This window comes from Caldimonas sp. KR1-144 (assembly GCF_049446155.1).
Lineage (GTDB): Bacteria > Pseudomonadota > Gammaproteobacteria > Burkholderiales > Burkholderiaceae_C > Rivibacter.
On the sequence record NZ_JBMSEE010000006.1, the window covers coordinates 110,731 to 167,762 of the forward strand.

General features: G+C 71.9%; 48 protein-coding genes and 1 tRNA gene (2 of these 49 only partly in view). 31 read left to right on the plus strand and 18 right to left on the minus strand.

The features are described from left to right. From flgJ to ACO2TI_RS15345, 7 genes are all read left to right on the plus strand, one after another. Positions 1-474 carry the 3' portion of a flagellar assembly peptidoglycan hydrolase FlgJ gene (gene flgJ, locus ACO2TI_RS15315; protein WP_423285616.1) on the plus strand. Its footprint begins 405 nt before the window's first position, so only the last 474 of its 879 coding nucleotides appear in the window; the start codon falls outside the window, past its left edge; it ends in the stop codon at positions 472-474. 16 nt (positions 475-490) lie between these two features. Next, the gene (gene flgK, locus ACO2TI_RS15320; protein WP_423285617.1) at positions 491-2,437 is read left to right on the plus strand and encodes a flagellar hook-associated protein FlgK; all 1,947 of its coding nucleotides are present in this window, start codon (positions 491-493) and stop codon (positions 2,435-2,437) included. Positions 2,438-2,541: 104 nt separating this feature from the next. Further along, a complete protein-coding gene (gene flgL / locus ACO2TI_RS15325) occupies positions 2,542-3,735 on the plus strand; it encodes a flagellar hook-associated protein FlgL (RefSeq protein ID WP_423285619.1) in 1,194 nt (397 codons plus the stop codon). Between the two features lie 306 nt (positions 3,736-4,041). Continuing rightward, positions 4,042-5,259 (plus strand): EAL and HDOD domain-containing protein, encoded by a 1,218-nt coding sequence (locus ACO2TI_RS15330; protein ID WP_423285620.1) that lies wholly within the window; start codon positions 4,042-4,044, stop codon positions 5,257-5,259. A 37-nt stretch (positions 5,260-5,296) separates the two neighbouring features. After that, positions 5,297-8,665, plus strand: coding sequence for a PAS domain-containing sensor histidine kinase (locus tag ACO2TI_RS15335; RefSeq protein ID WP_423285621.1), 3,369 nt, complete (start codon positions 5,297-5,299; stop codon positions 8,663-8,665). A 125-nt stretch (positions 8,666-8,790) separates the two neighbouring features. Further along, positions 8,791-9,393 (plus strand): ANTAR domain-containing response regulator, encoded by a 603-nt coding sequence (locus tag ACO2TI_RS15340; protein ID WP_423285623.1) that lies wholly within the window; start codon positions 8,791-8,793, stop codon positions 9,391-9,393. Between the two features lie 209 nt (positions 9,394-9,602). Then, positions 9,603-12,827, plus strand: a complete 3,225-nt coding sequence (locus ACO2TI_RS15345) for a hypothetical protein (RefSeq protein ID WP_423285625.1) — start codon at positions 9,603-9,605, stop codon at positions 12,825-12,827. Positions 12,828-12,852: 25 nt separating this feature from the next. Here the strand turns inward: ACO2TI_RS15345 and ACO2TI_RS15350 are convergent, their stop codons facing one another. Next, positions 12,853-14,142 (minus strand): sensor histidine kinase, encoded by a 1,290-nt coding sequence (locus ACO2TI_RS15350; RefSeq protein ID WP_423285627.1) that lies wholly within the window; start codon positions 14,140-14,142, stop codon positions 12,853-12,855. Positions 14,143-14,404: 262 nt separating this feature from the next. On the opposite strand from ACO2TI_RS15350, the gene ACO2TI_RS15355 reads away from it, so the two are divergent. From ACO2TI_RS15355 to ACO2TI_RS15365, 3 genes are read left to right on the plus strand one after another with little or no spacing between them, the layout of a single operon-like run. Then, the gene (locus ACO2TI_RS15355; RefSeq protein ID WP_423285629.1) at positions 14,405-17,281 is read left to right on the plus strand and encodes a response regulator; all 2,877 of its coding nucleotides are present in this window, start codon (positions 14,405-14,407) and stop codon (positions 17,279-17,281) included. Positions 17,282-17,316: 35 nt separating this feature from the next. Continuing rightward, the gene (locus tag ACO2TI_RS15360; protein WP_423285631.1) at positions 17,317-19,596 is read left to right on the plus strand and encodes a putative bifunctional diguanylate cyclase/phosphodiesterase; all 2,280 of its coding nucleotides are present in this window, start codon (positions 17,317-17,319) and stop codon (positions 19,594-19,596) included. Between the two features lie 11 nt (positions 19,597-19,607). Then, a complete protein-coding gene (locus ACO2TI_RS15365; RefSeq protein WP_423285633.1) occupies positions 19,608-21,320 on the plus strand; it encodes a diguanylate cyclase domain-containing protein in 1,713 nt (570 codons plus the stop codon). 221 nt (positions 21,321-21,541) lie between these two features. Here ACO2TI_RS15365 and ACO2TI_RS15370 read toward each other — a convergent pair. Both ACO2TI_RS15370 and ACO2TI_RS15375 read right to left on the minus strand, forming a co-directional pair. Further along, positions 21,542-21,631: transfer RNA gene (locus ACO2TI_RS15370), tRNA-Ser, on the minus strand. 164 nt (positions 21,632-21,795) lie between these two features. Further along, complete coding sequence (locus ACO2TI_RS15375) at positions 21,796-22,617, minus strand: symmetrical bis(5'-nucleosyl)-tetraphosphatase (protein WP_423285635.1); 822 nt, start codon at positions 22,615-22,617, stop codon at positions 21,796-21,798. A 100-nt stretch (positions 22,618-22,717) separates the two neighbouring features. Between ACO2TI_RS15375 and ACO2TI_RS15380 the strand changes: the two genes are divergently transcribed. Both ACO2TI_RS15380 and ACO2TI_RS15385 read left to right on the plus strand, forming a co-directional pair. Beyond that, on the plus strand, positions 22,718-24,082 hold the full coding sequence (locus ACO2TI_RS15380) for a hemolysin family protein (protein WP_423285637.1): 1,365 nt from the start codon (positions 22,718-22,720) through the stop codon (positions 24,080-24,082). Then, a complete protein-coding gene (locus ACO2TI_RS15385) occupies positions 24,079-24,837 on the plus strand; it encodes a SapC family protein (protein ID WP_423285638.1) in 759 nt (252 codons plus the stop codon). Before ACO2TI_RS15380 ends, ACO2TI_RS15385 begins: the two co-directional genes overlap by 4 nt. On the opposite strand, the gene ACO2TI_RS15390 is transcribed toward ACO2TI_RS15385, so the two are convergent. Continuing rightward, the gene (locus ACO2TI_RS15390) at positions 24,838-25,674 is read right to left on the minus strand and encodes an IclR family transcriptional regulator (RefSeq protein ID WP_423285640.1); all 837 of its coding nucleotides are present in this window, start codon (positions 25,672-25,674) and stop codon (positions 24,838-24,840) included. A gap of 156 nt (positions 25,675-25,830) precedes the next feature. On the opposite strand from ACO2TI_RS15390, the gene ACO2TI_RS15395 reads away from it, so the two are divergent. The 10 genes from ACO2TI_RS15395 (at position 25,831) to ACO2TI_RS15440 (ending at position 36,816) form a co-directional block, all read left to right on the plus strand. Next, positions 25,831-26,784, plus strand: coding sequence for an MBL fold metallo-hydrolase (locus ACO2TI_RS15395; RefSeq protein WP_423285642.1), 954 nt, complete (start codon positions 25,831-25,833; stop codon positions 26,782-26,784). An 11-nt stretch (positions 26,785-26,795) separates the two neighbouring features. Then, entirely contained in the window at positions 26,796-28,424 is a 1,629-nt protein-coding gene (locus ACO2TI_RS15400; RefSeq protein WP_423285643.1) for an FAD-dependent oxidoreductase, read from the plus strand. Continuing rightward, positions 28,421-28,648, plus strand: coding sequence for a DUF2783 domain-containing protein (locus ACO2TI_RS15405; RefSeq protein WP_423285645.1), 228 nt, complete (start codon positions 28,421-28,423; stop codon positions 28,646-28,648). The genes ACO2TI_RS15400 and ACO2TI_RS15405 overlap by 4 nt, the downstream gene beginning before the upstream one ends. Before the next feature lie 14 nt (positions 28,649-28,662). Next, the gene (gene hmgA, locus ACO2TI_RS15410; protein ID WP_423285647.1) at positions 28,663-29,949 is read left to right on the plus strand and encodes a homogentisate 1,2-dioxygenase; all 1,287 of its coding nucleotides are present in this window, start codon (positions 28,663-28,665) and stop codon (positions 29,947-29,949) included. After that, on the plus strand, positions 29,946-31,280 hold the full coding sequence (gene fahA / locus ACO2TI_RS15415) for a fumarylacetoacetase (RefSeq protein WP_423285648.1): 1,335 nt from the start codon (positions 29,946-29,948) through the stop codon (positions 31,278-31,280). Before hmgA ends, fahA begins: the two co-directional genes overlap by 4 nt. Before the next feature lie 140 nt (positions 31,281-31,420). Beyond that, positions 31,421-32,476 (plus strand): TRAP transporter substrate-binding protein, encoded by a 1,056-nt coding sequence (locus tag ACO2TI_RS15420; RefSeq protein WP_423285650.1) that lies wholly within the window; start codon positions 31,421-31,423, stop codon positions 32,474-32,476. A gap of 81 nt (positions 32,477-32,557) precedes the next feature. After that, positions 32,558-33,079 (plus strand): TRAP transporter small permease, encoded by a 522-nt coding sequence (locus ACO2TI_RS15425; protein WP_423285651.1) that lies wholly within the window; start codon positions 32,558-32,560, stop codon positions 33,077-33,079. Beyond that, on the plus strand, positions 33,076-34,401 hold the full coding sequence (locus ACO2TI_RS15430; protein WP_423285653.1) for a TRAP transporter large permease: 1,326 nt from the start codon (positions 33,076-33,078) through the stop codon (positions 34,399-34,401). Before ACO2TI_RS15425 ends, ACO2TI_RS15430 begins: the two co-directional genes overlap by 4 nt. 89 nt (positions 34,402-34,490) lie before the next feature. After that, the gene (locus ACO2TI_RS15435) at positions 34,491-35,282 is read left to right on the plus strand and encodes an alpha/beta hydrolase (protein ID WP_423285654.1); all 792 of its coding nucleotides are present in this window, start codon (positions 34,491-34,493) and stop codon (positions 35,280-35,282) included. An 82-nt stretch (positions 35,283-35,364) separates the two neighbouring features. Continuing rightward, entirely contained in the window at positions 35,365-36,816 is a 1,452-nt protein-coding gene (locus ACO2TI_RS15440) for an amidohydrolase family protein (protein WP_423285656.1), read from the plus strand. A 1-nt stretch (position 36,817) separates the two neighbouring features. Here ACO2TI_RS15440 and ACO2TI_RS15445 read toward each other — a convergent pair whose 3' ends face one another. Both ACO2TI_RS15445 and ACO2TI_RS15450 read right to left on the minus strand, forming a co-directional pair. After that, positions 36,818-37,414 carry an Hsp20/alpha crystallin family protein gene (locus ACO2TI_RS15445; protein ID WP_423285658.1) on the minus strand — a complete coding sequence of 199 codons (597 nt, stop codon included), beginning with the start codon at positions 37,412-37,414 and terminating at the stop codon, positions 36,818-36,820. A gap of 24 nt (positions 37,415-37,438) precedes the next feature. Next, entirely contained in the window at positions 37,439-37,879 is a 441-nt protein-coding gene (locus tag ACO2TI_RS15450) for a CBS domain-containing protein (protein WP_423285660.1), read from the minus strand. Between the two features lie 126 nt (positions 37,880-38,005). Between ACO2TI_RS15450 and ACO2TI_RS15455 the strand changes: the two genes are divergently transcribed. After that, the gene (locus tag ACO2TI_RS15455; RefSeq protein ID WP_423285662.1) at positions 38,006-39,859 is read left to right on the plus strand and encodes a DUF294 nucleotidyltransferase-like domain-containing protein; all 1,854 of its coding nucleotides are present in this window, start codon (positions 38,006-38,008) and stop codon (positions 39,857-39,859) included. Next, positions 39,856-40,491, plus strand: coding sequence for a 3'-5' exonuclease (locus ACO2TI_RS15460; RefSeq protein WP_423285664.1), 636 nt, complete (start codon positions 39,856-39,858; stop codon positions 40,489-40,491). Before ACO2TI_RS15455 ends, ACO2TI_RS15460 begins: the two co-directional genes overlap by 4 nt. Before the next feature lie 9 nt (positions 40,492-40,500). Here ACO2TI_RS15460 and ACO2TI_RS15465 read toward each other — a convergent pair whose 3' ends face one another. Together ACO2TI_RS15465 and ACO2TI_RS15470 are read right to left on the minus strand one after the other, a co-directional pair. Beyond that, complete coding sequence (locus ACO2TI_RS15465; protein WP_423285666.1) at positions 40,501-41,481, minus strand: NADPH:quinone reductase; 981 nt, start codon at positions 41,479-41,481, stop codon at positions 40,501-40,503. A gap of 74 nt (positions 41,482-41,555) precedes the next feature. Then, positions 41,556-42,800: an MFS transporter gene (locus tag ACO2TI_RS15470; protein ID WP_423285668.1), complete on the minus strand. Its 1,245-nt coding sequence runs from the start codon at positions 42,798-42,800 to the stop codon at positions 41,556-41,558. A gap of 150 nt (positions 42,801-42,950) precedes the next feature. Between ACO2TI_RS15470 and ACO2TI_RS15475 the strand changes: the two genes are divergently transcribed. The 5 genes from ACO2TI_RS15475 to ACO2TI_RS15495 all read left to right on the plus strand — a co-directional run bounded on the left by ACO2TI_RS15475 (position 42,951) and on the right by ACO2TI_RS15495 (position 46,024). Then, complete coding sequence (locus tag ACO2TI_RS15475) at positions 42,951-43,928, plus strand: LysR family transcriptional regulator (RefSeq protein ID WP_423285670.1); 978 nt, start codon at positions 42,951-42,953, stop codon at positions 43,926-43,928. 141 nt (positions 43,929-44,069) lie between these two features. Beyond that, positions 44,070-44,435, plus strand: coding sequence for a DUF6448 family protein (locus tag ACO2TI_RS15480; RefSeq protein ID WP_423285672.1), 366 nt, complete (start codon positions 44,070-44,072; stop codon positions 44,433-44,435). 10 nt (positions 44,436-44,445) lie between these two features. Beyond that, the gene (locus ACO2TI_RS15485; RefSeq protein WP_423285674.1) at positions 44,446-44,907 is read left to right on the plus strand and encodes a hemerythrin domain-containing protein; all 462 of its coding nucleotides are present in this window, start codon (positions 44,446-44,448) and stop codon (positions 44,905-44,907) included. An 80-nt stretch (positions 44,908-44,987) separates the two neighbouring features. Continuing rightward, positions 44,988-45,488 carry a DinB family protein gene (locus ACO2TI_RS15490; RefSeq protein ID WP_423285676.1) on the plus strand — a complete coding sequence of 167 codons (501 nt, stop codon included), beginning with the start codon at positions 44,988-44,990 and terminating at the stop codon, positions 45,486-45,488. 53 nt (positions 45,489-45,541) lie between these two features. Next, the gene (locus ACO2TI_RS15495; protein WP_423285677.1) at positions 45,542-46,024 is read left to right on the plus strand and encodes a Crp/Fnr family transcriptional regulator; all 483 of its coding nucleotides are present in this window, start codon (positions 45,542-45,544) and stop codon (positions 46,022-46,024) included. Between the two features lie 44 nt (positions 46,025-46,068). On the opposite strand, the gene ACO2TI_RS15500 is transcribed toward ACO2TI_RS15495, so the two are convergent. From ACO2TI_RS15500 to ACO2TI_RS15540, 9 genes are all read right to left on the minus strand, one after another. Beyond that, entirely contained in the window at positions 46,069-46,821 is a 753-nt protein-coding gene (locus ACO2TI_RS15500; protein WP_423285678.1) for a metallophosphoesterase family protein, read from the minus strand. Positions 46,822-46,891: 70 nt separating this feature from the next. Next, a complete protein-coding gene (locus tag ACO2TI_RS15505) occupies positions 46,892-48,442 on the minus strand; it encodes a methyl-accepting chemotaxis protein (RefSeq protein WP_423285679.1) in 1,551 nt (516 codons plus the stop codon). Between the two features lie 80 nt (positions 48,443-48,522). After that, positions 48,523-48,951 (minus strand): PaaI family thioesterase, encoded by a 429-nt coding sequence (locus tag ACO2TI_RS15510; protein WP_423285681.1) that lies wholly within the window; start codon positions 48,949-48,951, stop codon positions 48,523-48,525. 55 nt (positions 48,952-49,006) lie between these two features. Beyond that, positions 49,007-50,482 (minus strand): bifunctional 3-(3-hydroxy-phenyl)propionate/3-hydroxycinnamic acid hydroxylase, encoded by a 1,476-nt coding sequence (locus tag ACO2TI_RS15515; protein ID WP_423285682.1) that lies wholly within the window; start codon positions 50,480-50,482, stop codon positions 49,007-49,009. 7 nt (positions 50,483-50,489) lie between these two features. Then, complete coding sequence (locus tag ACO2TI_RS15520) at positions 50,490-51,797, minus strand: TRAP transporter large permease (RefSeq protein WP_423285683.1); 1,308 nt, start codon at positions 51,795-51,797, stop codon at positions 50,490-50,492. Further along, positions 51,794-52,285, minus strand: coding sequence for a TRAP transporter small permease (locus tag ACO2TI_RS15525; RefSeq protein ID WP_423285684.1), 492 nt, complete (start codon positions 52,283-52,285; stop codon positions 51,794-51,796). Before ACO2TI_RS15525 ends, ACO2TI_RS15520 begins: the two co-directional genes overlap by 4 nt. 1 nt (position 52,286) lies before the next feature. Then, the gene (locus ACO2TI_RS15530; protein WP_423285685.1) at positions 52,287-53,300 is read right to left on the minus strand and encodes a TRAP transporter substrate-binding protein; all 1,014 of its coding nucleotides are present in this window, start codon (positions 53,298-53,300) and stop codon (positions 52,287-52,289) included. Between the two features lie 64 nt (positions 53,301-53,364). Next, complete coding sequence (locus tag ACO2TI_RS15535; RefSeq protein ID WP_423285687.1) at positions 53,365-54,216, minus strand: phytanoyl-CoA dioxygenase family protein; 852 nt, start codon at positions 54,214-54,216, stop codon at positions 53,365-53,367. Positions 54,217-54,260: 44 nt separating this feature from the next. Beyond that, entirely contained in the window at positions 54,261-55,115 is an 855-nt protein-coding gene (locus tag ACO2TI_RS15540) for a fumarylacetoacetate hydrolase family protein (protein ID WP_423285689.1), read from the minus strand. Positions 55,116-55,233: 118 nt separating this feature from the next. Here ACO2TI_RS15540 and ACO2TI_RS15545 point away from each other — a divergent pair, with 118 nt between their 5' ends. Together ACO2TI_RS15545 and ACO2TI_RS15550 are read left to right on the plus strand one after the other, a co-directional pair. Next, positions 55,234-55,794, plus strand: coding sequence for a VOC family protein (locus ACO2TI_RS15545; RefSeq protein WP_423285691.1), 561 nt, complete (start codon positions 55,234-55,236; stop codon positions 55,792-55,794). A 15-nt stretch (positions 55,795-55,809) separates the two neighbouring features. After that, a complete protein-coding gene (locus tag ACO2TI_RS15550) occupies positions 55,810-56,589 on the plus strand; it encodes an IclR family transcriptional regulator (RefSeq protein WP_423285693.1) in 780 nt (259 codons plus the stop codon). A 136-nt stretch (positions 56,590-56,725) separates the two neighbouring features. On the opposite strand, the gene ACO2TI_RS15555 is transcribed toward ACO2TI_RS15550, so the two are convergent. After that, positions 56,726-57,032: the 3' portion of a hypothetical protein gene (locus ACO2TI_RS15555; protein WP_423285694.1), read on the minus strand. The gene runs 134 nt beyond the window's last position; only the last 307 of its 441 coding nucleotides appear in the window; its start codon lies beyond the right edge, outside the window; the stop codon is at positions 56,726-56,728.

Here is a 57,032-nt window from a genome sequence, read left to right on the forward strand (position 1 = left end):
CAGCACCGCGAGGCCGCGCAGTCGGCCGCGCAGGCCACCGGCATTCCGGCCGATTTCATCCTCGCGCAGGCGGCGCTCGAAAGCGGCTGGGGCCGCCGCGAGATCCGCACCGCCGAGGGCGGCAACTCGCACAACGTGTTCGGCATCAAGGCCGGCGCCAACTGGCGCGGCAAGACCACCGAGGTCACGACGACCGAGTACATCGGCGGCCAGCCGCGCAAGGTCAAGCAGACCTTCCGTGCCTACGACTCCTACGGCGAGGCTTACGCCGACTACGCCAGGCTGCTCAAGGACAACCCGCGCTACGCCAAGGTGATCGAGCAAGGCGGCAGCGCGCACGGCTTCGCGGCCAACCTGCAGCGCGCCGGCTATGCCACCGACCCGGCCTACGCCAGCAAGCTGTCGCGCGTGATCGAGACCACGCAGCGTCTCGCGCGCGCCGCCAATGCCTCGCCGAATGCGGCGCAGGCCTGATCGAGGAAGCTGACCCATGTCCGGCCTGATGTCCCTCGGCACCCGTGCGATGTTCGCGAGCTACGCGGCCTTGCAGACCACGGGCAACAACATCGCCAACGCCAACACGCCCGGCTACTCGCGCCAGCAGGTCGATCTCGCGACGGCGGGCGGACAGTTCACCGGCGCCGGCTTCTTCGGCAAGGGCGTCAACGTCGAGACCGTCTCGCGCGTCGCCGACGCCTTCCTGACCAAGGAGTCGCAGCTCGCCGCCTCGCAGGCCGCCGGCGCGCTCACCAAGCTCGAGCAACTGCAGCGCCTGGAGAAGGTGTTCGCCTCGGGCGAGAACGGCATCGGCTTTGCGGCCGGCAACCTGCTCAACGCCTTCACCGACGTCGCCAACAAGCCCACCGACACCTCGGCGCGCCAGGTCGTGCTGGCGCGCGCCGAGGAGCTGGCCTCGCGCTTTCGCTCGGCCAACGAGCAGATCGACAGCCTGCAGGCGGGCGTCGTGTCGGACATGAAGAACTCGGTCGCCACCGTCAACGCGCTGGCGCAGAAGGTCGCGCAGATCAACCAGCAGATCGCGGCGGTGCAGGGCATCGGCCACGTGCCCAACGACCTGCTCGACCAGCGCGACCAGCTCGTCACCGAGATCAACCAGTACATCCAGGTCACGACCATCCCGGCCGACGACGGCACGCTGGGCCTGTTCATCGGCGGCGGCCAGCGGCTGGTGCTGTCGAACCAGGCGCTGCAGCTGGCGGTCGTGCCCGACGAGTTCGACCCCGCGCGCGTGCAGCTCGCGCTGAAGGAGTCCGGCGGCACGCGCATCGTGCCGGCCGATCAGATCGCCGGCGGCTCGATCTCGGCGCTGATGTCGTTCCAGAACGAAGACCTGGCCGATGCGCGTACCCTGGTCGGCCAGCTCGCCAGCGCGATCGCCGGGCGCCTCAACCAGCAGCAGGCGCTGGGCCTGGACCTGCGCCAGCCGGCCGGCGCGGGCGCGCCGATCTTCTCGCTCGGCGCGCCGCGCGTGCTGCCCGCGCAGAACAACAGCGCCGCGGCGCTGAACTCGGTGTCGATCACCATCAGCGACGCCACCCAGCTGCAGGCAAGCGACTACGAGCTCAAGGGCGATCCGTCGACGCCCGGCCAGTACATCCTCACGCGCCTGTCCGACGGCACGACGCGCACCGTGGTGCCGGGCGACACCGTCGACGGTTTCACGATCGGCGTCGGCATCCCGGCGCCCGGTGCCAACGACCGCTACCTGCTGCAGCCCGTGGCCATGGCCGCGAGCAGCATGCAGCGCGTGCTCGACGATCCCAAGGGCATCGCCGCCGCGTCGGCCGTCTCGGCCACCGTCGGCGCGGCCAACACCGGCACCGCGACGGTCGGCTCGCTGCGCACCGTGAGCGCGTCGCTGGACCCGACGCTGACCGCGGCGATCAGCTTCACCGACAACAGCGGCAACTACAGCTGGAGCCTCACCGATGCCGGCGGCACGGTGGTCGGCAGCGGCACCGGCAGCTGGTCGGCCGGCACGCCGATCGCGCTCAACGGCTTCGAGCTCAGCCTCAACGGCGTGCCGCGCTCGGGCGACACGATCCAGGTCGCGGCGACCCAGTTCCCCGAGGCCAACAACGGCAACGCGCTGGCGCTGCTCGACCTGCGCGACGAGGGCCTCGTCGGCCGCCAGATCCTCGGCAGCGGCGCCGTCGTGCCGGGCGAGACGATCACCGACGCCTATGCGCGCGCGATGGCCGATGTCGGCGTGCGCGTGCAAGGCGCCAATGCCGCCAGCAAGATCTCCACCGCGGTCGCCGAGAACGCCAAGGAAGTGCTGACCAGCAAGGTCGGCGTGAACCTCGACGAGGAAGCCGCGCGGTTGATCCAGTACCAGCAGGGCTACCAGGCCGCGGCCAAGGTTCTTCAAGTGGCACAGACCATCTTCGACACCCTTCTCCAGGCTGCTGCATGACGACGACCCCCACGCTCACTTTGTTCGCTGCCCCCCGCGGGGGCTGGCCGGCCTTGGGGCGGCCCGGCGGCCGGCCGGGCGCTGCCTTTCGATAGGACTCGACGATGCGTATCGCCACCGCCAACACCTACGACGCCGCGATCGCCTTCCTGCAAAAGCGCCAGCAGGAGATGAGCGAGAGCCAGATCCAGCTCACCAGCGGCAAGCGCGTCAACAACGCCAGCGACGATCCCACCGCCGCCGCGCGCGCCGAGCGCGCGCTGGCGCAGGAGGCGCGCGTCACCGCCAACCAGCGCGCGGTCGATGCAAGCCGCAACGCGATGACGCTCGGCGAATCGGCGCTGGGCGACAGTGTCGACCTGCTGCAAGAAGCGCGCGAGGCGCTGGTCAACGCCGGCAACGCGACCTACACCGATGCCGAGCGCAAGAACCTGGCGCAGTCGCTGCGCGAGATGCGCAACCAACTGTTCGCGATCGCCAACCGCACCGACGGCTCGGGCGGCTACCTGTTCGGCGGCCAGGGCGCCAGCAGCCCGCCGTTCGTCGACACGCCCAGCGGCGTGCAGTACCGCGGCACCGGCGGCCAGACCAACGTGGCCTCGGGCGAGTCGCTGCCGATCACGCTCGACGGGCCCGCGACCTGGCTGGCCGGGCGCACCGGCAACGGCGTGTTCGAAACCCGCGCGGTGACGCAAAACGGCAGCGGCTGGATCGACTCCGGCCGCGTCTCGGACCCCTCGGCGTTGACCGGCGATCCGTACACCATCGACTTCACCGTCACCGGCGGCACCACGACCTACACCGTGCTGCGCAACGGCAACCCCACCGCGCTGACCAACGTGCCCTACGTGAGCGGCCAGTCGATCGAGATCGACGGCATGGCCGTGGCCGTGACCGGCGCGCCGGCCAACGGCGACCAGTTCGCGCTGGCGCCCTCGACCGCCTCGCTGAACGTGTTCGAGGTGCTCGACCGCACCGCGGCGGCGCTCGAGACGCCGCTGCTCAACAACGGCCAGGTCTCGCAGGCGGTCAACAACGGCCTGCGCGACATCGACGCCGCGCTGGGCCAGCTGCAGCAGGTGCGCGCGGCGGCCGGCGAGACGCTCAACCGCATCGACGGCGTCGAGAACCGCCTGTCGGCGCTGAAGCTGGGCGCCAAGACCGAGCGCTCGAACGCCGAGGACCTGGACATGGTCGACGCCATCTCCCAGTTCAAGCAGCAGCAGTCGGGTTACGAGGCGGCGCTGCAGTCGTACTCGATGGTGCAGCAGCTCTCGCTGTTCAAGTTCATTTCGTAGCCCCCACGCTCGCTCGCGCTCGCTGCCCCCCGAGGGGGGCGAGAGCCGCGGCTCCAAGCCGCCCCGCGGCGGCTTGGACGGCTCGAGCGCTCGGCGCGTCTCGCGACGAGCTCTTGCTGCGGACCGGCAGAGCCGGATCCGCGCAAGCTCTCGGACCCCACGCGGTGGTATCGGCGCCATGGTCGGGGAAACGTGCGCAACTGACGCGCTGACGCATCGACCCCGCGCAGCCACGCGCCGCCCAAGCCACAATCGAGTCGCCGGCGGGCAAGCCGGCAGGCAAGCCGGAAGGCGAGGAAGTACTCCGTGAACGACAGCAGTATCTTCGGCCAGGTCGCGCTCAGCTATGCGCCGATGGTCGATCGCAACCGGGCCGTCAGCGCGACGCGCCTGACCGTGTTTCCGCTGCGCCCCGGCGAGCCGCTCGATGCCGCGGCGCTGCTCGCGGCGGTCGCGACGGTGTGGCCCGCGGGCGGGCCGCAGGTGTCGCTCAACGTGCTCAGCGAGTCCTTGCTGCACGACCTGATCGAGGCCAAGCCGGCCACCAATGTGATCGTCGAGGTGCCGGCCTTCATGGCGGCCGACGAGCAGCACTCCGAGGTGATCCGCGCGCTGCACGACAACGGCAACACCTTGCTGATCAAGGGCCGGCCGCTGCGCGAGCTGCCGCGCGACGTGCTGCCGTGCTTCAAGTACTCGATCGTCGACCTGGCCGACGACCGGCGCATCGACGAGTCGCCCGAGGTCGCGGCCAGCATGCCGCGCAAGATCGGCTTCGTCCAGTCGGGCGTGCGCAAGCTGGTCGAGATGGAAAGCAGCTTCGGCCGCGGCGCCGTGGCGGTGCTGGGCTGGCCGATGGACGACGCGATCTCCTACGCCAACGCGGCGGCGCAGTCGGGCGGCGGCAAGCAGGCTGCACCGGACCTGCAGGTGATCGTCGAGCTGATCCATCGCGTCGACCAGGCCGAGCCGATCGACCGCCTCGAGCAGACGCTGCGGCGCGACCCGACCCTGGCGTTCAAGCTGATGCGCTACATCAACTCGCCGGCCTTCGGCCTGTCGGTGGAGATCAGCTCGTTTCGCCACGCGATCATGCTGCTGGGCTACAACCGCCTCAAGCGCTGGCTGGCGCTGCTGCTGGCCACCGCCAGCAAGGACGCCAACATGAAGCCGGTGATGTTCGCGGCCGTGCGTCGCGGCATGCTGATGGAAGAACTGGTGCGCGGCTCGAGCGACGAGGAGATGCGCAACGAACTCTTCATCTGCGGCGTGTTCTCGCTGCTCGATCGCATCTTCCGCCAGCCGTTCTCGGAACTGCTGCAGTCGATCCCGGTGCCCGAGCGCGTCTACCAGGCGCTGGCCGACAACCGCGGGCCCTACCAGCCCTACTGCGACCTGGTGCGCGCGGTCGAGGGTGACGAGCTCGACGCGATCCGCGAGGCCTGCGACGCGCTGATCATGGACCCTGCCGGTATCAATCGAGCCCTGCTCACGGCGCTGGGCCACGCTGCGCAGCTCGACTGAGACGAAGCTCCCCCGTGCGATGCGGGAGGCGCCCACCATGACCGGTTCCGCCGCTTCCGCTCTGGCCCAGTGGCATGGCTTCCTTGATGCGCTCAACGATGCGCTGCTGGTCGTCGATGCCGCAGACGGCCGCATCGTCTTCGCCAACCTGGCGGCGCTGCGCGCGCTGCCCAGCGCCGAGCCGGGCCAGCCGCTGGTCTCGCTGGCCGACCTGCTGCCGCAAGGGCTGACGACCTGGGCGCTGGCGCAGCTGCGCGGCGCGCACACGCCGCCGCCGCCCGGCGCCGGCAGCGCCGCGATGCTGCCGCTGTCGGACGACCGCTGGGCCCTGCGCCTGCCGCCGATGCGCACGGCAGCGCGCGCGCCCCGGACGATGCTGCCGCCGGCGCTGCCGCCCGGGCGCACCAACCCGCTGCAGGAACTGCGGCGCATGTTCTGGGCCTCGCCGTTCCCGGCCATCCTGCAAGACGATCACTTCCTCGTCGTCGACGTCAACGACGCCTTCGTCGACTTCTGCGGCGTGCCGCGCGAACGCCTGATCGGGCGCGACCCGATCGCGCTGGCGCCGCGCGAGGACCACGCCGCCTGGCGCTCCGCGCGCGAGGTGCTGCGCGGCGAGCACGCCAGCGACGAGGTGCCGGCGCTGGTCGAGCGCCGCCTGATCGACGCGGCCGGGCGCGAGCGCTGGTATCGCGCGGCGCGCCGCAGCGTGTCCGACGACGAGGGCCGCTCGTTCGGCCTCACGGTGCTGCAGGACTGCACCGCCGAGCACGCGCTGCGCGACGAGGTCGATCGTTCCGCGCGCGAGCTGGACCAGTGGTTCGACCTCAGTCCGGTCGGCCTGCTGGCCTTCGACGCCAGCGGCCTGGTGCTGCGCAGCAACCCGGCGCTCGAGGCCCTGCTCGGGCGCGCGCCGCAGTGGCTGGGTGATGCGCCGGCCGCGCTGCGCGAGCTGCTGGCGCTCGATTCACCGCAGGCGCTGGCGCTGCTCGCGCCGGCCGGCGGCGTGCTCGAGCGCAGCCGCTGGGTGCCGGGCGACGGTGCGCGCCGGCCGCGCCGGCTCCATGCGCGCATCCGCGCCGCGGCGCACAACCAGGACGCCGCCCACGACGGCGCACCGGCGCCGGCGCGCCGCCGCTACCTCGCGGCGATCGACGACCTCACGGTCGGCGATGAGCGCGACCTTGCGCGCGCGCAGCTCGACGCCCTGGTCGAGGCCGCCGGCGCCGGCCTCGCAACCTGGGACGGCGCGCAGGGCTGGGTGGTCGGCAGCGTCGTGCGCGGCGCTTCGCACGGCGGCGAGCCGACCTCGCTGGCGGCGATCGGCCGCGACGTGGTCGAGCCCGAGACGCTGGCCGAGTTCGAGCGCGTGCAGCGCGCGCTGCGCGCCGGCGAGCGCGCGCAGGCGCGCTACGCGGTGCGCGACCCCGAGCACGGCACGCGCTGGCTGCTCACGCGCGTCGAACCGCAGACCGGCGCGAACGGCGAGCAGCGCAGCGCGGTGATCACGCTCGACATCACCGAGCAGGAGCGCGCCCGCGAGGCGCAGGAAGCGCTGCTGCGCGAGCTGACCAGCATCATGGAGGCCTCCAGCGCCGGCATCGCCTACGTGCGCGACGGCGTGCTGGTGCGCAGCAACCGGCGCTTCGAGGAACTGCTGGCGCTGCGGCCCGGCCAGGCCGTCGGCCGCGCGCTCGACGCCTTGTTCGAGCGCCTGCCGGTGGCGCTCGAGCGCCTCGACGCGACGCGCGGCGCGCTCGACCGCGACGGCGTCACCGAATCCGAGTTCGAGTACGCGCTGCCCGACGGCGGCCGGCGCTGGGTCGGCGTCTCGGCGCGCCGCATCGACGCCGCGCCGGGCCATGTGGAAACGATCGCGGTGCTGACCGACATCACGCGCCTGAAGCTGCAGCAGGCCGAGCTCGAGCGCCTCGCGCGCGAACAGGCGCGCGCGCAGCAGGCGATGGCGCGCCAGGCCGAGCTCACGCGCGCGATCCTCGACTCGGTGTTCGTCGGCATCGTCACCGTCGGCCCGCTCGGCATCGAGTGGATGAACCGCTCGGCGCGCCGCATGTTCGGCGGCACGCTGGCCGACTTCTTCCACCAGCCGCTCGAGACGGTGGCGACGTCCGAGGTCGACCATCCGTTTCGCGCGGCGCCCCGGCTGCTCGAGCGACCCGAAGGCGCGGAGCAGGGCACGGCCTCGTTCGAATGCCGCGTGCAGGCGCGTGACGGCCGCCGATTCTGGGTGGTCGGCAATGCCGTGGCCACCGGCGTCGCCGACGACGCCGGCGCGCTGCAGCCGCAGCTGACCTATGCGCTGCTCGACATCGATCGCCGTCGCAGCGCCGAAGCGCGCACCGCGCAGGCGCAGGCCACGCTGCAGCGCATGATCGACCTCGCGCCGCTGGCGATCACCCTGTTCGACGCGCACAGCGGCCGCGTGCGGCGCATCAACCCGGTGGCCGCCGGCGCGATGGGGCTGGCGCCCGAGCAGGTGGTCGGCCAGCGGCCGGCGCATTTCATGGCCGACGCGCCGCTGGGCGCGCGCGTGGCGGCCGACCTGGCCGACACGCTGGCGCGCGGCGAGGTGCAGCGCCGCGAGTACCGCTTCGCGCCGCGCACGCCGGGCGGCGAGGGCGTGCCGCGCGTGTGGGATGCGCGCTTCCTGCCGCTGTCCGAGCCGGGCCGCGCGCCCGACGAGGTGCTGATGGTCGCCACCGACGTGACCGAGCAGCGCGAGGCCGAGGCGGCGCGCCTGGCCGCGGCCGTGGCGCAGCGCGAGGCGCTGGTGCGCGAGGTGCACCACCGCATCAAGAACAACCTGCAAGGCGTGGCCGGTCTGCTGCAGCAGGTCGCGCAGCGTCGCCCCGAAGTGGCCACGGTGCTGCAGGACGCGGTGGCGCAGGTGCAGGCGATCGCCCAGGTCTACGGCCTGCAGGTGGGGCAGCACGGGCCGGTGCGCCTGGTCAGCCTGGTCGAGGCGATCGCGCGCGCGGTGCAGCGCGGCGAGCGGCGCGTCGAGGTCGGCGTGAGCACCGACGGCGCCGCCGCCCCCGACTGGGCCTTGCCCGAGGCCGAGGCGATCCCGCTGGCGCTGTCGCTCAACGAGCTGTTCGGCAACGCGCTGCGGCACGGCGGCGGCGCGCCGGTGCATTGCGCGGTGCGCCTGGGCGAGGCCGATGCCGCCGTCGAGATCCGCAACCCCGGCCGCCTGCCGGACGGCTTCGCGCTCGAGCGCGTGGCCCCCGGCGCGACTGCCCTGGGCCTGGTGCGCGCGCTGATTCCGCGGCGCGGCGCGGCGCTGGCGCTGCGGCAAGACGGCGACCAGGTGTGCGCCTCGCTGCGCCTGGCGCCCCCGACGCTGGCGCGCATTGCCGCCGATCCGGCTGCTGTGGCGCCGTAGGCACGAAGCCGCCGAAAACCCGCCCGGCGCCCGGTGACTTGCCGAGTCGAAGTGCGCACAATCGTGCGATTCAGCGTCGGACCTGACGCCACCTCCAGCCATCCCACTTCGATGGGGCCGCCCGCGTGAGCACGTCCAAGGGAAGAATCCTGCTGGTCGATGACGACCGCCTCGTGCTCGTGACGCTGAGCGATGGGCTGCGGCAGGCCGGCTACGAGGTCATCGACACCGACAACGGCGACGATGCCATCCTCCAGGCGCGCGCGCAGCGGCCCGACCTCGCGCTGCTGGACATCCGCATGGAAGGCAAGAGCGGCTTCGACGTCGCCGCCTACCTGCGCGACCAGGGCGGCGTGCCCTTCATGTTCCTGTCGGCCTTCACCGACGAGGCCACCGCGCAGCAGGCGCGCGACCTCGGCGCGCTGGCCCACCTGGGCAAGCCGCTCGACATGGAGCGGCTGCTGCCGGAGGTCGAGCGCGCGTTCGCCAAGGTGCGCTCGGGCGAGATCGCGGCCGTCGCGCCGCGCCTGCCGGCGGCCAACGAGGATCCCCGCTCGCAGACCGTGTCGATCGCGCTGGGCGTGCTCATGCACCGCCACTCGCTCGACCGCCATCAGGCGCTCGAGCGTCTGCGTCGGCTGGCCCAGGCCGAGGGCCGCACGGTGATCGCCGAGGCCGAGCGCGTGCTCGAGGCGGTCGAGCTGCTGTCGCTGCCCAAGACCATCTGAGCGCACCGGGGCTCGGCAATCGAGCCCTGCGAACCCGGTTCGTTGCACCTGTGGGCGCCGCGCCGGCGTTCCTAGAGTCGACAGCGCGTTCGACTCTTGGGGACCCGTTCGATGGCCACCTCGCTCAGCTTTCATCGCCGCGCTCGCGCTGCGACCGTGCCGTGTCCCGCCGGCCCGGCGGCCGCGCCTGCCGCCGCGGGAGGTGCCTCGTGGAACTGAACCGCACGGGCGCGGACCACGGCATGAAGAGCACCACCGCGCTGCTTGCGGCGTGCTGGAGCAGCCGCTCCAGTGCCGAGCAGCAGAAAGCGGCCTACCGGGAGCTCGTCCGGTGCAGCAAGCTCCCCGATCAGCAGAAGGAGCTCACGGATTGCCTGCAGACGAACGCCACCGAGTGGCGGATCGACAGGCTGCTGGCGCTCATGTACGAAAGCGACCAGCCCTTGCCGACGCTGTGGCAGGCCCTGCTCGCGGCGCGGCGGCCGCCGAAGGGCGGCACCGACGACCTGCTGCTGTGGATCCTGCGCAAGATCTGCCAGCAAAAGAAGCTGCCGCCCGGCGCCACGATCGATGCGGTCATGAAGCGGTTTGCCGGCAACCTGTGCCTGGCCGCCACCGACGAGCTGTTCGTGCTGCTGATCGCCGCGCTGCGCGCGACGGAGCAGTTTCGCAACGCCGTCGCGCAGATCCGCGGCTGGCTCGTCGTCGGCCGCGGCTTCGACAAGGACGCCATTCTCACGGCCCAGTGCCTGTTCCTGCTGCATTGCGGGGAGCAGGCCACACAAAAGGACTTCGCCGACGCGATCGAGGCCTTGCCGTTTCGCGACGCCGGCCAGGTCCATGCGGCCGAGCACCTGGCGCGCGCGCTCGGCACCGACGCGTCGAAACCCGTGGTCACGGCACCCATGGTTCGACGCTTCCTCGTCGTGCTGGCGCGAACGCCCCGGCAACTGGTCCAGGACCGGCGGGCGGTGATCTTCCTGCTGGAGGGGCGGCTGGGCCCGCTCGCCTGCCAGCAGTTCCTGTACGACACGGGCGACGAGCTGCCGATGTCGGCCTTCATGGGCGTCCACGGATTCACGGCCTGCCTGGCGAGGTCCGAGTTCGGGCCGAACGGCCTGCGGCGCCTGGAAGTGTTCCTGCGCCTCATCGACGCGCCGCAGGTCGTGCCGGCGCTGGCGCTGGCCGAGCTGTGCGAAGTGCTGCTCCAGACGCGCTACGGGGCCGGCATGACGTGGGTGTATCTGTTCAACCTGCTCGACCGCGTGAACGACGACCGACTGCTGCTGCGCGCCATGAATGCCATCGTGGCGGCGCATGGCAGCCAGCTGATCGACGTCGAACAGCAGTCGTCGTGGCTGACCGGCCTGAAGGCTTTCCGTCCGCGCAGCCGGCTCGGGCATCTGGCCTTCGCCGCGGCGCTGCTGCGCCGGTCGCCGCTGCGCGACGAGGTGGTATGGCAGATCGTGGAGCGGGCACTGACGAGCAGCACCACGGGCGGCTACCTCGGCTTCGCCGAAAGCGACTTGCTGATCATGATGATCCGCGGGCTGCTCTTTCCCCGCGTCGGCATCGCGCCAACGCCGGTGCCGCGCATCGAACAGGCGCTCGATGTCCTGGTGAACGTGCTGGGCGAAGGCCGCACGCGCCAGCTGTTCGAGGAGATCGACCGCTACCTGGCCGTCGACGACGCGCAGCCGGGCACCGTCGTGTGCGAGGACGACTGCGTGCGCACGATCTGCGCCGGCCTCCTTAGGGCGGCCCTGCGCTCGAACAAGGGCCTCGCCGCGCTCTTGCCGCACAGCCGCTTGCTGGGCCAGCTGTGCCTGCAGGCCTTCCACGAGGCGCCGAACGATCCGCAGGTGCTCGCGCTGCCCAAGCCGGCGACCGACGCGCTGGCCTGGGCCCAGCAGCTGGTGGAGCTGAGCCTGCTGCGCTGCATCGCCGGCTTGCCCACGGATTCGCCGCAGCGCCCGCCGCTGCAGTCGCTGCTGCCCTTGCTGCGCACGCGCGCCTCGGAGTTCACGGCCGCCGCGCTGGCGCTGGCGTATCCCGGCACGCCGTGCGCATTGCACCTCGAGCCGCTGACGCAGCTGCGCGGGCGCGCGAGCGGCTTCTTCGATGCACTCGTCGCGGCCATCGTGCCGGGGCTGGTCGAGCGCCAGGAGGTCTACGCGCAGATGCTCCTCAACGGGCTGATGCACGGTTCGCTGAAGATCGCCGGCATCCATGCCGTCGCCGGCTGGCGTTCGGCCTTGCGCGCTGCCGATCCGAAGCCGGCCCAGCACGTCGGCGAGCCGAAGTGCGATCACTTCGACCTCGTCTTCTGCGGCGATACGCTGCCGGCCGGCATCGCGCTCGACGCGTCGCCCACGTGGACCTCGCCCGAGCTCGGCGCCTTGCTGTCGGAATGGCGGGGCACCTGGCGTGCGGCGCTTCACGCCCTGGCCGCCCACGCGAAGGCGTCGACCCCCGAGGCCAAGGAGCTCGACCTCGTGCTGCGCGCCCACCTCGCGGCCATGCTGCATGCGGTCTTCGGGCCGCAGGCGCCGGTGGCGGCGATCTCGGGCACGCACGCGATCGACGTGGTGCAGGTGCTGGCCAGTGCGGATCCCCATCCGTCTGCGCCGTTGCCGCCGGACGCCGACGGCCTGGCGCGAGTGGTCCAGCGCCGTGTCGACGCGGTGTCGTTCGGCTTCGTCGCCGACGTCGAGCAGGCCTGCAGCGCGCTGCTGGCCATCGCGCCCAAGCTGCTCGACAAGGACGCCGAGGCGGCGCTGCTCGAGACGCTGCAGTCGGTCCACCAGCGCCTGTCGGCCGCGATGACGCAGGCGGACTTCGGCCATCGCCTCGCTGCGCTCGACCTTTGCCGGTTCGAGCTGCTGCCCAAGGACCGCTTCGACAACCTGTTCATCGGCCTGGCCCTGGGATGCGAACTCTCGCCCTGGCGTCGCGGCGGCCCCTCGCTGGTCGAATGGCTGGCCGGCCCGTTCCTGCTCGTCGGGGCCCACGGTGCCGGCGGCGAGCTGCTGGCGGTGTGCGCGCTGCTGTTCGGCCATGACCCGAAGACGGGTCAGCGCGTGCTGGCGATGGACGCCTGCTATGCGGCCCCGCCGTTCCTGCTGCCGCTCGGCGACACGCAAACCATCAGCGGCGCGGCACTGCTGGACGGTTTCGTCGCGCAAGCGCAGGCGCTGGCGCACAGCTTCGGCGCCGCGCGGCTGTACGTGCCCTGCGTGGTCGGCAAGGGTGCGGTCGAGTTCTGGAAACCGGCGCGGGCGCCGGCCCAAGCGCTGGCATCGGCGTTCACCCGGCCCGTGCCATGGAACGGCTCGCCGGTCACTTTGCTGGGATTCGACGAAGACGCCTGCAGCTGCTGGTCGATCGATCCGGCCAGCGAGGCCGACACCGTCGCCAAGGCGCCCGACGACTGACGCGCCGTGCGGCCACAGGCCGCGCTCAGCCCAGCGTGAAGAAGAAGCGCGCGCCGCGGTCCGGTTCGGCCTCGGCCCAGATGTCGCCGCCGTGGCGCTGCACGATGCGCCGCACCGAGGCCAGGCCCACGCCGGTGCCGGCGAACTCGCTCGCGCTGTGCAGCCGCTGGAACACGCCGAACAGGCGGTCGGCGTAGCGCATGTCGAAGCCGGCGCCGTTGTCGCTGACGCGAAACGCGCGCCGGCCGTCGAGCGCGACCTCGCCGAACTCGATGCGCGCGAGCTGGCGCGTGCCGGTGTACTTCCAGGCGTTGCCGAGCAGGTTCTCGAGCACCACGCGCAGCAGCGTGGGGTCGCCGGTGGCCTGCAGGTTGGGCGCGATCGAGACCTCGACGCGGCGCTCCGGCGCGTGGCGGCGCAGGTCCTCGACCACGTAGGACGCTAGCTGCGACAGGTTGACCGGCTGGCGCGCCAGCGGCTGCGTCGACAGCCGTGCCAGCGCGAGCAGCGCGTCGATCATCGTGTTCATGCGCGCCGCGGCGCCGAGGATGCGGTCGAGGTGGTCGTTGCCGATGCGGTCGAGCACGCGGCCGTAGTCTTCCTTGAGGATCTTGGTGAAGCCCTCCACGACGCGGATCGGCGCGCGCAGGTCGTGCGAGACGGTGTAGCTGAACGACTCGGCCTCGCTGCCGGCGTCGGCCGCAGGCGGCGGCGCCGCTTCGGCCGCCGCGCAGGCCGGCGCCAGCGGCACCGCCGTGCCCTCATGGCCGGCGAAGCGGCCATCCTCGTCGGTGCAGGGCAGGGCTCGCAGGCGCCAGCGAGGCGCGCCGCCGTCGGCGCCGGGCAGCAAGACCTCGACATCGTTGAAGGCCGCCTGCGACACCAGCCGCTCGCGCAGCGTCTGCGCCGACTCGCCATCGAAGGCGGACCAGAACTCGCGGCCGGTCGCGGCAGCGGACAAGCCCCCGCCGGACGGCGCGCCGTCGGGTGCGCGCACCAGCGTCAGGCGGTGCTGGGCGTCGGTGCGCCAGACCCAGGCATCGATCAGCGACAGCAGGCGCTGCGAACGGGCGCGCTCGGCGCGCAGCGCAGCCCGCTCGCCGCGCCGATGCTGCTGCCAGGCCAGCACGAGCAGGGTCCCGAGCAGGCACAGGCCGGCACCCAGCAGCAACCAGCCGATCGGGCCGGTTGGAAGGTCTGGGGAAGTGGCTTGCGCGAGCACGGGCGCCGGCAGCGCGACCGCGGCCAGCACCGTACGTCGACGCGGCGACAGGCCGGCGCATGGCGCGCAAGAAAGGCGAAAGCCGCGAGGCATGTGAGGGATTGTAAGAAGGCGGGTGTGGCTTTCGCGCTGAAACAGCCGGCGCGCGCGCGTGAAGAGGGCGCACCGTCGCTGGGAAATCCGTCGCACGAGGCCTCAATCGGGTCGAAACATCGCCGAAATTGCTGAGGCGAAGCGGCCCGCGAAGGAGCAGCATCGCGCTCACCGTGCCTGACCGTTGCCGTTCATGTCTGCCGCCCCCGCGACGCTAGCGAGACCGCGCCGACAATGGCTGCGCCCGCTGCACGATCTCGCGGTGGCCCACAAGCTGTCGCTGATGACGCTGCTGTTCGGCGCCTCGGTGGTGCTGGTCGCGACGGTCGCGGTGATCGGCGGCGCCATCCTCACCGGCATGCGCGCCTATGTCGCCGGCGAGGGCTACTGGGCCAAGGGCAACCGCGACGCGGTCCACTACCTGGTGCGCTACGCGCGCAGCCGCGACCCGGCCGACCACCGCCAGTTCGAGCAGGCGATCGCCGTGTCGCTGGGCGACCGCGAGGCGCGCCTCGCGCTCGACCGACCCGACCCCGACCTCGAGGCCGCGCGCCAGGGCTTCCTGGCCGGGCGCAACCATCCCAACGACATCGGCACCCTGGTCTGGATGTTCCGGCACTTTCGCCACCTGAGCTACATGGAGCGCGCGATCGACCTGTGGACCGAGGCGGACGAGACCGTCGTGCGGCTGCGCGGGCTCGGCGCTGTGCTGCATGCGCAGGTCGTGACCGGGGCACTGACGCCCGAGCGGGCCGAGGAGCTCGTGCGCGAGATCCACGCGGCCCACGAGACCATCAAGCCGCTGGCCGACGAGTTCTCGGCCACGCTCGGCGAGGCCAGCCGCTGGGTCCAGGGCGTGCTGCTGCTCACGCTCAGCGGCGCGATCGTGCTCAGCGGCGCGATCGGCCTGAGCCTGGCGGTCTACCTGTCGCGGCGCATCAGCCGCCAGATCGCGGCGCTGCGCGCGGCCGCCCAGCGCGTCGGCGCGGAGGACTTGTCCACCCCGGTGCCAGTGCAGTCCGACGACGACCTCGGCCGACTGGCGGCGAGCTTCAACCAGATGCAAAGCCGCCTGCGCGAGCAGCGCGACGAGGGCGAGCGCCACCGCGCCGCGCTCGAGGCCGGCGCGCAGGAACTGCGCCGCGCGATCGAGTCGGCCCAGGCGCTGACGCTGCAGGCCGAGGCGGCCAGCCGCGCCAAGAGCCAGTTCATGGCCAGCATGAGCCACGAGATCCGCACGCCGATGAACGGCGTGCTGGGCATGACCGAGCTGCTGCTGGGCACCGCGCTCGACGCGCGCCAGCGCCGCTGGGCGCAGGCGGCCTACCGTTGCGGCGAGGTGCTGCTGGACATCATCAACGACGTTCTCGACTTCTCGAAGATCGAGGCCGGCGGCCTGCAGCTGGTCGAGGACGACTTTTCTCCGCGCACGCTGGCCGAGGACGTGCTGGAGCTGCTCGCCCCGCGCGCGCACGAGAAGCGCCTCGAGCTCGGCCTGCGCGTGGCCGAAGGCACGCCGCAGGCGGTGCGCGCCGACGCGCTGCGGCTGCGCCAGGTGCTCACCAACCTGATCGCCAACGCAATCAAGTTCACCGAGTCCGGCGAAGTGGTGGTCGACATCTCGATGACCGACGACGCGCGCCTGCGCATCGGCGTGCGCGACACCGGCATCGGCATCCCGGCCGAGATGCTGCCGCGGCTGTTCACCGCGTTCACGCAGGCCAGCGTCGGCAACGCGCGCCAGTACGGCGGCACCGGCCTGGGCCTGGCGATCTCGCGCCAGCTCGTCACGCTGATGGGCGGCGAGATCAGCGTCGAAAGCCGTCCCGGGATGGGCTCGCTGTTCTGCGTCGTGCTGCCGGTGCGCCCGGCCCAGGCCCAGCCGTTTGCCGGCGGCGGCGAGGACGCGCCGCTGCCGCCGCTGCGCGTGCTGGTGGTCGACGACAACGCCACCAGCCGCGAGGTGCTGTCCGAGCAGCTGGGCCGCTGGGGCCTGAAGGTCGAGACCGCCAACGACGGTGCGATGGCGTACGAACGGCTGAGCGAGGCCTTCGACGCCGGGCGCCCGCTCGGGCTGGCCCTGGTGGACATGAACATGCCGGGCGGCGACGGCTTCGCGCTGGCGCGCCGCCTGCGCAGCGAGGAACGATTTGCCGACCTGAGCATGGTGATGCTCTCGTCGGTGGCCAGCCCCGACGAGGCCTGGCGCGCGCGCGAGGCCGGCTTCCAGCGCTTCCTGTCCAAGCCGGTGCGCCAAGGCGAACTGCGCCAGGCGCTGGCGGCGATCCTGAGAGAAAGCACCGATCCAGGCCCTGTTGACGGCTTGACGCCCCGGCTGGAGGCGAACATCCTCGTGGTCGAAGACAACGCCGTGAATCAGGAAGTCATCGGCCAGATGCTGCGGCAACTGGGCTGCCGCGTGCGGATGGCTTCATCGGGCACCCAGGGGCTCAAGGCGCTGACGGAGGAGCGCTTCGACCTGGTGCTGATGGACATCCAGATGCCCGGCATGGACGGCATCGAGGCGCTCGGCTGGCTGCGGCGCGGCAAGAGCAGCCGCTACGCTTTCCAGGTCGGGCCCGACGTGCCGGTCATCGCGGTGACCGCCAACGCGATCGAAGGCGACCGCGAGCGCTTCCTCGGCCTCGGCTTCGACGATCATCTACCCAAACCATTCCGACAAAGCCAGCTCGCCACCATGCTGTCCGACCATCTCAAGCCGGGCGTCCTCGCCATGGCCGCCGCCGCGCCCCCGCCCGCGGGCACGCCTGCCGCCGCGCCGGCCGAGGACGGCATCCTCGATCCGCACGCGCTGGCCAAGCTGCGCGAACTCGACCCGGGCGGTCGCAGCAACCTGCTCGAGCGCGTGGCCGCGGCCTTCGAATCCTCGCTGGCACGCCTGGTGCCGCAGCTGGTGGACGCGCAGGCATCGCTCGACGCCGAATCGGTGCGCATGGTGGCGCACACGCTGAAATCTTCGTCGGCCTCGATCGGCGCGCTCAAGCTATCGTCGCTTTGTGCCGAAACCGAGGCCATGATCCGCCAGGGCCGCGTTGACGGCCTCGGCGAACGCATCGACGGCCTGCGAGCCGAGATCGACAGGGTGCGCGCAGCGTTGGGTGTTCTGCGTTCGTCCTGATCCGCCGGCAAGAACGAACAATCCCGCTTCCATCCATGGCGAACACCCGTCCGTCCGTCAGCGCCGATCCCGACAGCGTGGCCGACGATCCGCAAGACAGCCCCAAGGTCCTGCTGGTCGACGATGACGAGGTCAACCTGCTGGTGACCGCGGCCGCGCTGCGCGAGCGCGGCTTCGCCGTCACCGAGGCCGGCGGCGGCGAGCAGGCGATCCGGCGGCTGGCCGACTTCCTGCCCGATGTCATCGTGCTCGATGCGCAGATGCCGGGCCTGGACGGCTTCGCGACCTGCCGCGAGCTGCGCACGCTGCCGGGCTTCGAGTCGGTGCCGGTGCTGATGCTCACCGGCCTGGACGACGACGCCTCGATCACGCGCGCCTACGAGGCCGGCGCAACCGACTTCTTCGTCAAGAGCACGCAGTGGAGCCTGCTGGCCGGGCGCCTGCGCTACCTGCTGCGTGCCTCGCGCACGCGCCAGGAGCTCGAGCGCAGCAAGCAAAAGCTCGCGCGCGCGCAAGACCTCGCGCGCATGGGCAGCTTCGACTGGTGGCGCGAGCGCAGCCGGCTGGTCTGCTCGATCGAGGCGCTGCGCGTGTTCGGCCTCGGGCTGGGCGACCCGGTCTCGCTGCACCGGCTGGCGCGGCTGATCCCGGCCGAGGACCGCCGCGCCTTCATGTCGCTGCTGCGCGAGACGGCGCGGCACAGCACCGTGCTGGCCTGCGACCTGCCGGTGACCCTGGCCGACGGACGCAGCCGCATCGTCCACGTCGAGGCCGAGCCCGAGTTCAACGAGCACGGCAACCTCAGCGGCTACACCGGCATCGTCCAGGACGTCACCGACCGCCGCATCGCCGAAGACAAGATCCGCCACCTGGCGAACTTCGACGCGCTGACCGGCCTGCCCAACCGCCGCCAGCTGATCTGGCGCGCCGAGCGCGCGGTCGAGCACGCCAAGCGCTACGACCACCTGGTCGGCCTGCTGCTGATCGATCTGGACCGCTTCAAGGGCATCAACGACACGCTCGGCCACAGCGCCGGCGACGAGCTGCTGATGGAAGTGGCGCGCCGGCTGCGCTCGTGCGTGCGCCATTCCGACCAGGTCGTCGAGACCGCGATCGACGCGCTGGGCACGCGCTCGCACCGCTCGCTGGAGGCCGTGGGTCGGCTCGGCGGCGACGAGTTCGTCGCGCTGCTGCCCGAAGTGGGCAGCGAGCAGGACGCCGAGCGCGTCGCGCTGCGCATCCTCGAGCTGATGCGCGAGCCGATCATCGTCGGCGGGCAGGAGTGCTTCGTCACCGCCAGCGTCGGCATCGCGCTGTTCCCGCGCGACGGCGCCACGGTGGCCGACGTGCTGCGCAACGCCGACGTGGCGATGTATTCGTCCAAGGACGCCGGCCGCAACGCGGCCACGCTCTACCGCCCGCACCTGGCCGGCAAGGGTCGCGCCAAGCTCGAGCTCGAGAGTGCGCTGCACAAGGCGCTCGAGCGCGGCGAGCTGGTGCTGCACTATCAGCCCAAGGTCGACGTGCGCGCCTCGCGCATGGTCGGTGCCGAGGCGCTGATGCGCTGGAAGCGCGGCGACCGGCTCGTGCCGCCGGCCGAGTTCATCCCGCTGGCCGAGGAGACCGGCCTGATCGTGCCGATGAGCGAATGGGCGATCGGCGAGGCCGCGCGCCAGGCCCGCGCCTGGCAGCAGCGCATGGGCATCGAGACCTCGATCGCGGTCAACCTGCCCAGCCGGCTGTTCGAGCGCACCGACCTCGTCTCCCACATCCACCAGGCGGTGTCGCAGCACGGCCTGTCGCCGCGCTCGATCGAGCTCGAGATCACCGAGACGGGCCTGATGAAGGACCTGCAGAACGTGATCCCGTCGCTGCACCGGCTCAACGAGATCGGCGTCGAGATATCGATCGACGACTTCGGCACCGGCTATTCGTCGCTGGCCTACCTGACCACGCTGCCGATCTCCGAGCTCAAGGTCGACCGCAGCTTCGTGCGCGACCTCGGCAACACGCTGCAGAGTTCGGCGGTGGTCACGGCCATCATCGCGCTGTCGCGCTCGCTGGGCATCCGCGTGATCGCCGAAGGCGTGGAGAACCTGCGCCAGATGGAGGTGCTGCACCGCCTGGGCTGCAGCACGATGCAAGGCTACCTGTTCAGCCGCCCGCTGCCGCCCGAGGAGCTCGAGCAGTGGATCGGCGAGACCGTGCTGCCGCGCAAGGCGCCATGGATCGGCCGCGTCGAGGGCGCGACCGAGGCCACCGAGGCGGTGCCGGCGCGCGGGCGCGCCGGAACGGGGCTGCTGCCGCCGAACTGAGTTTCGTCGCCATGGCCATGAAGGACGCGCCGACGCAACCGGCGCCGCTCGACGACACCGGCTCGCCTGCACAGCATGCCAAGGCGGCGCTGCGGCGCCTGGCGCTGCAGCGGCTCGAGCCCACGCCCGACAACTATGCGCGCGCCTATGCCGCCGAATCGGGCCAGCCGGCCGCCGAGGCGGCCGCGTCCGACGCGGGGCCGGACGGCGAGGCCTGGGCCCGTCTCATCGAGCGTGCGCTGCGCGGCCTCGAGCGCAGCGGCCGCGGCTGGACCGCCGCGCGCAAGAAAGACAGCCTGCAGCGCGTGCTGACCGGCAGCCGCAGCGACGCCAGGCGCCTGCACCAGCGCCTCTCGCAGCTCGTTGCGAGCTGGGACGGCGCGCCCGACGACGCTCCCGCACTCGATGCCGAGGCGCCGGTGCCCGCCGATGCCGCGCCGACCGCGCCGGTGCCGCTGGCCATGCTGGCGGCCGCGATCGAGCCGCGCCCGAGCGCCGTCGACGCCAACGAGCTGCTCGGCTGGCCCCGCGTCGTCGACGCGTTCGCGGCCACCGTGCAGACGGCCTTGCCGGGTGCCGAGCCGCGCGGTCGCGAGATCGTCGACACGCTGGCCGCGCTGCAGGCGCGCATCGTGCCGCCCGGACCGGACATGGCGCTCGTCGACGAGATCGCCGCGGCTTGTGCCGAGGCACGCCGCGTGCTGCAGCACCGCCATCACCTCGTCGAGCAGCTCGGCCGCCTGACGGGCGAGCTCACGGCCGGGCTGGCCGAGCTGGCCGAGGACGCGTCCTGGGCCGAGGGCCAGGCGGTCGCGATGCGCCACCAGATCGGCGACGGCCTCACGGTGCGCGGCGTGCGCCATGCGAGCGAACTGCTGCGCGACGTGCGCGAGCAGCAGGCGCGCTTGCGCAGCGAGCGCCAGCAGGTGCGCGACGCGCTCAAGGACTCGATCCGCCAGATGCTGCAAGAGATCGCCTCGCTGGGCGAGCAGACCGGCCGCTATGCCGAGCACATGGGCCGCTGCACCGACGCGATCGCGCGCGCCGACACGCTCGAGAGCCTGGCCGGCGCGGTGCGCGAGATGGTGGCCGAAAGCCGCGCGGTGCACGAGGTCGTCAGCCGCACGCAGGCCCGCATCACCGAAGAGCATGCGCGCGCGAGCGAGATGCAAGACCGCGTGCGCACGCTCGAAGACGAGCTGCGCCGCCTGTCGGCCGAGGTCTCGACCGATCCGCTGACGCAGGTGGCCAACCGGCGTGGCCTGATGCAGGCCTTCGACAACGAGCGCGCGCGCATCGACCGCGCCGCCGCCGATGGCCGCGAGGCGGTGCTCGCCGTCGCGCTGCTCGACATCGACAACTTCAAGCGCCTCAACGACCGGCTCGGCCACGCCAGCGGCGACGCCGCGCTGCAGTTCCTTTCGCAGCGCGTCACGCAGGCGCTGCGCCCGAGCGACACGCTGGCGCGCTACGGCGGCGAGGAGTTCGTCGTGCTGCTGCCCGACACGCCGATCGACGAGGCGCAGCAGGTGCTGGTGCGCCTGCAGCGCACGCTGAGCGCGGAGCTGTTCATGATGGACGGCGACGCCAAGGTCTTCGTGACCTTCTCGGCCGGGGTCACGCGCTGGCGCGAGGGCGAACGCATCGAGCAGTCGCTCGAGCGCGCCGACGAGGCGCTCTACGAGGCCAAGCGCACGGGCAAGAACCGAACCTGCGTGGCCTAGAAAGTGAATCGGCGCCTCGAAGGCGCCGATTGCGTATTGGCACTCGCACGAGCCGATGCCATTGAAGGCCCCGCCGCTCTACGTCCGAAACCGCATGCGAGTGAAGAAAGCTTATGCCTCGCGCGCTGCGGGCACCAGCGTACAAATCCCCGAATCTGGTGCCGCTGGTTCCCCTCGAACGCAGGTGCGCGAATTCGTTCACGTGGAGCGTCGCGCTCGATTGGCGGAAGAGGTGGGATTCGAACCCACGGAGGGGATGAACCCTCGCCGGTTTTCAAGACCGGTGCCTTAAACCGCTCGGCCACTCTTCCAATCGCTGCTCATTCTGCCGCCGCCGGTTTTGCCTTCACTCACATCGCTTCGCGATATGAGTTCCGGCGCAGCGCTTCGCGCTGACCAAGACCGGTGCCTTAAACCGCTCGGCCACTCTTCCTGCGACTTCGCATGCTCGAAGAGCGTGAATTCTAGAGGTCGCTCAGCCCGGCATCTGCGCCTGCTCGCACTCGACCTGGATCACCTCGCGCCGCCCACCGTCGACGCGCACCGCCGTGAGCGCGCCACCCCACACGCAGCCGGTGTCGAGCGCCAGGAGGTCGGGCCGGTTCACGAGGCCCAGCGTCGACCAGTGGCCGAAGGCGATCGGCTCGCCCGCGGTGCGCCGGCCCGGCAGATCGAACCACGGCATGAGGCCCGCGGGCGCCGCGCCCGCGCCTTCCTTGACCTTGAAGTCCATCGTGCCGTCGGGCGCGCAAAAGCGCACGCGCGTCAGCACGTTGACCGCGAAGCGCAGGCGGTCGTGGCCTTGCAGCGCGTTGTCCCAGCGCGCGGGATCGTTGCCGTACATGACGGTCAGGAAGCCGTGCAGGTCGGGGCTGCGCAGGCAGCGCTCGAGCTCGGCCGCCAGCTCGAGCGTGAGCGCGCGGTCCCACTGCGGCGGCACGCCGGCGTGCACCAGCAGCCAGCCGTCGCACTCGGCGGCCATGCGCTGGTGGCGCAGCCAGTCGATCCAGCACTCGCGGTCGGGTGCGTCGAGGATGCTCCCGAGCGTGTCGCTGCGGTGCGCGCGGCGCACGCCGTAGGCGACGGCGAGCAGGTGCAGATCGTGGTTGCCGAGCAGGCAGGTCGCGCTGTCGCCGAGGCCGGCCAGCCGCTGCAGCACGGCGAGCGACGCGGGCCCGCGGTTGACGAGGTCGCCGAGCGCGAACAGGCGGTCGCGCGAAGGGGAGAAGTCGATTCGTTCGAGCAGGCGATCGAGCGCGTCGCAGCAGCCCTGGAGGTCGCCGAGGAGGTAGTGCATCGGTCGATTCTGCTACCCTTCGCGTCCTCCTGCGGCCCGTCGCGGCGCCGCGTGCGCGAGGGCCCGTTCCATGGGTCTGCACACCGCCGGCCCGCCTTGCATGGACGTCCTTCTACTCGCGTTCCTGATCCTGCTCAACGGCGTGTTCGCCATGTCCGAAATGGCGCTCGCGGCCAGCCGCAAGGCGCGTTTGCAGGTGCTGGTCGAAGGCGGCGACGCAGGCGCGGCCGCCGCAATGGAACTCAGCGAGAACCCCACGCAGTTCCTCTCGACGGTACAGATCGGCATCACCTCGATCGGCATCCTCAACGGCATCGTCGGCGAGGCAGCGTTCTCGCAGCCGCTGGCGGCCTGGCTCAAGGCGACCTTCTCGGTGCCCGAGCGCGCGGCGGACATCGGCTCGCTGGCGCTGGTGGTGGTGATCATCACCTTCCTGACCATCATCTTCGGCGAGCTGGTGCCCAAGCGGCTGGGGCAGATGTACCCGGAGGCCGTCGCGCGTCTCGTCGCGCGGCCGATGCAGGGCCTGAGCTTTGCCGCGCGGCCCTTCGTGCGGCTGCTGTCGGGCAGCACCTCGGCCATCTTGCGCCTGCTCGGCCTGCGCGACACCGCCTCGCGCGCGGTGACGCAAGAGGAGATCGCTGCCAGCCTCGAGGAGGGCCTCGACGCCGGCGTGATCGAGGCGCACGAGCACCAGATGGTGCGCAACGTGTTCCGCCTCGACGACCGCCAGATCGGCTCGATGATGATCCCGCGCGCCGAGATCACCTGGCTCGACGCCAGCCTGCCGGTCGAAGAGGCGCTCAAGGTCATCGCCGAGCAGGACCACTCGCGCTACCCGGTGTGCCGCGGGGGGCTCGACGAGGTGCTGGGCGTGGTCGCCGCGCAGCAGCTGCTGCAGCAGGTCGCGCGCGGCCAGGCGCTGTCGATCGTCGAGCAGCTGCAGCCACCGGTGTTCGTGCCCGAAACGCTCACCGGCATGGAGCTGCTGGAGCACTTCCGTGGCTCGGACACGCAGATGGTCTTCGTCGTCGACGAGTACGGCGAGGTCCAGGGCGTGATCACCATCAAGGACGTGCTCGAGGCCATCACCGGCGAGTTCTCGACACCGACCGACGACGACGCGTGGGCCGTGCGCCGCGACGACGGCTCGTGGCTGATCGACGGCCTGATCCCGGTGCCCGAACTCAAGGACCGGCTCGCGCTCAAGGACCTGCCCGACGAGGACCGCGGCCGCTACAACACGCTGGCCGGCCTGATCATGCTGCTGCTCGGCCGCCTGCCGCGCACGACCGACTCGGTCGAGGCCGGCGGCTGGCGCTTCGAGGTCGTCGACCTCGACGGCAAGCGCGTCGACAAGGTGCTTGCCTATCCCGTCGGTGACCACGCGCGGCGCGCCACGAACGGCCGCGCGGGCCCGAGTCACCCCGCCCTTACCGAGAACCGAGGAGAACCTTCCCCATGACCGCCACGACGCCGCCGCCCGCGCTGTACAAGGAGCCGGCACTGCTCAACCGCGAGGCGCATCGCGGCCTTCGCTACAAGCCCACCGACGACGCGAGCGTGGCGCGCCATCTCAATGCCGTGCTGTGCACGATCGGCGAGTTCGCCGAGGCGGCCAAGGAGTACGTGATCGCCTTCGTGCCGACCAGCGAGGCCAAGGACGACAAGGGCCGCCCGGAGCTCTCGCCGGTGGTGCTGCTGGCGCTGCGCGACCAGGACAACCTCTTCGTCACGCCCGAGGGCCGCTGGGACGCGCGCTACGTGCCGGCCGCGGTGCGCCGCCTGCCGTTCGGCTATGCCAACACCGACAACGGCCAGCTGAGCGTGATGATCGACAACGCCGCGTCCAGCCTGGGCCGCGACGAGGGCGATCTGCTGATCGACGAGAAAGGCGAGGCCACGCCGCGCCTGAACGAGATCATCAAGTTCCTCGACCAGTTCGAAGCCGATATCCAGCGCACGCGCGGCCTGTGCCGCCGCCTGGTCGAGCTCGAGCTGCTCAAGCCGGTGCAGATCGACGTGACGCTGCCCGACGGCCGCCAGTTCACCGCCGGTGCGGTCAACGTGGTCGACGAGGACAAGATCCGCGCGCTGCCCGACGCCGCTGCGCTGGAGCTGGTGCGCAACGGCGCGCTCGGCCTGCTGCACGCGCAGCTGATCTCGATGTCCAACGTGCAGCGCCTGACCGATCGGCTCGGCAAGCGGTTGGAGAACTGATCATCGGCGCGGTGAGCCGAGCCGCTGGGAAGCGGCTCGCGCGGCGGCTCGCAGCAGCTCGGCGGGCGCGCCCTGCGGCGCCATGTCGAGCGTCGCGCTGGGGCCGATGACGGTCAGCGACAACGCCAGCTCGCCCCAGGGATCGAACACCGGCGCGGCCATCGCGTTGATGCCGGGCACCAGCGTGTCGGCCACCGTGGCGAGGCCTTGCAGCCGCACCTCGGCCAGCTGGCGCTCGAACTGCGCGAAGTCGATGCGCGCGCCCGGCGCGCCGCGCGCGCGCTCGGCATCGAACAGCGCACGCACCTGACCGCGCGGCCGGTGCGCCGCGAACAAGAGGCCGGAGGCCGTGCCGGCCAGCGACATCACGGTGCCCGGGCGCATCACGACATGGATCGGCGTCGGCGGCGTCTCGATGCGCACCATCGTCGGCCCCTGCGGGCCCCAGACCGCCAGCGCGGTCGTGTGGCCCAGCTCCGCGGCCAGCGCCGGCAGCGCCTCGCCGGCCACTCGCACCGGGTCGAGCTGCTGCTGTGCGACCAGCCCCAGCTGCAGCGCGAGCGGTCCGATGCCGTAATGGCCGGTTGCCTCGTCCTGCGCGATCAGCCCCAGCTTGCCGAAGCTCACGAGATAGGGGTGGGCCTTGGCGGCCGTCATGCCCGCTTCGGCCGCCAGCGTCTTGAGCGGCAGCGCGCGGCCCAGGCGCAGCAGGGCCAATAGCAGCTGGCCGCCGACTTCGACGCTCTGGATGCCGCGTGAGCCGCGCTCGGCAGCTTCGGCGGGTTCGGCGGGTTCGGCGGGTTCGGCGGGTTCGGCGTCGGGAGGCTCGGCGGCCATCACGGGATCGGGCGAAGACATGGTTCGGGTTTTTACTTAGACGAATGCATCTGACATTAGCGAATGAGATGACTAAGATCAAGCCTTGATTCGACATAGGCGAACGCGTTCGTCGGATCGATGATCTCCGTCAAGCCCGCCCCAAGGAAGCCACCGATGAGCAAAGCCTTCGCCTCCCAGGCCGATCTGCAGGAAAAGAAGGTCAGCTTCACCAAGCTGTCCGACAACGCCTATGCCTACACCGCCGAGGGCGACCCGAACACCGGCGTCATCGTCGGCGACGACGCTGTCATGGTGATCGACACCCAGGCCACGCCGGTGATGGCGCAGGACGTGATCCGCCACATCCGCACGGTGACCGACAAGCCGATCAAGTACGTGGTGCTGAGCCACTATCACGCGGTGCGGGTGCTCGGCGCCTCGGGCTACGCGCCCGAGCACATCATCGCCAGCCGCGACACCTACGACCTCATCGTCGAGCGCGGCGAGCAGGACAAGGCCAGCGAGATCGGGCGCTTTCCGCGCCTGTTCCAGGCCGTCGAGTCGGTGCCGCCGGGCCTGACCTGGCCGACCATCACCTTCAGCGGGCGCATGTCGATCTGGCTCGGCAAGCTCGAGGTGCAGCTGATCCAGCTCGGCCGCGGCCACACCAAGGGCGACACCGTGGCCTGGCTGCCCGAACAGAAGATCCTGTTCTCGGGCGATCTGGTCGAGTTCGACGCCACGCCCTATGCGGGCGACGCCTACTTCCGCGACTGGCCCCAGACGCTCGACAACATCGCCGCGCTCAAGCCCGAGAAGCTGGTGCCCGGCCGCGGCGCCGCGCTGACCACGCCCGAGCAGGTGGCGCAGGGCCTGGCCGGCACGCGCGCCTTCGTGTCCGACGTGTGGGCCAGCGTGCAGGCCGGCGTCGCCGCGGGCAAGGACCTCAACGCGGTCTACAAGGAGACCTTCGCCAAGCTCAAGCCGAAGTACGGCCACTGGGTCATCTTCGACCACTGCATGCCGTTCGACGTGACGCGCTGCTACGACGAAGCGACGCAGTACGCCGACCCGCGCATCTGGACGGCCGAGCGCGACCGGCAGATGTGGGAAACGCTCGAAGGCTGATCGTGGCGGCGATGGACTTCCAGCACGTGCACTTCGGCTACGCCCGCAGCGCCGACCAGGACGCCGCCGAGCCCGCGCGGCGGCCGGTGGTCGTCGTCGGCGCCGGACCGGTGGGCCTGGCCGCGGCGATCGACCTCGCGCAGCGCGGCGTGCCGGTCGTGCTGCTCGACAACGAGGACCGCCTGTCGGTCGGCTCGCGCGCGATCTGCTTCGCCAAGCGCACGCTCGAGATCTTCGACCGCCTCGGCTGCGGCGACCGCATGGTCGACAAGGGCGTGTCGTGGAAGCTCGGGCGCGTGTTCCTGCGCGACGAGCAGGTCTACAGCTTCGACCTGCTGCCCGAAGGCGGCCACGAGCGGCCGGCCTTCATCAACCTGCAGCAGTACTACGTCGAGGGCTATCTCGTCGAGCGCGCGCAGGCGCTGGCGAACCTCGAGCTGCGCTGGCGCCACAAGGTCGTGGGCGTCGACGCGCGTGCCGATCATGTCGCGCTGACGATCGAGACGCCCGAGGGCCGCTACGCGCTGCACGCCGACTGGCTCGTCGCCTGCGATGGCTCGCGCTCGACGGTGCGCCAGCTGATCGGCCAGGAGAGCCAGGGCCGCGTGTTCCGCGACCGCTTCCTGATCGCCGACGTGAAGATGCGCATCGAGCATCCGGCCGAGCGCTGGTTCTGGTTCGACCCGCCGTTCCATCCGAACCAGAGCGTCTTGCTGCACATGCAGCCCGACAACGTCTGGCGCATCGACTTCCAGCTCGGCTGGGACGCCGACCCGGAGCAGGCGAAGAAGCCCGAGAACATCGTCCCGCGCGTGAAAGCCATGCTCGCGAACTCGTCGCTGCGCGACGTGCCGTTCGAGCTGGAATGGGCCAGCGTCTACACCTTCTCGTGCACGCGCATGGAGCGCTTCCGTCACGGCCGCGTGCTGTTCGCGGGCGACGCCGCGCACCTGGTCTCGCCGTTCGGCGCGCGCGGCGCGAACTCGGGCATCCAGGACGCCGACAACCTCGGCTGGAAGCTTGCCGCGGTGCTGCGCGGCGCGGCGCCGGAGGCCTTGCTCGACAGCTACGCCAGCGAGCGCGAGGCCGCGGCCGACGAGAACATCCTCAACTCGACGCGCTCGACCGACTTCATCACGCCCAAGAGCGAGGTCAGCCGCCTGTTCCGCGACGCGGTGCTGGACCTCGCGCGCGAGCACGCGTTCGCACGGCGCATCGTCAACAGCGGCCGGCTGTCGACGCCCGCGACGCTCGCCGACTCGCCGCTCAACACGCCCGACGTCGACGTCTTCGAAGGCGCGATGCGCCCGGGCGCGCCGGCCGCCGACGCGCCCGTGCGCATCGACGGCCGCGAAGGCTGGCTGCTGCGCCAGATCGGCCGCAGCGATCGCTTCACGCTGCTGTGCTTCGGCGCGGCGCCTTCGTGGGCCGCGGCGCTCGATGTCGACGTGCTCGCGGTGAGCGATCTGGACGGTCTGGCCGCGCAGCGCTACGACGCGCGCGAAGGCACGGCCTACCTGCTGCGCCCCGACCAGCATGTCTGCGCGCGCTGGCGCGCGCCGGGCGCCGAGCTCGTGCGGGCCGCGATCGCGCGTGCGCGCGGTGCCGCGTCGCGCGCCGAGATGGAGATGAGCGCATGAACGCAAACGCCACGCTCGTGACGGCGCCCAACCTGGCAGCGCCCGACGACTTCTACGCCGCGCTGCTCGACGCGCACCGCGAGTTCACGACCGCGCAAAGCCACGCGCTCAACGCCAAGCTGGTGCTGCTGCTGGCCAACCACATCGGCGACCAGGCGGTGCTGCAGCAGGCGCTCGATGCCGCGCGCGCGAACACGCTGCGCGGCTTGCCTACCAGGGAGTGACCCAAGGAGTGACGATGACGCTTCGCTACCAGTCCGGCTTCGGCAACGAGTTCGCCAGCGAGGCGGTTGAAGGCGCGCTGCCGATCGGCCGCAACAGCCCGCAGCGCGTCGCGCACGGCCTCTACGCCGAGCTGCTGTCCGGCACGGCCTTCACCGCGCCGCGCGCCGAGAACCGCCGCACCTGGCTCTACCGCCGCCAGCCCTCGGTCGTGACCGGCGCGTTCGCGCCTTGCGCCCAGCCCTGGCTCAAGACCGGCGCGAAGGACGGCGTCGCCGCGCCGCCCGACCCGCTGCGCTGGCATCCACTGCCGGTGCCGGAAAACGAGCCGCTGGACTTCGTCGACGGCCTGCGCACCGTGGTCGTCAACGGCGACGCCGACGCGCAGACCGGCATCGCCGTGCACCTCGTGCTCGCCAACCGCTCGATGACGCGGCGCGCCTTCGTCAACGCCGACGGCGAGATGCTCGTCGTCGCGCAGCAGGGCCGGCTCGTGATCACCACCGAGCTCGGCGTGCTCGAGGTCTCGCCGGGCGAGGTCGCGCTGCTGCCGCGCGGCATGGCCTTCAAGGTCGCCGTCGACGGCCCCACGCGCGCCTACGTGTGCGAGAACTACGGTGCGCCGTTCCGGCTGCCCGAGCTGGGGCCGATCGGCTCCAACGGCCTGGCGAACGCGCGCGACTTCCTCGCTCCGGTGGCGGCCTTCGAAAGCGAGGCCGGCGACTACGAGATCGTCAAGAAGTACGGCGGCGCGCTGTGGGGCGCGCGCCAGGATCACACGCCGTTCAACGTCGTCGCGTGGCACGGCAACCTGGTGCCGCTGAAGTACGACACCGCGCGCTTCAACACCATCGGCTCGATCAGCTTCGACCATCCCGATCCGTCGATCTTCACGGTGCTGACCTCGCCGTCGGACACGCCGGGCACCGCGAACTGCGACTTCGTGATCTTTCCGCCGCGCTGGCTGGTCGCCGAAGACACCTTCCGTCCGCCCTGGTACCACCGCAACGTGATGAGCGAGTTCATGGGCCTGGTGCACGGCCAGTACGACGCCAAGCCCGAGGGCTTCAAGCCCGGCGGCATGAGCCTGCACAACTGCATGGTCCCGCACGGCCCGGACACCGAGGCCTTCGCCAAGGCCACCGGCGCCGAGCTCGCGCCGCAAAAGCTCGACGACACGCTGGCCTTCATGTTCGAAAGCCGCTGGCGTTTCCATCCGACCGCGTGGGCCATGGAGGGCGGCGCGATCGATGCGGCCTATGCCGAGTGCTGGGCCGGTCTTGCCGACGGGTTCAAGCCATGATTGCCAGCGCCATCCTCGACGAGACCCACGATGCCGGTCTCGAAAGCTGGGTCGCGTCGGCCAACGATCCGGCCAGCGACTTTCCGATCCAGAACCTGCCGTTCGGCCGCTTCCGGCGCGCCGCAGCGAAGGAGCCGTGGCGCATCGGCATCGCGATCGGCGACCAGGTGCTCGACCTCGCGCTGGCGCGTGAGCGCGGGCGCTGGGAGCCGCGCGTGCAGGCCTGGCTCGAGCCGCTGGCTGCCGGCGACTTGAACCGCCTCCTGGCCGAAGGCGGCGACGCGCGCCGCGCCGTGCGCCGCGCGCTGTCGCGCGCGCTCGCGGCAGGCAGCGAGCAGCAGGCCGCGCTCGGCGCCTGCCTCGTCGCGCAGGCCGACATCGAGCTCGGCCTGCCGTGCGAGATCCGCAACTACACCGACTTCTATACCGGCATCCATCACGCCACCGCGGTCGGCAAGCTGTTTCGACCCGACAACCCGCTGCTGCCGAACTACCAGTGGGTGCCGATCGGCTACCACGGCCGCGCGTCGTCGATCGTCGCGAGCGGTACACCGGTCGTGCGGCCCTGGGGCCAGCTCAAAGGCCCGAGCGACGAGACGCCGCGCTTCGCGCCGAGTGCGCGCCTGGACTTCGAACTCGAGCTCGGCGTCGTGATCGCGCAGGGCAACGCACTCGGCGAGCCGCTGTCGATGGCGCAGGCCGAGGACGCGCTGGCCGGCGTCGTGCTGCTCAACGACTGGTCGGCGCGCGACATCCAGCCCTGGGAGTACCAGCCGCTGGGCCCTTTCCTGTCGAAGAACTTCGCGACCACGATCTCGCCGTGGCTGGTGACGATGGAGGCGCTGGCGCCGTTTCGCTGTGCCTTCGAGCGGCCCGCCGGCGATCCGCATCCGCTGCCCTACCTCGACTCGGCCGACAACCGCGCGCAAGGCGCGTTCGACATCGCGCTGTCGGCACGGCTGCGCACGGCAGCGATGCGCGAGCGCGGCGAAGCGCCGGCCGTGATCTCGCGCTCCAACTTCCGCGAAGCGGCCTACTGGACCCTCGCGCAGATGGCCACCCACCACGCGAGCAACGGCTGCAACCTGCAGCCGGGCGACCTGCTCGGCACCGGCACACAGTCGGGGCCGCAGCCGGGACAGGGCGGCTCGCTGCTCGAACTGAGCGCGGGCGGGCGCGAGGCGCTCCGGCTGCCCGACGGCAGCGAGCGGCACTTCCTCGAAGACGGCGACGAACTCTGGCTCGAAGCGCATGCGATGCGGCCCGGCGCGCGGCGCATCGGCTTCGGGGCGTGCTGCGGCGAGATCCGGCCGGCGAGGCCGGGCGGCTGAACGCCAATCGCACAAACCAACGGTTCTGTGCGCGAACAATGATTCTTCGTTCGTACAAACCCGGTTCGCCCGTTCGAGCCGGCTTGTCATCATCGTTTGCACATTCAGGCGCCGCAGCGCGCCATAGCGGAGACCCCACCATGCTTTCAACCCGCCGCTCGCGCGCGACCCGCGCCGCGCTCGCCACCGCCGCGCTGCTCGCCGCGGCATTTGCCACCGCGGGCGCGCAGGCGCAGGAAGTAACGCTCAAGGTGCATCACTTCTGGAACCCGGCCGCGATGCCGCCCACGCGCATCCTGCAGCCGTGGTGCGACAAGATCGCCGCCGAGTCCAACAACCGGATGAAGTGCCAGATCTTCCCGACCATGCAGTTGGGCGGCACGCCGGCGCAGCTGATCGACCAGGCCAAGGACGGCGTTGTCGACATCGCGTTCACGCTGCCGGGCTACACCGCGGGTCGCTTCCCGGTGATGGAGGTCTTCGAGCTGCCCTTCATGACCAGCTCGGCCGAGGCCGCGGCCAAGGCCGCCTGGGACTATTACGGCAAGTACGGCCAGAAGGAGTTCGCGAGCGTCAAGCCGCTGATGTTCAGCGTGCACGACGAGGGCTACCTCCACACGCGCGACAAGCAGGTCAAGACGCTGGCCGACCTCAAGGGCCTGAAGCTGCGCGCGCCCACGCGCATGACCAACAAGCTGCTCGCCTCGCTGGGCGCGACGCCGGTCGCGATGCCGCTGCCGGCGGTACCCGAGGCGGTGAGCAAGGGCGTGATCGACGGCTTCCTGCTGCCGTGGGAGGTGATCCCCTCGGTCAAGCTGCAGGAGATGGTCAAGTTCCACACCGAGACCGACCAGGCGCACAACGCGATGTACAGCGCGCTGTTCATCCTCGCGATGAACCCGGCCAAGTACGCCAGCCTGCCGGCCGACCTCAAGGCCGTGATCGACCGCAACAGCGGCGCGGGCCTGTCGGCCAGCGCCGGCAAGATCTGGGACGAAAGCCAGGCGGTCGGCCGCAAGCCGGCGGTCGATCGCGGCAACACCTTCTACACGCTGCCGGCCGCCGAGACCGAGCAGTGGGTCAAGGCCAGCGCGCCGCTGTACGACGAGTGGGTCGCGCAGATGGACAAGGCCGGCCTGCCCGGCAAGCAGATGCTGCAGGACGCGCGCGACCTGCTGGCCAAGTACAAGAAGTAGTTCCCGTCGCCGGCACGGCGCCTGTGCCGCCGCAGCGCCCGCGCGCCGCGGCGGCTTTCGTTTGACCTTCGCTTCGAATCCATGAACGTCCTGCGCAAGCTGGCCGCGTGGTTCGCGATCCTCGCGGGCCTCGTGGCCGGCGCGGTCGCGCTGCTCACCGTCGCCAGCATCCTCGGCCGAAGCCTCGCCTCGCGGCCCATCGCCGGCGACGTCGAACTCACGCAGTTCGGCATCGCGCTCGCGATCTCGCTGTGCCTGCCGTGGTGCCAGCTGCACGGCGCCAACATCCTGGTCGACTTCTTCACGCAGAACGCATCGCCGCGCACGCGCCAGCGGCTCGACGCGTTCGGCGCCGCGCTGGTCGCGGTGTTTTGCGGCCTGCTGTCGTGGCGCGCCGCGGCCGGCGCGTTCTCGGTCGCCGAGGCCGGCGAGACCACGATGATCCTCGACCTGCCGATGTGGATCACCTACGCGGTGCTCTCGCCCGGCCTCGCGCTCGCCGCCCTGATCGCGCTGCTGCAGGCCATTGCGTTGTGGCGGGGGCGGATCGCGCAGACCGGCGATGCGGCCTTGCCGTCGCTGCCGCACGGAGACGCCCGATGAGCGCGACCACCATCGGTCTGGGCGTGTTCGCCCTGATGCTCGCGATGATGGCGCTGCGCGTGCCGATCGCCGCGGCAATGTTCATCCCCGGCGCGCTCGGCTACTGGGCGCTGACCAACGACATCGCGCTCCTGAACCTGCTCAAGGGCTCGGCGGTCGCGCGGCTGACGGTCTACGACCTCAGCGTGATCCCGCTGTTCCTGCTGATGGGCCAGTTCGCCACGCAAGGCGGCCTGAGCCGCGCGCTGTTCAAGGCGGCGGCGGCCTTCGTCGGCCACATCCGAGGCGGCCTCGGCATGGCGGCGGTGCTGGCGGCGGCGGCCTTCGGCGCGGTGTGCGGCTCCTCGGTCGCGACCTCGGCGACGATCTCGCAGGTGGCCTATCCCGAGATGAAGGCGCACGGCTACCACGGGCGGCTGTCGACCGCGGTGCTGGCCACCGGCGGCACGCTGGGCATCCTGATCCCGCCATCGGTGCCGCTGGTGGTCTACGCCATCCTCACCGAGCAGAACATCGCCAAGCTGTTCGCCGCCGCGCTGGTGCCGGGCCTGCTCGCGATGGCCGGCTACATCGCGGTGATCTGGTTCGTGTGCCGCCGCCACCCGGAGCTCGCCACGCGCAGCGAGCCGCTGCCGTGGTCGGCGCGCCTTCACGCGCTGTACGGCGTGTGGCCGATCGCCACCATCTTCGTCGTCGTGTTCGGAGGCATCTACGGCGGCTGGTTCACGCCCACGGAGGGCGCGGCGGTCGGCGCGATCGGCACGCTGATCGCGGGCCTGGCGCAGCGCGAACTCGGCCTCGAGGGCATCAAGCGCAGCTTCCTGGGCGCCGCCGAAACCTCGGCGATGGTGTTCATGATCTTCCTCGGCGCCGACATGATGAACTCGGCGCTCGCGCTGACGCAGATGCCGGCGCAGCTGGCGAGCTGGGTCGGCGGCCTCGCGGTTCCGCCGCTGGCCATCGTCGCCGCGGTGCTGGTGTTCTACGTGATCCTCGGCTGCGTGATGGACGAGCTGTCGATGATCCTGCTCACCATCCCCGTGCTGTTCCCGGCCGTGATGGGCCTGGAGCTGTGGGGCCTCGCGCCCGAGGCCAAGGCCATCTGGTTCGGCATCCTGGTGCTGATGGTGGTGGAGGTCGGTCTGATCGCGCCGCCGGTGGGGCTCAACGTCTACGTCGTCAACAGCATCGCCAAGGACGTGCCGATGTCCGACACCTACCGCGGCGTGCTGGCCTTCCTGGTGAGCGACTTCGTGCGCGTGATGGCGTTGCTGTTCTTCCCGGTGATCAGCTTGTGGCTCGTGGGGGTGCTGTTCACGTAAGCGGAGCGAGGGGGCTTGCTCCATCTCCCGCGTGCGGAAGAGGGGCGGGGTGAGGGCCGGCGCGGAGCTTTGCCGGCGATGATCCCGCCATGAAAGCCCTGCTGTGGATCGCGATCGGCTACCTGCTGCTGGTGGCGGCGGTCTTCCTGCTGCAGCAGCGGCTGCTCTACCTGCCGCAGCGCGCCAGCGTCGAGCAGCTCGCGCACGGACCGCTGCGCGCCTGGCCGACGGCCGCGGACTTTCGCGGCCTGCTGGCCGAGCCGGCCGGCGCCGCGCGCGGCACGGTGATCGTCTTCCACGGCAATGCCGGCCATGCCGGGCATCGCGCGTTCTATGCGCAGGCCCTGCTGCCGCTGGGCTGGCGCGTGATCCTCGCCGAGTACCCCGGCTACGGCCCGCGCGACGGCGCGCTCGGCGAGGCCAGCCTGGTTGCCGATGCGCGGGCCACGCTTGCGCTCGCGCAGCGGCAGTTCGGTTCGCCGCTGGTGGTGCTCGGCGAATCGCTCGGGGCGGGCGTCGCGGCCGCCGCGGTCGAAGCAGACACCGAAGGCGTGGCCGGCCTGCTGCTGATCACACCGTGGGACCGGCTCGCGCACGTTGCCGCGCACCACTACCGCTGGCTGCCGGTCGAGTGGCTGCTGCGCGACGGCTACGACAGCGCGCCGCACCTGGCCGGCTTCCAGCGCCCCATCGCCATCGTCGTGACCGAGCACGACCGCGTCGTGCCGACGCGCTTCGGCCATGCGCTGCACGAGGCGTTGCGCGGGCCGAAGCGGCTGCTCGTGATCGAGGACAGCGGCCACAACGACTGGCCCGATCGCGTCGATGCCGCGTGGTGGCGCGAGGCGATCGGTTTCGCGGCCGGCGAGCGGCCGCGCTGACGGCGCCGCCTCGCTTGGCAAACGCCGGCGTGGCGACGTAAGGTGCGCGTTCGCCGCTTCGCGCCGCAAGAGGAGACCCGCCATGCCGGTCCACCCCGATCTGCCGCCCGGTCGCTTGCCGATCAAGCTCGATGCCACGTCGAACGGCGAGTTCGCGCCGGTGCCGCTCGATGCCGCGGCGCGCCACGCGCGCACGCTGGCGCAGTCGGCGGTCGAGGAGGCGCGCCGCAGGCTTGGGATGTCGCGGCGCCGCTACCTGGTCTCGCTGCTCGGCGCGGCCGCGACGCTGGGCGCTTTCAACCGCGGCTTCGCGGCGGCCGGCCGGCGCGGCGGCGCCTACGAACTCGCGCCCGAGGCGCCCTACGAACTCGCGGCGGCGCAGGCCGCGATCGGCGGCGAAGAGCTCATCTTCGACGTGCAACTGCACCACGTGAACCCGCAAGGCGCATGGCGCCGGCGCGCCTCGCCCGAGGCGTTCAAGGGCATGCCCAACAGCGGCTGCGGCCAGGCCGACCACATCGAATGCTTCTCGAGCGGCGCGCTGCTGAAGGACGTTTTCATGGACAGCGACACCGCGATCGGCGTGCTCTCGCACGTGCCGGGCGGCGCGGACGACAACCCGCTCGACTTCGAGGCCGCGGCCGCCACCCGGCGCGCCGCCGCCGCGCTCGACGGCAGCGAGCGGCTGCTGCTGCACGGGCGCTGCATGCCCACGCTGGCCGGCGAGATCGAGGCCATGGCGGCGCAGGCCGAGCGATTCCCGGTGGCGGCGTTCAAGACCTACACGCAGTTCGGCCCGCCCGGCGGCGCCGCGGGCTTCCGGCTCGACGACGATCGCCACGGCACGCCATTCATCGACGCGGCGCGCCGGCTTGGCGTCAGGCGCATCGCGGTGCACAAGGGCCTGGCCTTCGGTGCGCGCGGCTTCGAGTTCTCGCTCGCCGACGACGTGGGCCCGGCGGCGCGCAAGCACCGCGACATGAGCTTCCTGATCTACCACGCGGGCTTCGACACCGGCACCAAGGAAGGGCCCTACGACCCCAAGGCGCGCGCCGGCGTCGACGTGCTGATCCGTTCGATGCGCGCGGCCGGCCAGCCGGACAACGTCTACGCCGAGCTCGGCAGCACCTGGCGCTTCGTGATGCGCGACCCGGACCAGGCCGCGCACCTGCTGGGCAAGCTTCTGCTGAGCTTCGGCGAGGACCGCATCCTGTGGGGAACCGATTCGGTCTGGTATGGCAGCCCGCAAGACCAGATCCAGGCCTTTCGCGCCTTCCAGATCAGCCGCGAGTTCCAGCAGCGCTACGGCTACCCGGCGCTCACGCCGCAGATCAAGCGCAAGATCTTCGGCCTCAACGCGGCGCGGGTCTACGGCATCGACCCGGTGCCGCTGCAGCGCCGCCTGGCGAGCGACGCGGTGCAGCGCCAGCGTGCCGAGTACGCGAACGATCCCAAGCCCTCGTTCGCGACCTACGGGCCGCGCACGAGGGCCGAGTTCCAGGCCTTGCGGCGCCTGGCCGGCGAGCGGCCCTGAGCTAGCGAGACGCGCCGCCCGCGCCCCCGGTCGGGCCGCCCTGCGCCGGTGACGACGACTCGTCCTCGATCGTCAACTGCCGCCCGCGGCCCTTCGGCGAAGGCGCGTCGAAGCTCACGTCGAGCACGCCGTCGCGGAACGAGGCGCGCGCGCTGTCGACATCGACGCCCTCCGGCAGCGGGATGCTGCGGTAGAAACTGCCGTAGCTGCGTTCGCTGCGGTAGTAGCCGTGGCCGCGCTCCTCGCCCGAGCTGCTCGCCTGGCGGCGCTCGCCCTGGATGGTCAGCTGGCCGTCGGACAGGTCGACCTTGATGTCGTCCTTGCTCATGCCGGGCAGGTCGGCGCAGACGTGCAGCCGGCCCTCGCGCTCGTGCATCTCGATCTGCGGCATCCAGGCGGCAGCGCCCTCGCTGCCCCAGGCGCGCCCGCCCATGAACTCGTTGAACAGGCGGTTCATGTCCTCGTCGAGCTGGTGCAGCAGCGCGAACGGGCCGCCTTGCGGCCATCCGAGGCCGTAGCTGCCGCGCGTGGCGAGCCCGCCGCCGCGTTGCTGCTGCGCAGGTTGTTGCCCGGCCGAGGGGGATTGACGTTGGGCCATGGCGTTCTCCTTGGCGTGTGGATCTCAAGCGTCCATGCGTTGCGAGTGCTGGCCGCCGGGGCGCGAGATGCCGCCGAGCGCCTGGCCGGCCTGCGGTTCGTTGTGGTGGGTCGCGATGTCGCCCAGCGAGACGATGCCCACCAGCCGCTTGTCGCGGTTGAGCACCGGCAGGCGGCGAACGCGGATATCGCCCATGTTCTGGGCGACCTCGTCGAGGTCGTCGTCCTCGTAGCAGTACTTGACCTCGGGGCTCATGACCTCCTTGACGGTTGTCTGCGGGCCCTTGCCCTGGGCCACGCCGCGCACCGCGATGTCGCGGTCGGTCAGCATGCCGACGAGGCGGTCATTGCTGCCGATCGGCAGCACGCCGGCGTCCAGGTCGGCCATCATGCAGGCGGCCTGCTCGAGGGTGTCGTCGGGACTCGCGACGCAGACGTCGCGCGTCATCGCTTCACTGACTTTCATGGTCCAGCTCCTTTGAAAGGGGGAGGCGGCGTGATCCGCCCGGCTGTATCCATGACGCGGCAAGCTGCGTGCCGGTTCGGTGATGTCCCGATGGCCGCGCCGGCTTGCCGGACCACACTCGGGCCCGTGGCTTCTTCGACGCTGATCGCCCAGTTGCGCGACGAGCTCAGGCGGCACCCGCCCTTCGCGCAGATGAACCCGGATGCGGTCGACGCGCTCGTCGGCGCCGCCGAGCAGCTCTATTTCGCGCCGGGCGAGCGCGTGCTCGGGCCCGAGGACGGGCCCATCGGCTACCTGCTCGTGATCCGCAAGGGCGCCATCTCCGGCCGGCGCGCGCAGGTCGAGGCGGCGGCCGGCTTCGAGTACGAGGCCGGCGACCTGTTTCCGGTCGGCGCGATGCTCGGCGAGCGGCCGGTCAGCGCGCGCTACGAGGCGCGCAGCGACAGCTTCTGCCTGCGCGTGCCGGCCGAGGCGGTGCGCCAGGTCGCCGCGCACGAGCCGGCGTTCGCCGACTTCCTCAACCGCCGCGTGATGAAGCTGCTCGACTACTCGCGCCAGGCGCTGCAGGTCGCCTACTCGGCGCAAACGCTGGCCGAGCAGTCGCTCGAGCGGCCGCTGCGCGAATGCCTGCGCCGCCCGCCCGTCACCGTTGCGCGGGCCACCCCGGTCGGCGAGGCGCTGGCGCTGATGCAGGCCCAGCGCATCGGCTCGCTCGTCGTGCAGGACGCCGACGGCAGTGTCGCCGGCATCTTCACGCGTCACGACGTGCTGGGCCGCGTCGCGCTGCCTCAGGTGCCGCTGGCCACGCCGATCGAGGCCGTGATGACCACGCCGGTGCACACGCTGGCATGCGACGCGAGTGCGCAGGACGCGGCCCTGATGATGTCGCGCCATGGCATACGCCATGTGCCGGTCACCGAGCGCGGCCGCGTGGTCGGCCTGGTGTCCGAGCGCGACCTGTTCGCGATGCAGCGCCTGTCGCTCAAGCAGGTCGGCAACGCGATCCACGGCGCGCGCGATGTCGCCACGCTGGCCTTCGTGGCCGACGACATCCGCCGCTTCGCGCGCAGCCTGCTCGGCCAGGGCGTCGGCGCGCGCCAGCTCACCGAGCTGGTGAGCCGTCTCAACGACGCGCTGACCGAGCGGCTGGTCGCGCTGCTGGCGGCCGAGTGCGGCGTCGACATGGGGCGCGCGTGCTGGCTCGCCTTCGGCTCCGAGGGCCGCAGCGAACAGACCATCGCCACCGACCAGGACAACGGCCTGGTGTTCGAGAGCGACGACGCGCAGCGCGACCGTCCCGCCTGGCTGGCCTTCGCGCGCCGCGTCAACGACGCGCTCGACCGCTGCGGCTACCCGCTGTGCAAGGGCAACGTGATGGCCGGCAACCCGGAGTGCTGCCTCACGCCCGCCGAATGGGCCGTGCGCTTCACCGACTGGATGGAGCACGGCGCGCCCAAGGACCTGCTGGCCGCGAGCATCTACTTCGACCTGCGCCCGATCGCGGGCCGCGCGGCGCTGGCCGACGGCCTGCGCGAGCTGCTCGCGCGCCACGCGCCGCGGCTGCCGCGCTTCATGAAGCAGATGGCCGGCAACGCGCTCGAGCGCCGCGTGCCGCTGAACTGGTACGGCGGCTTCGATGCCGAGCGCATCGACCTCAAGCTCTACGGGACCGCGGTCTTCGTCGACGCGGCGCGCGTCTACGCGCTCGCGCACGGCATCGTGCACGCCAACACGCGGCGCCGCTTCGAGGCGCTCGGGCCCGTGCTGGGCGTGCCGGCGCAGGAGCTGGAGGGCTGGATCGGCGGCTTCGAGTACCTGCAGATGCTGCGCCTGCGCGCGCAGATCGACGCGGCCGCCGGCAGCGCGCCCAACGAGGTGGCGGTGGACGCGCTCAACGACATCGACCGTCGCGTGCTGAAGGAGTCGCTGCGCGTGGCGCACCGCCTGCAGCAGCGGCTCGAGCTCGACTACGAGCGATGAGGTGGCCGCCTTGGCAGCGGCGCGCCGGCGCCGACGAGCAGCGCTGGGTCGTGCTCGACGTCGAGGCCAGCGGGCTCGATGCCCGGCGCGACCGCCTGCTGGCGATCGCCGCCATCGGTCTGCGCGTGAACGCGCGGCAGGCGCGCATCGACGTGCAAGACAGCTTCGAGGCCGTGCTGCGCCAGGCGGTCGAGACGACCGACAAGGCCAACATCCTGCTGCACGGCATCGGCGTCGGCGCGCAGCGCGCCGGCAGCCGACCGGCGCAGGCGCTGCAGGACTTCGAGCGCTATGCGGCCGGTGCGCCGCTGGTGGCGTTTCACGCGGTGTTCGACCGCACGCTGATCGAGCGCGGCTTTCGCGCCGAGCTGGGCCGGCGCTGGCGCGCGCGCTGGCTCGACCTGGCCGACCTGGCGCTCGCGCTCGACCCGGCGGCGCGCGAGCGCTCGCTCGACGAATGGATGGAGCGCATGGGCATCCGCTGCGCGCAGCGCCATCAGGCCGTGGCCGACACCTTCGCGACCGCCGAGCTGCTGCAGGCGCTGTGGCCGCAGGTGCTGCGCCAGGCCGGCAGCGGCACGTTCGATGCGGTGAGCGACCTCGCGGGCCAGCGGCGCTGGCTGGGCGGCTGAGCCTGCGCGCTACGCCAGATCGATGATCACGTTGCCGATCAGCCCGCCGCGCTCCACCGCCTCGTGCGCCGCGGCGATCTCGTCGAGGGGGAAGCGCGCGCCGATCGTGTGCTCGATCTCGCCTGCGCTCATCAGCCGCGTGAGGCCGTCGACCGCCAGCCGGCGCTGCGCCGCGGTGAGGTCGTAGACCAGGAAGAAGTGCAGCGTGACCGAGCCGAACAGCAGGTCTCGAAACGGGATCGGCGCGTCGCCGTAGGCATTGGAGCCGTAGCTCACCAGCGTGCCGTGGGCTTTCAGCACGCCTTGCGACAGCAGCTGGCTCGTGGTGGAGAAATCCATGTCGACGATCGCGTCCACGCCCTGGCCGTGGGTGAGTTCCTTGACGCGCTGCGCGACCGGCTCGCGCTTGTAGTCGATGGTGGCCTCGACGCCGGCGTCGCGCGCGTGCGCGGCCTTCTCGAGCGAGCCCACCGTGCCGATCACGCGCGCGCCGCCGAGCGCGGCGATCTGCGCCGCGTAGTGGCCCACCGCCGACGACGCGCCGATCACCAGCACCGTCTTGCCGTGCAGGTCGCTCAGCAGGCGCACCGCGTTGAAGGCGGTCAGGGCCGGAATGCCCAGGCAGGCGCCGGCCGCGAAATCCACCGCGTCCGGCAGCGGCACCGCCTGCGCCTCGGGCAGCGCGATGAACTCGGCCGCGGTGCCCATCGGCCGCTGCCACTGGCCGTTCCAGATCCACACGCGCTCGCCGATGCGGTGCGGCGAGACGCCGGGGCCGATCGCGTCGATCACGCCGGCGCCGTCACTGTGCGGCACCACGAGGTCGGTGCCGAGCGGGCGCGTGCGGCGCGCCTTGACGTCCGACGGGTTGACGCCGGAGGTCGCCAGCCGCACGCGCACCTCGCCGGGCCCCGGCACGGGCGTGGGCAGCTCGCCGACCGTCAGCACCTCGCGGGCCTCGCCGTTGCGCGAATACCAGGCTGCTCGCATCTCGACCTCGCCGCGTTCGGCGCCGCCGACGGGCGGCGCAACGCGCGAATGGTGCGCCAGCCGGCGTGGGCGCGCTACTGCGGCGTCAGCGCGCCGGCCGCGCGGTGGCCGGCCGAGTGCGGGCGCCACAGGCGCACCGCCAGCGCCGCGAGCGAGGCCAGCGTCGCGAGCGCCAGCACGCCGAGCCAGCCCCAGGCCGCGAGCAGCAGCGCGCCGAGCGCCGAGCCGATCGCCATGCCGATGAAGGTGCCGGTCATCAGCAGCGCGTTGAGCCGGCTGCGCGCGGCCGGCTCGAGCCCGTAGACGATGGTCTGGTGCGCGACCAGCGCGGCCTGCACGCCGAGGTCGAAGCCGATCGCACCGGCCACCAGCAGCGCCAGCTGCGCCGAAGCGGGCAGCAGCGGCGCCAGCGCCATCGACGCGAACGACAGCGCCGCGAGACCGGCGGCCAGGCGCGTGACGAGCTGCGGCCCGCGGCGGTCGGCCAGGCGGCCGGCCAGCGGCGCGGCCAGCGCGCCGGCCGCGCCGGCCAGGCCGAACGCGCCCGCCGCCGCGGCGCCGAGGTGGAAGGGCGCGCCGTGCAGCATCACCGCGAGCGTCGACCAGAACGCGCTGAAGCCCAGCGCCAACAGCCCTTGCGCCAGGCTCGCGCGGCGCAGCTCGGCATGCCGGCGCCACAGCGGGCCGAGCGAGGCGAGCAAGGCGCCGTAGGACAGCTGCGTGGTGGGCCGAAAGCGCGGCAGCCCGCGCCACGCGGCGGCGCCGATCAGCGCGATGCTGGCGGCCGCGGCGACGAACACGCAGCGCCAGCCGAACTGCTCGGCGACGAAGCCGCTGGCCACGCGCGACAGCAAGATGCCCAGCAAGAGCCCTGTCATCACCGTGCCGACGACCTTGCCCCGGCTGGCCTCGGGCGCCAGCGTCGCGGCGGCCGGCACGATGTCTTGCGCCATCGTCGCCGCCACGCCGATCGCCAGACTGGCCGCGAGCAGCACGCCGATGCCCGGCGCGGCGCCGGCCAGCAGCAGCGCGGCGCACAGCACGGCCGCCTTGGCGAGGATGATGCGGCGCCGGTCGATGCGGTCGCCCAGAGGCGCGAGCAGTGCAATGCCCAGCGCATAGCCGAGCTGCGTGAGCGTGGGCACGAAACCCACGCTGCGCGCCGAGGCGCCGATGTCCGCGCCCAGCACGCCGAGCATCGGCTGGCTGTAGTAGAGCGCGGCGACCGCGAAGCCGGCACCCGCGGCGAGCAGCAGGATCAGCGGGCGGGAGAGCGCACGGCCGGGCGCGGCGTCATGCGCAGGTTGAATGTTGGACATCGCGTAAACCCTTGGTGTTGAAGCTTGGCCGCGAGTGTGTGCCTGGGAGATTCGGCTTGGTAGTAGCGCCGGGCGAACAATGGCTATACGCTGGGTGCATAAATGAGGCGCCCAAATGAACGCATGGAACGACCGCCCTGCCGCCGACCGATGAACGCCACGCCTGCAGCCACCCATGCGCCCGCCGCCAGCGCGGCGCTCGACCGCGTCGCGCTGATGCAGACCTTCGTGCACATCGTCGAGGCGGGCAGCCTCTCGGCGGCCGCGCAGCAGATGAGCGCGACGCAGCCCACCGTGAGCCGACGCCTGCAGGCGCTCGAGCGATCGCTCGGCCTGCGGCTGCTGCGCCGGTCGACGCATTCGATGCAGCTCACCGAGGACGGCGAGCGCTGCTACGCGCGCGCCAAGGAGCTGCTCGCCAGTTGGGCCGCCTTCGAGGCCGACCTGCGCGGCGCCGGCGATGAGCCCGAGGGCACGCTGCGCGTGGTGGTGCCGCATGCGCTGGGTCAGCACCTGCTGGTGGGGCCGATGGCGGATTACCTGCGGGCCTATCCGCGCGTGCAGATCGACTGGCTGCTCAATGACCGGCGGCCCGACTTCATCTCCGACGGCATCGACTGCGCGATCCAGGTGGGCGAGGTGACCGACCCGTCGGTGGTGGCGGTCAAGCTCTCCGAAGTACCGCGCATCGTGGTGGCGGCGCCTTCGGTGCTGTCGGGCCGAAGCGTGCCCGCGCAGGCTGCGGAGCTGGCCGAGCTGCCCTGGCTGGCGCTGCGAACCTTCTACCGCACCGAGGTGCTGCTGACGCATGCGAAAGGCGGCGAATCCCACCGCGTGGCGATCCGCCCGCGCATGAGCACCGACAGCCTCTACGCGTTGCGCAGCGCGGCCACGATGGGGCAGGGCGCGTGCCTCATCTCGACTTGGCTGGTGAGGGAAGACCTGGCGCAGGGGCGGCTGCTGCACCTGGTGCCCGACTGGCAGCCGGCGCCCCTGCCGGTGTACCTGGTGTATCCGCATGCGCGGTTCTATCCGGCGAAGTTGCGCCGGTTTGTGGAGACGATGCGAGGGGTGATGGGCGAGAGGGTGGAGGCGTTGTCGCTGGTCGGGGGTGGCGCTGATCGATGAGGCTTGTCGAGGCCGCCCACCGCGCGCCACGCGCGGTACCTGGTGGGGCGCTCCCTTGCGATGAATCAAGTCGGGCCGACCGCCGCGCTCCAAGATGCAGCGTGCTCTGTGCGTTCGACCCACGAAGGAAGGAGACGCATCATGAGGACCGCCGTTCGCGCCTTGGCTGTGCTGGTCAGGATCCACCGCGCCGGCGAGGGCGCGCCGTACACGGGCCTCAAGCCTGCCGGCGCGGTCGAGCCGCCGGTGGCAGCGGCCGACAAGGCCATCGAGGCCGGCAGGCTTCAAGGGCTCGCGACGACCATCTCCGAGCGGGCCGAGAGGGGGCTGCGCGAGCATTTCGCGCAGGTCATGGCGACGAAGAGGTACGAACCCAACGATGTGGAAGCCGGCCGTGCCCACTCGAGTGCCTACGTCGAGTTCGTGCACTACGCCGAGCGTCTGTACGGCGCGGCCGAGACGCTCGCCCCCGAGGCGCCGGCGACGGCGCCCGGTCATCACCACTGAGGATCACGCCATGGGCTTTGTCATTCCCACCTCCTTGCAGCGGGAGCACGAGTCACTGCACGAGGAACTGCGCCGCGCCACGCAGGCCGGCGGCGAGGTCGGCGAGGCGGCGAGTGCGCTGGCGCGGCTGATGCACCCGCACTTCGTCAAGGAAGACCAGATTGCGCTGCCCCCGCTGGGGCTGCTGGCGTCGCTGGCGCGCGGCGAGGTGAGCGCGGCCATGGCCGAGGTTCTGACGTTGACCGACCGTCTCGAGGCCGACTTGCCTGCCATGTTGCAGGAGCACCAAGCCATCGTCGGCGCGCTCCAGCGGCTGCATGAGGCCGCCACGCGGGCCGGCAGGGAGGAGATCGTCGAGTTCGGGCGCCGGCTCATGGCGCACGCGCGCATCGAGGAAGAGGTCATGTATCCGGCCGCCGTGCTCGTCGGGCGCTACGTGCGCCTGCGGCTCGGTCCGACGCCGCAGGGGTGAGGTCCGCGGCGTCAAGCCGGCGAGTGCATCGGCGCGTCCGAGGGCATGATCTCGTCTCGCCCTTCTCGAAGGAACGAGCCATGTCCCTCTCCACATTGCAGTCGCTGTTCGCCTACAAGGCCTGGGCCAACGAAGAGCTGTTCGCGCGGCTGGCGCAGCTGCCGCCCGAGCGGGCCGAGCAGTTGCACGCCTGCGTGCGCACGCTCAACCACATCTACGTCGTCGATCGCATCTTCCGCGCGCACCTGAGCGGCGAGCCGCGGCCGTTCGACGCCACCAACACCAAGGAAACGCCTTCGCTCGGCCAGCTGAGCGCCGACGTGCAAGCCACCGACGCGTGGTACGTTGGCTACCTGGCGCGGCTCGGCGAGCCGGCGCTGGCCGAGGTGCTGGCGTTCCAGTTCACCGACGGCGACGCCGGGCGGATGAGTCGCGAGGAGATCTTGCTGCACGTGATCACGCACGGCGGCTACCACCGCGGCAACGTCGGCCAGATGCTCAAGGCGATCGACGTCGCACCGCCGCGCGACCTCTACACCAGGTTCCTGCACCTGCGCGAACCGCAGCGCCGAAGGGCCTGAGGCGGCCACGGCGCGCCGCGGCGGCATGGCGCCGTCCTTGCTTGGACCCGGCCATGGCCGACATGCTGAGCCTTTGCGCCCACCTGCCCGAGGTCGCCCTCGCGCCCGGCGAGACGCTCGTGCGCGAGGGCGAGCGCGGCGATGGGCTTTGGGTGCTCGTTCGCGGTGCACTGCGCGTGTTCAAGGGCGGCGTGCCGGTGAACACCGTCACCCATCCCGGTGCGCTGATCGGCGAGATGTCGCTGCTGCTCGACAGCGCCTACGGCGCCACCGTGATCGCCAGCGAGCCCTGCGTGCTGCGCCACGCGGCCGACGGCCGCGCGCTGCTGGCCGGTGACCCGCAGATCGCGCGCCATGTCGCGGTCGGCCTGGCCGAGCGGCTCAACGTGGTGACCAGCTACCTGGCCGACCTGAAGCACCAGTATGGCCACGCGCCCGGCATGGCGATGGTGTCCGACGTGCTCGACGAACTGGCGCAGCGGCACGTGCCGGCGGCGCGGCCCGGATCGCGCCGCGATCCCGAGCCCGACTACTGAGCGCCCGGGCGGCGCCCGGCCCGGCGTCACCTTGCGAGCGCCGATCAGAACACGCTGCGCGCCGGTGCCGCGGCCGCGGCGAGCGAGAGGCTTTCCTCGCCCATCAGCGAGCGCCATGTCGCCGAGCCTTGCGCGAGGTCGATCTCGACGAAGCAGGGCACGCCGCCGATCTGCCGGCCGGGATTGAAGACCCAGGTCTCGCCGATGCGGTCGGCCCACGCGCCGGCCGGCCTGAACGGCGATTCGTGCACGTGGCCGGTGAACACCATGTCGGGTTTGAAGCGCGCGATCCAGCCGCCGAGGTCCGCGTCGCCGTACTCGCGCCGGCCGTTCCAGCAGGTCGGCGAGCCCAGCGGCGGCCAGTGGTAGACCCACAGCCAGCGCGCCGGGCGCTGCTGCGCATCGCGCGCGAGCTGCGCTTCCAGCGCGGCGCGGCCCAGCGGTCCGTCCCACCAGGGGCACACGCTGACCAGCGTGTCCTGGCCCACGCGCAACGCGTCGCCATCGCTCGGCACGCCGGCGCGGCGCGCCTCGGCCAGCCACAGCGCGGCTTGCTCGCCTTGCGCGTCGGGGCCGGTGAGGTCGTGGTTGCCGGAGCTCGCGACCAGCGTGCCCGCCTGGTGAATCATCGACAGGTAGCGCAGCAGCACGAGCGACTGCGCGTGCAGCGGCACCGCGGAGCCGATGTCGAGATGGTCGCCGGCCATCACCACGAGGTCGTAGCGCGGCGCGGCGTGCACCAGCCAGTCGAGCTGGGGCAGCGTGTAGTGGAGATCGGAGACCAGCAGGATGCGCATGGGGCCCTCGCGACAACGGATCGCCGCGCGAGGGTCTCGCCAGCACGTTTCGAGCCAGCGACGGGCGTGCTCACGCGGCGGGCGAGAACGCCAGCCTGAACTGCGCGACGGCCTGCGCGAGCCGGGCCGCCTGGTGCGTGAGGCTCTGCGCCGCGGCGGCGCTCTCTTCGACCAGCGCCGCATTGCGCTGCGTGACCTGATCGAGCTGGGCGACCGCCTCGCCGATCTGGCCGATGCCCGCGCTCTGCTCGGCGCTGGCGGTGCTGATCGTGGCGATGAGGTCGCTCACGCGCCTGACCTGCGCGACGATGTCGCCCATGGCCCGGCCGGCGTCGCCGACCAGCGCGCTACCGGCATCGACCCGGGCCACGCTTTCGCCGATCAGGTCCTTGATCTCCTTGGCCGCCAGCGCGCTTTGCTGCGCCAGCGCGCGCACCTCGCCGGCCACCACCGAGAAGCCGCGGCCGTGCTCGCCGGCGCGCGCGGCCTCGGCGCCGGCATTGAGCGCGAGGATGCCGGTCTGGAAGGCCAGCCGGTCGATGACGCCGACGATGTCGGCGATCCTGCGCGACGACGTGCTGATGTCGTCCATCGTCGAGACGACGCCGTCGACGACAGCGCGGCCGCGACCGGCTGCTTCGCAGGCGCTCGATGCCAGGCGGACCGCCTCGTGCGCGGTGGCGGCGTTGCTCTTGACGGTCGCGGTCAGCTCCTCCATCGACGCGGCCGTCTGCTGAAGGTTGCAGGCCTGCTCCTCGGTGCGCTGGCTCAGGTCGACATTGCCGGCCGCGATCTGCGACGAGCCGGTGGCGATGGAGTCGCTGCCGACGCGAACCTGCGCGACGATCGCGCTCAGCTGGTCGTTCATGCGCTTGAGCGCGGCCAGCAGCCGGCTCGTCTCGTCGCGCCCCCGGACCTCGATGTGCGAGGTCAGGTCTCCGTCGGCCACGGTCTGGGCGACCTGCACGGCGCGCGCCAGCGGAACGGTGATGGAGCGCACCAGCGCCCACGCCAGCCAAGCTGCGCTGGCGATGACCACGGCCGCGGCGGCGATCGCGCGCTGCAACGCCCCCCGGTACGTCTCCTGCGCCTGCGCGAACTCCTGCGCCACCACTTCGAGCTGGACGGCGGACAGCTGGTTGACCACCTCCGAGACCGGATCGACGGCCGGGTACAACTGCGTCGCCGCGAACACGCGGATGCCGTCGACATCGCGCGCCGCCAGCAACTCCAGCAGCCGCGCGCCGGCTTCGTCGGCGCGGCGCATCAGCGGCTCGGCGCGCGCCACGAGCTGCTTCTCGGCGTCGATCAGGAACGTTGCCTTGTAGGCCTGCCACTCGCGTGCGACGCGTTCGCGCGCGGCCAGCACGGCCGCCGAGCCTTCGTCGGGCGTCATCGCACCGTCGCGCACCTTGTGCGCCGTGTCGACGATGGCCACGCTGTAGCCGTCGCCCACGGTCTTGAGCTGCCGCAACGGGACGACGCGGTCGTTGTAGACCGTCTCGAGCACGGCGTTGGCGCCGCGCAGCCGCAAGAGCCCGAGCGCGAACGACGCGACCAGCATGGCCAGCAGCAGGGCGACGAGCAGGAGCAGGCGGGCTTTGATGCTGATGCGGTTCATGAGCGAGGGTGGCAACGAGGAGGTGGAAGGCGACTGGGCCCCCTCGGGGCTGGCGAACGAAGTGAGCGTGGGGGTTCGGATCACGCCGAGACGATCTTGCAGACGGCGGTGGCGCTCGCCACCGGCCGCCCGGCCTGCAGCAGTTCGGCGCTCACATGGCAGACCTCGCGCCCGCGCCGCACGAGCTGCGCGCGGCCGTCGATCGCGCCGGCCGCGGCCGGGCGCAGGAAGGCGAGGTTGAGGCTGAGCGTCGCGACCGCTTCGCCTTCCGCCACCGTCGCGTCGACGAGCCCGGCGGTCAGCGCGTCGAGCATCGCGCCGAGCATGCCGCCTTGCACGCCGCCGGCCGGGTTGAGGAAGCTCGGCGCCGCGATGTAGCGCGCTTCGAGCAGGCCTTGCTCGAGGTCGACCTGCGTGATCGTCTCGCCGAGCAGCTCGGCCACCGCGGCGCGCGGGACCTCGCCGCGGCGCATGCGGGCGAACCAGTTGTCGGTGATGGTGGCGCTCATTGGGCACCCTCCGTGCTGCGCATGCCGGAGTTCGCCTTGGGCGCGGCCCGGCGGCTCATGCCCATGCCGCCTCCTGCAGGCGATGTCGCGCCAGCAGCGCGTCGAGCGCTTCGGCGCTGTCGGCCACGCCGGCGACATAGCGGTCGGGCCGCAGCAGCGCGGCCTCGGTGCCCAGCGCGGCCAGCCACTCGCGCAGCGCCGGCTCGGCGGCCGGCAGCACGGCGAGGCGCTCGCTGTCCAATGCCTGCGCGGCGAGCGAGGGCGCGGCGATCAGCGCGAAGCGCGGGCCGATGCGGTCGTCGGCGCGCCTGCCGTCGGCGAGCACCGGCTGCGCCGCGATGCGCCCGCCGAAGACGCCGCCGTCGTGCGCGCCGGGGCCCAGTGCCGGCTGCGGTGTCGTGAAGACCTGCGGGTTCGAGGCCATCTGCGCGTCGCGCTCGCGCACCACGACGGGATCGGTCGCCTGGATGATGCCGCCCAGGCGGACCGCGGTCTCGATGAACTCGCGCGCGTGCGGCGCGCGTTCGGACTCGTAGCTGTCGAGCAGTGAATCCGGCGCGTGGCCGCCGATCACGTCGGCCAGCTTCCATGCCAGGTTGGCGGCGTCGCGGATGCCGGCGCACATGCCCTGGCCCATGAAGGGCGGCGTCTGGTGCGCGGCGTCGCCGGCGATCAGCAGGCGGCCGCGCCGCCAGCCGCGCGCCACGACCGAATGGAAGGTGTAGACGGCGGGGCGCTCCAGCTCGGCGTCCGCGGGCGTGAGCCAGCGCTCGAGCAGCGGCCACACGGCCTCGGGCCGCGTGATCGCCGCGGCATCGTCGCCCGGCATCAGCATCAGCTCGAAGCGCCTGCGCTCCCCCGCGCCGCGCACGTAGGTGGCCGGGCGGCGCGGGTCGCAGTACTGGATGCTGTGGTCGCCGAGGTCGGGGCGCTCGCGCTTGAGCAGCACGTCGAGCACCAGCCAGCGCTCGTGCGCCTGCAGGTCGTCGAGCTGGCTGTCCATCAGCCGGCGCAGCAGCGAGCGCGCGCCGTCGCAACCCACCGCGTAGCGCGCCTTCGCGCGCAGCAGCCGGCCGCAGCGCATGTCCTCGAGGCGCAGCTCGACGTGGTCGTCGTGCTCGTCGACCGCGTAGACCTCGTGGCGCAGCTTCACGCTCACGCGCTGGTGCCCGGCCAGGCGCGCGCGCAGCGCCGTCTCGAGCTCGGGCTGGTGGAAGCGGTAGCTCGGATGCCACGCGTGCGGCCCCGGCAGCTGCGAGCGGGTGTAGTCGATCAGCACGCGCCCGGCCGCGTCGACGAACTTCATGCCCGGCGAGACGAACAGCCGCGGCAGCAAGGCCTCGGCGATGCCGATCGACTGGAACACGCGCATGCACTCGCCGTCGAAGTGGATCGCGCGCGGCAGGCGGTAGATGTCGGCCTCGCGCTCGATCACCAGCACCGAGAGGCCGCGCAGCGCGAGCAGGTTGGCGAGCGTGGCGCCGGCCGGGCCGAGGCCGACGACGGCCACGTCGTAGAGGTCTTCGCTCATGGGACGGTCAGGACTTGAGGAGGGTGGGCAGCCACAGCGACAGCGCCGGGAACGTCAGCAGCAGCCCCAGGCGAACGAGGTTCGAGGCGACATAGGGCGCGACGCCGCGGTAGATGTCGGCCAGCGGGATCTGCGGCGCGACGCCCTTGACGACGAACACGTTCATGCCCAGCGGCGGGATCAGCATGCCGAGCTCGATCACCACCACGTTGATCACGCCCCACCACACCGGATCGAAGCCCCAGCTCCTGATCAGCGGCAGCACGAAGGGCAGGGTCACGACCATCGCGGCCACCTCGTCGAACACCGCGCCGGCCACCAGGTACAGCGCCATCAGCGCGAGCATCGCGGCCCACACCGGCACGCCCGAGGCCTGCACCGCCTCCACCAGCGCCTGCGGCGCCTGCGTCACGGCCGTGAAGGTGCCGAAGAGGGACGCGCCGATGATGAGCACGTAGATCATCGCGGCGGTCGATGCGGTGCCGCCCAGCGCCTGCGAGAGCGCCGCGCGCGTCACGCTCCTGCGCAGCAGCGCGAAGCCGAAGGCCATCACCGCGCCGACGGCCGCGCTCTCGGTCGCGGTGAACACGCCGCCGGCCATGCCGCCGATCACGGTGGCGGCCAGCGTGAGCACCGGCGCGCTGCGCCGCACGGCCTGCCAGCGCTCGACCGCCGTGGCGCGCGGGCCCACGGGCGCCAGCGACGGGTGGCGCCGCGTGTGCAATGCGATCGCGGTGATGTGCAGCGCCACCGCGATCGCCGCGGGCACCAGCGCTGCCACGTAGAGGCTGATGATCAGCTCCTGCGACAGCACCGCGTAGATCACCATGATCGACGACGGCGGAATCAGGATGCCCAGCGTGCCGCCCGAGGCCACGGTGCCGGCCGCGAAACCCGGCGCATAGCCGCGCGAGAGCATCGACGGCAGCGAAGCGCGGCCGAAGGTGGCCGCGGTGGCGACCGAGCTGCCGCACACCGCGCCGAAGCCCGCGCAGCCGCCGATGGTGGCCATCGCCAGGCCACCGCGGCGGTGGCCGACCAGCGCGTAGGCGAGACGGTAGAGGTCCTCCGACAGGCCGGCCATGCCGGCGAACGCGCCCATCAGCACGAACAGCGGGATCGTCGCGAGGTCCAGCGAGGCGAGCTGGTTCGCCGCTTCGGAAGCGATGGTCGCGAGCGCCGGCGCGAGGCCCGACAGCGCGGCGAAGCCGGCCACGCCGGCGATGCCCATCGCCACGCCCACTGGCACCTGCAGCGCGATCAGCGCAAAGCAGCCGGCCAGCCCGGCCAGCGTGAGCAGCACCGGCGCGTTCATGCGTCGACCTCGTTCGCGGCAGCCGGCGCGCGGCTCGCGGTCGCCAGGCCCGCCAGCGCCGCGAGCGCGATGCATGCCGCCACCGCGAGCCACCACGGCCACACCGGCCAGCGCAGCACCGCGGTGGTCTCGCCGGTGCCGCGCGCCTCGAGCGCGAAGCCGAGCATCTGCCAGGCCATCGCGGCGAAAAAGGCGGTGGTCGCCAGCGCCGCCAGTCGGTCGAGCGCGCGCTGCGCCGCGGCGGGCAGCCGCTTGCCAAGCAGGTCGATCGCGATGTTGCCGCGGCTGGCCACCACGTGCGGCATGCAGGCCGCGAGCAGCACCGCGCCGGCCAGGCCCAGCACGTCGATGAAGCCGCGGATCGGCGCCGCGAAGGCGTAGCGCAGCAGCACGTCGAGCACCGTCGCCCCGGCCAGCGCGAGCAGGCCGAACGCGGCGGCGCCGGCCAGCTGCTGCGCGCAGCGGCGCGTGGTGGCGGCGAGGTCCATGTCAGGCCGAGCGCAGGCGCGCGAGCTGCTCGGCGAAGGCCGCATAGGTGCGCTCGTTGCGCGGCTTGGCACGACGCCACGCCTCGTTGAGCGGTTCGATCTGGCGCTTCCAGTCGGCCAGCTCGGCAGCGCTGGGCTGGGCCACGCGGTTGCGGCCCGACTTCGCGACGCGCTCGCGCACCTCGGCCTCCTGGCGGTCGAAGGCCTCGCCGAGCCGGCGCGCGAGCGCCTCGCCGCCGAGCTTGTCGATCGCCGTGCGCGCCGCGGGCGGCAGCGCGTCGTAGCGGTCCTGGCGCATCGCCACGCCCACCGCCACCGCGCCGAGCGCGAGGTCCAGGTGCTGCGAGCTGACCTCGTTGACCTTGAAGTCGCCGACGAAGCCCCAGTTGTTGAGCGTCATGTCGACCACGCCGCGCGACATGGCCTCGGCGATCTGGCCGCCGCCCAGCTGGACCGGCGCGCCGCCCAGGGCCTCGACCACGCGCGTGAGGTGGTCGCCCGACACGCGCACGCGCTTGCCTTTCAGGTCCGCGGGCGCACGCACCGGCTGGTTGGCATGGATCGCCACCGGCGGCGTGGCCGCGAGCGCGAGCATCTTCAGGCCGTCGAAGCCGACCAGGCTGCCCGCTGCGTAGAGCCGCTGCAGCGCGACGCTGGCCTCGGTGGCGTTGGCGGTCACGAAGGGCAGGCCGACGACCTCGGTGTCGTCGAAGCGGCCCGGCGTGTAGGGCAGCACGACCCACGCGAGATCGGCCACGCCGTCGGTCACGAGCTTGAGCTGCTGGCTGGGGTTGCGCCCCAGCGTGCCGCCGGCGAACACGTCGATCTGCAGCGTGCCCCCCGAGCCCTGCGCGGCCTCGCGCGCCAAGGGCGTGAGCACGTTGGCCGTGATGTTGGCCATCGGCGGCTCGAAGCTCGCGAGCTTGAGCTTGACCGGTGCCGCCGCGCGCGCCGGCACGGCGCAGGCGGCGACGACAGCCGCGACGGCGCGGCGGCGGGTGATGCCATGGCTCATGGTGTTCTCCTGGTGGCGTGCGGGTGCAGGGCCCGCGGGCGTGTCGGCAAGAACGGGTGCAGGCTCAGGCGGCCTGCTCAGCGAGCAGCCCGCGGCCGCGCTCCCACACGACGGGCAGCGCCTCGTCGTCGGCCGGATAGGCGCCGGGCGCGACCTGCGGGTCGCGGCGCAGCGTCATCGTGTGAGGGCGCGGATCCCAGCGCACGTCGGCGCCGAGGTAGCGGATCGACCAGCCGATGCGCGTGGTCGTGGCCGAGGCGTTGCCGGCCGCGCCGTGCACGGTGAGCGGGTGGTGGCACAGGACGTCGCCGGGCTGCATGTCCCAGCTCAGCACGCGCGCCGACGGATCGCCCTCGCCGGCGCCGTAGTCGGGGCAGACCTCCATCGACTCGTCCATGAAGCGCGGGTCGTAGTCGGGCGTGATGGCGCGGAACATCTTGTTCCAGCGGTGCGAGCCGGCAACGTACTGCACGCCGCTGGTGGCCGCGTTCACCGGCGACAGCGCGACCCAGATCGAGACCAGGTCGTTGCCGAGGAAGGGCCAGAACGGCAGGTCGTTGTGCCACGGCGTCGGCGCGACCGTGCCGGGCGCCTTGATGAAGAGCTGGTCGTAGAAGAAGCGCACGCGCTCGGCGCGCATCAGCCGCGCGGCGATCTGCGGCAGGGCCGAGGCGTCGCGGGCCCGCGCGAAGCGGGCGTCGGCGTCCGAGAGGTAGACGCTCGAATAGAAGCGGCCCTCGCCGGGCTTGAGCTTGGCCTCGCGCGTGCGGCCCTGGCCGGAGGCCATCGCCGCGAGCGCGGCGTCGCGCAGTGACTCGCACCATTCGGCGTCTAGCACGCCGCGCAGGCACACGACGCCGTCGCGCTCGAAGTCGGCGACGTCCTGCTCGCCGACGATGCCGTGGTTCTCGTTCATGCTTGTCTCCTCGTCGCCTCGGTGGCGATCTGTGGGCGATCCGTTCAGGCGGTCTCGTCGGCGATCGTGTTGCGCAGCACGCCGATGCGGTCGACCTCGATCTCGACCACGTCGCCCGGCTTCATCCACACCGGCGGCGTGCGGCGCGCGCCCACGCCACCCGGCGTGCCGGTGACGATGACGTCGCCGGCCTCGAGCGGCGCGATCGTGGACACGTAGGCGATCTGGCGCGCGATGCCGTGGAGCATCTGCTCGGTGGTCGCGCGCTGCATCTCCTGGCCGTTGAGCCGCGTGACGAGCGTCATCACGGCCTGCGGCGCGATCTCGTCGGCGGTGACCAGCCACGGCCCGAAGCCGCCGGTGCGCCAGAAGTTCTTGCCCGGCACCCACTGCGAGGTGTGGCGCTGCCAGTCGCGCACGCTGCCGTCGTTGTAGCAGGCGTAACCGGCGATGTGGTTCCAGGCCTCGTCTTCGCCGATGCGCCGGCCCGGCTTGCCGATCACGACCGCGATCTCGGCCTCGTAGTCGAGCTGGGTCGACTCCTTCGGGCGCACGATGGCCTGGCCGTGGCCGACCTGCGAATCGGCCACGCGCAGGAAGAACGTGGGCTGCTCGGTGACCTCGCGATTCGTCTCGCGTACGTGCTCGCCGTAGTTCAGGCCGCAGCACCAGATCTTGCCGGGGTTGGGGATCACCGGAAGCAGCGTCACGTCGGACAGCGCGAGCTCGCCACTGCGCCCGACGAGTGCCGCAGCGGCCTCGGGCAGCGCGTTGGCAGCGAGCAGCGACTTCAGGTCGGCAAAGCGCTCGCCGAGCGCGGCCTGCAGGTCGACGATGCGGCCGTCGACGACGGCGCCGAAGCGCCGGCGGCCGGCGTGTTCATAGCTGATGAGTTTCATCTCGGGGTCTGCGCAAGCGGGAAGGGAGCGCTGGAAAGCGCGAATTGATAAATCTCAATATTTGAGATTCAATGACATGACACGCCGAATGTCAACCCGAACCCTTCGAGGGGAAACCATGAGTCCATCGTCCCGCCGCGGCTTTCGCTTCAGCCACTTCGGCATGTTCGTCAGCGACATCGCCCGCATGGAGCGCTTCTATGCCGGCGTGCTCGAGTTCACCGTCACCGACCGTGGCCAGCTCGCCGGCGCGTCGGGGCCCGTCGACCTCGTGTTCCTGAGCCGCGACCCCGACGAGCACCATCAGATCGTGCTCGTCAGCGGCCGGCCCGCGTCGCTCGCGTTCAACCCGATCAACCAGATCTCGCTCGCGGCCGACAGCCTCGCGACGCTGCGCGCGATGCACGCGCGCCTGCTCGAAGAGGACTGCAGCGAGATCACGCCGGTCACGCACGGCAACGCGGTGTCGATCTACGTGCGCGACCCCGAGGGCAACCGCCTCGAGCTGTACTTCGACCTGCCGTGGTACGTCTCGCAGCCGATGCGCCTGCCGGTGGATCTCGCCGGCGACGAGGCCGAGCTGATGGCGCGCTTCGAGGCGCATGCGCGCAGCCTGCCGGGCTTTCGGCCTCGGACAGAATGGCGCGCCGAGATGGCCCGCCTCATGGGCCTGGCCTGAACGACCCCACGCCCCATGACCAGCCCGTCGCGCGTCCTTGCGATCCTCGACCTCTTCACCCGCGAGCGGCCCGTGTGGCAGCCCGACGAGATCAATGACGCGCTCGGCTACGCGCGCCCCACCGGCTACCGCTACGTCAAGGAGCTGGTCGACGCGGGCCTGTTGCAGAAGGTCTCGGCCGGCCGCTACGCCTTGGGCGCGCGGATCATCGAGCTCGACTACCAGCTTCGCCAGGGCGACCCGCTGCTGCTGGCCGCCGTGCCGGTGATGGAAAGGCTCGCCGCCGACACCGGCTACGACGTCGTGCTCAGCGTCATGTTCGCGGGACCGGCCGCGGTGCCCAAGGTGATCGACGTGCACCGCGTCACGGTCGAGAAGACGCTCGCGCTGGCCTACGGCCGCGGGCGCCCGCGCCCGCTGTTCCGGTCGGGCGCGCCCAAGGTGCTGCTCGCCGCCATGGCGCGTGCGCCGCTCGTCAAGTTGCACGCGGCCCGCGCCGACGAGATCGCCGCCAGCGGCATGGGCCGCGACTGGACCGAGTTCCGCGCCTACCTCACGCAGGTGCGAAAGCAGGGCTGGTACCGCTCCAGCGGCGAGCTGGAAAAGGGCATCGGCGCGATCGCGGTGCCGGTGCCGGGCGCCGACGAGGAAGTGGTCGCGGCGCTGGCCTTGGTGGGCCGCGCTGCGCGCATCGACCGCGAAGACACGGCACGGCTCGCCGGACGCCTGCAGGTGGCGGCCGAGACGATCCGGCGCAAGCTGGGCTCGGTGGGGCGCGGTAGCGCGGCTGCGTGAGGAGCCCAAGCGGGACCGCCTGCCGCAAAGGCCACGCTGTTCTTTTGCGAAGAGGCTGGTGCGGGGTTCCGCTGCGAACAGGCGCGCCTTTGCCCGCCACGCCTGTCATGAACGCGAGCTGCACCAACAGCCCCAATCAACGCCTCACCTGGCCGCTCAGCTCGACCACGCGCCCTGCACGCAGCACCTGCATGCGCAGCGACTGCCCGGCCGCGCGCACGTCCATCAGCCGCCTTCGGATGCGCTCGTAGGCCTCGGGTTCGCCCAGCGCGATGCCTTCCACCGCGAGGATGATGTCGCCCCCCAGCGTGAGCTGCTCCTCGCCCACGTTGACCGGCACGCTGCCGCCGCGCACGCCCAGCATCTCGGCCGGCGAGCCGTGCGCGACGCGCTGCACGAGCAAGCCGGTGCCGGGCGCCGGCACGTTGAGCGCGCGCGCCAGT

Coding starts and splice junctions, on each gene's coding strand:
- ACO2TI_RS15445 (WP_423285658.1), bottom strand. CDS start 37,414: ATGGCCCAACGTCAATCCCCCTCGGCCGGGCAACAACCTGCGCAGCAG.
- ACO2TI_RS15545 (WP_423285691.1), top strand. CDS start 55,234: ATGAGTCCATCGTCCCGCCGCGGCTTTCGCTTCAGCCACTTCGGCATG.
- ACO2TI_RS15515 (WP_423285682.1), bottom strand. CDS start 50,482: ATGAGCGAAGACCTCTACGACGTGGCCGTCGTCGGCCTCGGCCCGGCC.
- hmgA (WP_423285647.1), top strand. CDS start 28,663: ATGACGCTTCGCTACCAGTCCGGCTTCGGCAACGAGTTCGCCAGCGAG.
- ACO2TI_RS15525 (WP_423285684.1), bottom strand. CDS start 52,285: ATGGACCTCGCCGCCACCACGCGCCGCTGCGCGCAGCAGCTGGCCGGC.
- ACO2TI_RS15460 (WP_423285664.1), top strand. CDS start 39,856: ATGAGGTGGCCGCCTTGGCAGCGGCGCGCCGGCGCCGACGAGCAGCGC.
- ACO2TI_RS15495 (WP_423285677.1), top strand. CDS start 45,542: ATGGCCGACATGCTGAGCCTTTGCGCCCACCTGCCCGAGGTCGCCCTC.
- ACO2TI_RS15385 (WP_423285638.1), top strand. CDS start 24,079: ATGACCGCCACGACGCCGCCGCCCGCGCTGTACAAGGAGCCGGCACTG.
- ACO2TI_RS15450 (WP_423285660.1), bottom strand. CDS start 37,879: ATGAAAGTCAGTGAAGCGATGACGCGCGACGTCTGCGTCGCGAGTCCC.
- ACO2TI_RS15485 (WP_423285674.1), top strand. CDS start 44,446: ATGGGCTTTGTCATTCCCACCTCCTTGCAGCGGGAGCACGAGTCACTG.
- ACO2TI_RS15430 (WP_423285653.1), top strand. CDS start 33,076: ATGAGCGCGACCACCATCGGTCTGGGCGTGTTCGCCCTGATGCTCGCG.
- ACO2TI_RS15470 (WP_423285668.1), bottom strand. CDS start 42,800: ATGTCCAACATTCAACCTGCGCATGACGCCGCGCCCGGCCGTGCGCTC.
- ACO2TI_RS15365 (WP_423285633.1), top strand. CDS start 19,608: ATGGCCATGAAGGACGCGCCGACGCAACCGGCGCCGCTCGACGACACC.
- ACO2TI_RS15500 (WP_423285678.1), bottom strand. CDS start 46,821: ATGCGCATCCTGCTGGTCTCCGATCTCCACTACACGCTGCCCCAGCTC.
- ACO2TI_RS15535 (WP_423285687.1), bottom strand. CDS start 54,216: ATGAACGAGAACCACGGCATCGTCGGCGAGCAGGACGTCGCCGACTTC.
- fahA (WP_423285648.1), top strand. CDS start 29,946: ATGATTGCCAGCGCCATCCTCGACGAGACCCACGATGCCGGTCTCGAA.
- ACO2TI_RS15395 (WP_423285642.1), top strand. CDS start 25,831: ATGAGCAAAGCCTTCGCCTCCCAGGCCGATCTGCAGGAAAAGAAGGTC.
- ACO2TI_RS15425 (WP_423285651.1), top strand. CDS start 32,558: ATGAACGTCCTGCGCAAGCTGGCCGCGTGGTTCGCGATCCTCGCGGGC.
- ACO2TI_RS15440 (WP_423285656.1), top strand. CDS start 35,365: ATGCCGGTCCACCCCGATCTGCCGCCCGGTCGCTTGCCGATCAAGCTC.
- ACO2TI_RS15360 (WP_423285631.1), top strand. CDS start 17,317: ATGGCGAACACCCGTCCGTCCGTCAGCGCCGATCCCGACAGCGTGGCC.
- flgL (WP_423285619.1), top strand. CDS start 2,542: ATGCGTATCGCCACCGCCAACACCTACGACGCCGCGATCGCCTTCCTG.
- ACO2TI_RS15465 (WP_423285666.1), bottom strand. CDS start 41,481: ATGCGAGCAGCCTGGTATTCGCGCAACGGCGAGGCCCGCGAGGTGCTG.
- ACO2TI_RS15475 (WP_423285670.1), top strand. CDS start 42,951: ATGAACGCCACGCCTGCAGCCACCCATGCGCCCGCCGCCAGCGCGGCG.
- ACO2TI_RS15335 (WP_423285621.1), top strand. CDS start 5,297: ATGACCGGTTCCGCCGCTTCCGCTCTGGCCCAGTGGCATGGCTTCCTT.
- ACO2TI_RS15435 (WP_423285654.1), top strand. CDS start 34,491: ATGAAAGCCCTGCTGTGGATCGCGATCGGCTACCTGCTGCTGGTGGCG.
- ACO2TI_RS15390 (WP_423285640.1), bottom strand. CDS start 25,674: ATGGCCGCCGAGCCTCCCGACGCCGAACCCGCCGAACCCGCCGAACCC.
- flgK (WP_423285617.1), top strand. CDS start 491: ATGTCCGGCCTGATGTCCCTCGGCACCCGTGCGATGTTCGCGAGCTAC.
- ACO2TI_RS15520 (WP_423285683.1), bottom strand. CDS start 51,797: ATGAACGCGCCGGTGCTGCTCACGCTGGCCGGGCTGGCCGGCTGCTTT.
- ACO2TI_RS15375 (WP_423285635.1), bottom strand. CDS start 22,617: ATGCACTACCTCCTCGGCGACCTCCAGGGCTGCTGCGACGCGCTCGAT.
- ACO2TI_RS15350 (WP_423285627.1), bottom strand. CDS start 14,142: ATGCCTCGCGGCTTTCGCCTTTCTTGCGCGCCATGCGCCGGCCTGTCG.
- ACO2TI_RS15505 (WP_423285679.1), bottom strand. CDS start 48,442: ATGAACCGCATCAGCATCAAAGCCCGCCTGCTCCTGCTCGTCGCCCTG.
- ACO2TI_RS15510 (WP_423285681.1), bottom strand. CDS start 48,951: ATGAGCGCCACCATCACCGACAACTGGTTCGCCCGCATGCGCCGCGGC.
- ACO2TI_RS15400 (WP_423285643.1), top strand. CDS start 26,796: ATGGACTTCCAGCACGTGCACTTCGGCTACGCCCGCAGCGCCGACCAG.
- ACO2TI_RS15380 (WP_423285637.1), top strand. CDS start 22,718: ATGGACGTCCTTCTACTCGCGTTCCTGATCCTGCTCAACGGCGTGTTC.
- ACO2TI_RS15530 (WP_423285685.1), bottom strand. CDS start 53,300: ATGAGCCATGGCATCACCCGCCGCCGCGCCGTCGCGGCTGTCGTCGCC.
- ACO2TI_RS15420 (WP_423285650.1), top strand. CDS start 31,421: ATGCTTTCAACCCGCCGCTCGCGCGCGACCCGCGCCGCGCTCGCCACC.
- ACO2TI_RS15550 (WP_423285693.1), top strand. CDS start 55,810: ATGACCAGCCCGTCGCGCGTCCTTGCGATCCTCGACCTCTTCACCCGC.
- ACO2TI_RS15405 (WP_423285645.1), top strand. CDS start 28,421: ATGAACGCAAACGCCACGCTCGTGACGGCGCCCAACCTGGCAGCGCCC.
- ACO2TI_RS15540 (WP_423285689.1), bottom strand. CDS start 55,115: ATGAAACTCATCAGCTATGAACACGCCGGCCGCCGGCGCTTCGGCGCC.
- ACO2TI_RS15490 (WP_423285676.1), top strand. CDS start 44,988: ATGTCCCTCTCCACATTGCAGTCGCTGTTCGCCTACAAGGCCTGGGCC.
- ACO2TI_RS15480 (WP_423285672.1), top strand. CDS start 44,070: ATGAGGACCGCCGTTCGCGCCTTGGCTGTGCTGGTCAGGATCCACCGC.